Genomic DNA, 57,671 nt, shown 5'->3' with positions numbered 1-57,671 from the left:
CGGCGAGGGCCTCCTCCACCACCCCCTGCACGGTGCGTTGCCCGGGGTGGCGCTGCCAGCCCACGAAGGCCCCTCCGTCGTAGGCCAACCGAAGCGCGTATCGCATCGGGTTCATGCTAGACTGCGTCGCATCGGGGAAGCGAGGGCAAGGCGGCAGAGAGGCCGCCCGGAACTTCAAGATGGGCACCCCGAATGACGAGCATGGATCTGGGCACGAGTGGCGGACAGTGGCTGTTCAAGGACAGGGACCTCCTGATGGGGCCCGTCCCGGCCTCGACGATCATCGACAAGCTCGGTTCGGGTGAGATCACCCCCGAGTCCATGGTGGCCAACGAGGACGAGGGCGAGTGGAGGCACCTGCGGGAGTTCGAGTTCTTCCGGGTCCACGTGGCCAAGGCGCAGGCCCGCTCCCGGGTCATGCGGGAGAAGAAGAGCGACGAGGCCGCCCGCCGGCGCTCCCGCCGGGTGAAGCTGGCCGTCATCGCCGTCTCGGCGGTGATCCTGGTGGCCATGGTCGCCGGCGGGGCCTGGTACTACGTGACCTCCCGGCGGATCGGTGAGAGCTCCGCCGAGCTCGCCGAGATCGGCATCACCGTCAGCCCGCCGGTGATCGCGCTGGCCTCCCTCTCCACCCACCTCTCCGGCGAGGCCGGGGAGGACTACCTCGACGTGGACCTGCCCGAGGGCGAGCGGCGCCCGGGCGCCACCTCCACCAGCGGCAGGAAGCCGGCCACCTCCGGGAGGAAGCCCGGCTCCACCGGCAAGAAGCCCAGCGGCACCGAGAAGAAGCCCGAGGGCACCGCCGTGGCCTCCGCGGGCGCGGCCGGGACCCAGGCCCCCGGCGGAGAGACCGGGCCGGCCGACTCCGACGGGCTGGCGATGGGCAAGCCCCAGTACGACATGGGCCACATCCAGAGCGTGCTGAAGAAGCAGTCCTCGACCCTCTTCCCCTGCATCAAGGAGGAGGTCCAGCGGACCGGCTTCAAGGGCAGCATCCCCTTCGAGTTCGTGGTCACCAACGCCGGCAAGGTCGGCAAGATCTGGATCGACAACCGGCAGCTGCGTGGGACGCCGATGGAGAAGTGCTTCCAGCGCGAGATGGCCAAGTGGCGCTTCAAGCCCTTCGACGGCGAGCGCCCGACCGTCAGCCAGTCCTTCACCATCCGCTGACGCGAACCCTTCGGGTTCGGGCACCTTTTCGGGCTTCGCCCGAAAACGCGCGTGCTTCCGTTGCGGCCTTCGCGGGCTGAGGGGGAGCAACCTGGCCGGGGGACGCTCGCCTCTCAGCACCGAGTGGTCCCTCCGCGAGCCTGGTTTCCCGGGCTACCATCGAAGAACGGGGGCCGGTCTCCCGATAGCGCGGCCTGCGCGCGGTCTCTCGAGAGCGGCGCGCGGGCCCCAGGGACGGGCCCTCTCGGGGGCGTCGGCGGTACCGCCCGGCCGCTCGCGCACCTCCGATCCGGGCGGTGCCGCTGCCGAGCGAGCCGGAGCCGGGCCTAGCGGCGGTGTGGCGAGCCGGCACGGGCCCGGCGGGAGGTGAGCGTCCCCCGGGAGGGCCCGTCCCTGGGGCCCGCAAGCGCCGCGGTGGAGGCGATCGGGTGGCAAGGGGCCGGGGGGTCGGGTATGAGATCCGGCCCATGACGAAGAAGACCAAGTCGATGATCGCGATCGAGGAGCGCCTGGCCCAGCTGGCGCCCGGCTCCCTGCGATTTCAGGTGCTGGCCAGCGCGCTGGACTTCAAGCACGCCTGGGTGGAGCTGGGCCAGCTCCTGACCCAGGTGCGGGACGCCGCCGTCTACAAGGAGTGGGGCTTCGACGACTTCGAGCGCTACTGCGAGCGCGAGCTGCACATCAAGAAGGCGACCGCCCACAAGCTCACCGCCACCTACGGCTTCATGGAGCGGCGGGAGCCCAGCCTCCTGGCCGAGGCCCGGGAGCGCCCGGAGGCCCGGGCCAAGCTCCCCGACTTCGAGGTCCTGCGGGTCCTCACCGAGGCCGAGGACAAGGGGCAGATCGGCGATCAGGAGTACGCCACCTTCCGGGGAGAGGTCTTCGAGGGCAGCCCGCCCACCGCGGCCAAGGTCCAGAAGATGCTCAAGACCCGCTGGCCGACCCCGCCCCCTCCGGAGCCCCCGGTCCACGTGCGGCTCAAGAAGCTGGCCCGGGCGGCCGCCAAGCTGGCCGAGGCGACCGAGAGCCTGGCCATCGTGCCCCCCGAGCTCAAGGATCGGGCCGGAGCCCTGGCCGCCGACCTCGAGGCCCTGGCCGCCGAGCGGGCGGCCTAGGGCGCCCCACAGACCCTCGAAACGCTGTACAAAAGGAAGTACGGGCCCAAAATGGTGGTACTCTCGAAACGAGCCTCATGAGTCGTCGCGATCATCAACCCGGAAATCTGTCCTGCTCCTTCTGTGGCAAGGGCCAGCGCGAGGTGCGCAAGCTCATCGCCGGCCCCACGGTCTACATCTGCGACGAGTGCATCCGGCTCTGCAACGACATCGTGGCCGAGGAGGCCGAGCGCGAGGACGAAGCCTCGAGCATGAACCTCCCCACCCCGGAGGAGATCAAGACCTTCCTCGACGACTACGTCGTCGGCCAGCAGCGCGCCAAGAAGGTCCTCGCGGTCGCGGTCTACAACCACTACAAGCGGATCCACTCCAAGCGCACCAACCGCCGCAGCGGCACCGCCACCGCGGGCAGCCGGCCGGCCGGTGAGGAGCCGGTCGAGCTCCAGAAGAGCAACATCATGCTCCTGGGCCCCACGGGCTCCGGCAAGACCCTGCTGGCCCAGTCCCTGGCCCGGATGCTCGAGGTGCCCTTCACGATCGCCGACGCCACCAGCCTCACCGAGGCCGGCTACGTGGGCGAGGACGTGGAGAACATCATCCAGAACCTCCTCCACGCCGCCGACTACGACGTGGACCGGGCCTCTCGCGGCATCGTCTACATCGACGAGATCGACAAGATCGCTCGCAAGGGCGACACCCCCTCGGTGACCCGGGACGTCTCTGGCGAGGGCGTGCAGCAGGCCCTCCTGAAGATCGTCGAGGGCAGCCGCGCCAACGTCACCCCCCGGGGCGGCAAGAAGTACAACCAGCAGGAGTACGTGCAGGTCGACACCAGCGACGTGCTCTTCATCTGCGGCGGCGCCTTCGGCGGCATCGAGGACACGATCCGCCGCCGGGTCGGCGTGAAGGGCCTGGGCTTCGGCGCGAAGATCGCCACCAAGGCCGACAACACCGTGGGCGAGCTCCTGGCCGCCATCGAGCCCGAGGATCTGGTGAAGTTCGGCCTGATCCCCGAGTTCGTCGGCCGGCTGCCGGTCATCGCGACCCTGGACGAGCTCTCCGAGTCCGACCTGGTGACCATCCTCTCCGGTCCGAAGAACGCGCTGGTGAAGCAGTACCAGAAGCTCTTCGAGATGGAGGGCGTGAAGCTCCACTTCACCGACGGCGCCCTGCGGGCGGTGGCCCGCGAGGCCGTCGAGCGCTCCTCCGGCGCCCGCGGTCTGCGGTCGATCATGGAGAACGCCATGCTCGACATCATGTACGACACCCCCTTCCAGGAGGGGGTCAAGGAAGTGAAGATCACCAAGGGCGTGATCGAGCGCGGCGAGGAGCCGGTGCTCGCGCTCGAGAAGAAAGCTGGGTGATCGGGCGGGGGTGCGCGGCACCCCCGTGGATCAGCTGCTGGCCTTCACCCGGACGGTGGTCTTCATCTCGCGTCCGGAGTCGGGATCCTTGGCCGACATGGTGAGGATGCCCTCGATGTTCAGATCGAAGGTGACCTCGACCCGCGCCGAGCCCGCGGCCGCCGACTTGATGCCCTCGAAGAGGAAGTCGCCGAGGAGCTCGTTCTCCGTGGCCTCGTCGGCGTCGCCCTGGTAGATGCGCATCGCCAGGGAGCTCTGGCCGTCGAAGCTGGTGGTGGCGGTGATGGCCTTGGCGTTGGGGAGGGGGGCGTTGCGGTCGAAGATCTTGTGGAACTTCCCGCCGGCCCGCTCGAGCCCGATGGCCATGGGGATGACGTCGAGGAGCTGGATGCGCAGCTCGGTGTCGTCCTCGAGGCTGTGGGCGTAGAGGGCGGCGCCGATCGCCACGGCCTCGTCCGGGTGCACGGCCTTGGAGGGCGCCTGGCCGAAGTACTCGGTCAGCTGCTGGTGGATGAGCGGCATCCGGGACTGGCCGCCCACCAGCATGACCTCGTCGATCTGGTCGGCGGTCAAGCCCGCCTCGGAGAGGACCTCGTCGACCTTCGCGACGCAGCGCTCGAGGAGCGGCGAGGTGAGGGCCTGGAAGAGCTCCCGGTCGATGGTCACGTCGATGTTCAGGGGGAGCCCCTGGGGGGTCATCGTCACGAAGGGGATCGAGAAGGGCACCGACTCGCGCTCGGAGAGATCGATCTTGGTGCGCTCGGCCAGGTCCTTGATCCGCTGCATCGCCACCGGGTCGGTGGAGAGGTCGATGTCGTGCTCGGAGCGGAACTCGCCCAGGATGAAGGAGATCAGCGCGTTGTCGAAGTCGATGCCGCCCAGGAAGATGTCGCCGCCGGTGGACTTCACCTCGAAGACCCGGTCCCGGATCTCGATCACCGAGACGTCGAAGGTGCCGCCGCCCAGGTCGAAGACCAGCACGGTCTCGTTCATCTGCTTGCCGACGCCGTAGGCGAGGGCCGCGGCGGTGGGCTCGTTGATGATCCGCACCACCTCGAGGTCGATCTTCTTGCCCGCGTCCTTCACCGCCTGCCGCTGCCGGTCGGTGAAGTAGGCCGGGACGGTGACCACGGCCTGGGTGACCGGCATCTGGAGGAAGTCCTGGGCCACGCCCCGCACCTTCTCCAGGATGCGAGCGGCGATCTCGGACATGTGGAAGTCCCGGCCGCCGACCCGGATGAGCACCTCGTTCTCCTCGGTGCCCTCGTGCATCTCGTACGCCACGACGTTGGCCATCGTGTCGACGACGTCGGACTTGTAGTTCCGGCCGATCAACCGCTTCGAGGCGTAGATCGTGTTGCGTGGGTTGAGCTGCCACTGACGCTTGGCGTCGTGCCCCACCAGCTCGTTCCCCTTGTCGTCCACCGCGAAGATGGAGGGGATCGTGTGGGTGCCATCCTTGTAGGGAATGAGCTTCACCTTCCCCGACGGGTCCATGAAGGCCGCGCAGGAGTTGGTGGTCCCCAGGTCGATTCCGATGATGACGCTCACGGTTGGGGATTGTAACCAAAGGTCGGAGGAGGGGGGAGCCTTCGAGTCCACAATTGACGCGCGGCGTCGGTCGGGAGGCCAGCCGGGCCCGCCCGGGCCACTTCGCTGCCTGCCAGGGGCGATTTGGGCCTAGAGTGGTCTACGGAGGGAGGGTCCCATGGACGCCGGTCATTTCCTGGAAGAGGTCGCCACGGCGGTCACCCGCCGCTTCGAGGAGGGGCGCAGCCTGCTCTCCTTCGACGCCTACCTCGAGGGCTACCTGAGGTCGCCTGCGGCCTGGGCCCGCAGCGCCCCCCAGATGCTCCTGGGGGCCTTCGAGCACTTCGGGAGCGAGGAGCGGCGGGTCCCCACCGGGGCCTTCCGCCGACACCGCCTCTTCGACGCCCCCTTCGCCGACGGACGGGGCGCGGTGGCGGGGCAGGACGCGGTGGCCCGGCGCCTGCTGCGGATCCTGGAGAACTTCGCCCGCCAGGGGAGGGTGGACCGCCTCATCGTCCTGCACGGCCCCAACGGCTCGGCCAAGTCGAGCATCGTGGCGGTGATGATGGACGCCCTCGAGGCCTACTCCCGCACCCAGGAGGGCGCGGCCTACCGCTTCGGCTGGGTCTTCCCCAAGACCGAGTTCGTGAAGGGCCCGGTGGGCTTCGGTGGCTTCGGCGGCGGCAGCGGCCCCGTCGTGAGCTTCGCGCACCTCGAGGCGGGGGAGATCGACGCCCGCCTCGGCTGCGAGATGAAGGACCACCCCCTGCTGCTGGTGCCGGTGGCCGACCGGCAGCGCCTGCTGGCAGTGGCCCGCGAGGCCGACCCCTCCTTCGTGCCCTCGGCGCACCTCGCCCACGGCGGCCCCTGCCGCAAGTGCCGCACGATCTTCGACGCCCTGATGAACGCCTACCGGGGCAACTACGCCCGGGTCATGGCCCACGTGCAGGTGGAGCGCTTCACCTACTCGCGCCGCTACGTCGAGGGGGCGGTCACCGTCGAGCCCCAGATGTCGGTGGACGCCGCCCTGCGGGCGCTGGCCCTCGACCGCAGCGCCTCCTCCCTGCCCCCGGCCCTGCAGACCGTGAACATCCTCGAGGCGGCGGGCCCCCTGGTCAGCGGCAACCGGGGCATCATCGAGTACGCCGATCTCCTCAAGCGGCCCCTCGAGGCCTTCAAGTACCTGCTGGGGACCAGCGAGACCGGCGAGGTGCGGATGGAGCACCTCGTCCTGCAGCTCGACGCGGTGCTGATCGCCAGCACCAACGAGGCCCACCTGGGCGCCTTCAAGGAGATCCCCGACTTCGGCTCCTTCAAGGGGAGGATGGAGCTGGTGCGGGTGCCCTACCTGCGCCGGCTCTCGGACGAGCGGGCGATCTACGAGCGCCGGGTCGCCGAGGCGGCGGCGGGCAAGCACGTCGCCCCCCACGCCCTGCAGACCGCGGTGCGCTGGGCCATCCTCGGCCGGCTCTGGCAGCCCGAGCCGGAGGCCTTCCCGGAGGCCGTCCGGCCGCTGGTGGCCGCCCTGACGCCGGTGGAGAAGATGGAGCTCTACGAGCACGGCGAGCCCCCCGAGCGCCTCTCCCTGGAGGAGCAGAAGATGCTGGCGGCCCTGGTGCCCGCCCTCTTCGGCGAGTCCGAGGGGGCGCCGGTCTACGAGGGCCGCTTCGGGCCCAGCCCCCGGGAGGTGGGCGGGGCCCTGATGAACGCGGCGCAGGATCCCGGGCACCTCTGCCTCGAGGTGCCCGCGGTGCTCGAGCAGATCGAGGAGATCCTCCAGGACAAGAGCGTCTACGCCTTCCTCCAGATGGAGCCCCGGGGTGGCTACCACGACCACGCGGCCTTCCTGGAGCAGGTGCGGGAGCTCTGGCTGGACGCGGTCGACGAGGAGGTGCGCGAGGCCCTCGGCTTCGTGGCCGAGGCGCAGTTCCGGGAGTCCTTCGAGCGCTACATCGTGACCCTCTCGGCCTGGGTGAAGGGAGAGACCCAGCACAACAAGGTCACGGGCAAGGACGAGCCGCCGGACGAGCGGATGATGCAGGAGCTCGAGGGGATCTTCGCCGCCAAGGACGAGGACCGGGAGCGCTTCCGCAAGGACCTCATCGGCCGGGTGGGCGCCTACCGCCTGGAGCACCCGGGGGAGGACGGCCCCCTCGACTACCCGAAGATCTTCCCGGTGCTCTACCGCCGGCTGCGGGATCACCACCACGCGGCGCGCCGCGGCCAGCTGGTGAAGGTGCACGATCACTTCCTGCAGTACCTCGACGAGGAGGGGCGCGCGGCCCTCGAGCCGGAGGCCCGCAAGGACGTCGAGCGCCTGCTCTCCGGGCTCACCGAGCGTCACGGCTATTGTGAGCATTGCGCGCACGGTGCCGTTCTGGCTTTGATGCGAGCGCGCTACGCGGACTGATCGGGGGCGACCCGCGCGGCGTTCACCAACGAAACGCCAAGCGGGGAGTGCCTGATGTCGACGAGTGAAGCGAGCGCCGTTCAGCCGGACGGCCGGACGGACTGGGACGCCTACTTCATGGAGATCGCCCGGGTGGTCTCCTCCCGGGCCACCTGCGACCGCAAGCACGTGGGCGCGGTCATCGTGCGGAACAAGACGGTCCTCTCGACGGGCTACAACGGCTCGATCCGCGGCCGCCCCCACTGCAGCGAGGCCGGGCACATGATGGAGGACGGCCACTGCGTCCGCACCATCCACGCCGAGGCCAACGCCATCATCCAGGCCGCGAAGAACGGCGTGATGATCGACGAGGCGACGATCTACACCACCGCCTCCCCCTGCTGGCCTTGCTTCAAGACGATCGCCAACGCCGGCATCAAGCGGATCGTCTTCCAGGAGTTCTACCGGGACCAGCGCATCTTCGAGGTGGCCGAGGCCCTCGGCATCGTCCTCGACAAGGTCGGCGAGTAGCTCGCCCGGCGACCCAGGCAGGGCCTCTTAAGGTCCCAATCTTGCAGGTTTTTTTTCCGATAGTTTGGCCAAACCGTGGCGCTCGGACCGCTCCCGTCCGGGCCGGAGACGGAGGTTGTAAACCACTGATTTTCTGGTGGTTTATGGCGTAGAAGGCGACGGGCCCGAGGCGCCTACTCCCGACCTGGCTCCTGAACTGATTCGGGCGTGCGGGGGAGGAGTGTGTCGTGAGAAAATCTTGCATTTCTCGCTCGTTGATCGCGGCCGTGGTGGTGTGCGCGGCTGTGGTCCAGGCTCCCACCGCGTGGGCCGGTGGCCTCGGAAACGACCGGCCCCTGGTGGATGCCCTCCAGCTCTCCACGGCCCCCGCTCCCCTCGGCGCCGACATCGAGCTGACCTGCCGGGCGCACGATCCGGACGGTCAGGTCACCCGGGTGCGCTTCGAGGTGAGCGCCGGGACCCTGCCCGGCGGCGTCACCACCCTCGATCTGGATCTCGTCCCCCCCAGCCCCCACACCGCCACCACCGTGGTCTGGACCGCGCCCGCCGCCGCCACCCCCGCGGTCACCGTCGCCTGCTCGGTCTTCGACAGCGGCGGCTTCCTCCCCACCCCTCTCCAGAGCGTGGTCTTCGCCCGGAGCGTGGCCGTGGCCGACGTGCAGCCGGTGGTGGTCACGGAGATCCAGGTGGCCCCCACCCTCATCCGCCCCGGCCAGACCAGCGAGCTCCTCGCGATCACCTCGGCGCCGGTGGGCAGCACTCTGAGCCATGTCTGGAGCGCCTCGGCCGGCACGATCACCGGAGAGGCCGACGCCGATCCCGAGCGGGTCACCTGGACCGCGCCGGTCGTCCTCGGGGCCCAGGAGGTCACGGTGGTCGTGAGCGACACGCTGGGGGTCACCTCCGAGCGCACCGTCGAGGTCGAGGTGGCGTCCGCGATCTTCGGCGCCTCCCTGCCGGTGCCGGCGGGATCGATCACCTTCTTCCCCAACCGGATCATCGACGTCCCCACCGGGGGCGTCTGGGCGTCCGATCCCCGCCGCCGCCAGATCGTCCGCTACACCGAGAGCGGAGCGTTGGCCGCCGTGCTCGCGGCCCGCGGGGTCCCCACCGGCCTCGTGCCGACGTCCGATGGCGGAGTCTGGGTCGCCGATAGCGAGGGCGGGTGGCTCTACCGCCTCGACGCGAGCGGAGGGGTGGTCCAGGCCGCGGGGCAGGGGGCGGGAGAGCTCTCCGGCGCCCTGGATCTGGTGGGGCTCCCGGGCGGCGATCTCCTCGCCCTCGAGTCGACGCCCCCCCGGGTCTCCCGCTACGCCTCAAGCGGGCTGCGCCTCTGGAGGCGCCTGCTGCCCTCGGGCTACCGCCCGATCGCCGCGGGTGTCGACCAGACCAACGGGCACGTCTGGCTCTCCGAGACGCGCTACAGCGTGCTGCTCGAGGTCGACGACCAGGGCTTCGTCCTCGGGACCTTCGGTGTCCAGGGCTCCAACCCGGGCGAGCTGGTCCGGCCGGCGGGGAACCTGCGGCAGGCCGACGGTGAGCGGCTCATCGTCGATGCCTTCCAGAGCGTCCTGGTCGACTTCGCCAGTGACGGGACCTTCCTCGGGACCATCGGGGGGCACGGCCACGTCAGCGGGTTGCTCCACTCGCCCCAGGACGTCGCCGTCGGTCCCTCGGGCCGGATCTGGATCGCCGATGCCGGCAACGGCCGGGTCGTGACCTACCTCCCCCCCACCGGGGTGCAGCCCATCCTCTGCGCCGGGGACGCCGACTGCGACGGTCTCCCCGACGGCTGGGAGGTGCTGAACGGGACGGACCCCAACGACGCGCGGGATGCCTGGGCGGATCCCGACGGCGACGGCCTCGCCAACCTGGACGAGTACTTCAATGGAACCGACCCCTTCGACCCCGACGGCGACGGGGACGGGGTGCCGGACGGGCAGGAGCTGCACGCCGGGCGGAACCCGAACGACGCCAGCGACCAGCTCCCCTGGGTGAGCGTGGAGCCGGTCGTGACGACGCCTCCCCGCTACCTGCGGCTCCAGCCGACGAGCCTCGGGGATCCCACCAACGAGCCCCTCACGCTGCTCTGGCGACAGATCGACGGTCCCGAGCCCGTGGAGCTCCTCGAGGAGCGCAAGGACCACGTGGCGCTGCGGCGAGCGGGCATCTACCACTTCGGGCTCACGGTCTCCGACGCGAGCGCGACCCTCCCCGAGGTCGTCACCGAGATCGAGGTGATGAACCTGCCGCCCTCTCCGGACCTGCGGCCGATCGTCGACGCCATGGTCGGCGAGGCGGTCACCCTCTCGGCGGCCTTCTCCCACGACGCGAACGGCGACCCCTTGAGCTTCCGCTGGAGCCAGCTGGGCGGCCCCGCCGTCGCCCTGAACGATCCGCGCATCGCCGAGGTGACCCTGACCCCAGCGATCAATGGCACCTACGTCTTCGAGGTGGAGGTCACCGACGCCGACGGCCTCTCGGCCACCGGGCGGACCACGCTCCGCGTCGATGGTCCCGGTGCTCGCCTCCCCACGGCCGTGGCGCCGGAGCGGATCGCCGCCCTCGTGGGCGAAGAGGTGATCCTCGACGGAAGCGGCAGCGTCGATCCCGACGGCGACGTCCTGGCGCTGAACTGGGATCAGCTGGAGGGCCCCGTGGTCAGCCTGCAGCGCCCCACCCCGGGCGTCGCCACCTTCACGGCGCCCGAGGCGGGCGTCTACCGCTTCCGCCTCGGGGCCTTCGACCCGGCGGGCGAGGGTCTCCCGGCGGAGGTCCTGGTGATGATCGACGAGCCCGGGGACAGCCTGCCCCGGATCAGCCCGGAGCCGACCTTCGGTGGGAACCTCCTCAAGCCGGTCACCCTGGACTGCGGGGCCGACCTCGACGCCGACGGTCAGGCCATCACCTGCCTCTTCGAACAGCTGGGGGGGGCCACGGTCTTCCTCGAGCGCCTCGATCCGGCGCGGGTGCGCTTCTTCCCCCTCGCCGTGGGTCACTACCGCTTCGCGGTCCAGGCCGACGACGGACGGCTGGTGGGGCCGGCGGTCGAGCTCGCGGGCTCGATCCACGATCCTCTCGGCGCCCAGGTGCCGATCGTGCTGGCCTCGGCCGGTGAGGGTCGCATCGGTGACACGATCACCCTGGACGGCACGCGCAGCTTCGACGCGAACGGCGCCGATCGTCCCGGCTACCTCTGGTACCAGGTCAACGGGCCCCGGGCCGCCCTGGGCGGCCGCAGCTCGACCCTCGCCACCTTCGCTCCCGAGCTGCCGGGCCTCTATCGCTTCGGCCTGACCGCCGACGACGGCCGCTACCTCGGGCGCTCCGCCCTGGTCGAGCTGGAGGTGCCGCCCGAGGAGGTGCCGCCCATCTTCGTCGGCAGCGAGGTCTTCCCCTCTGCCACCGAGGTGCCCGGGCTCACCCCGGACGGCGGGACCGATCCCGACGGTGGCGTCGACGGTGGCTCCACCGACGGTGGCGGCGAGCCCGACGGGGGCCCGGCCGTCGATGGCGGCGCGGACGGCGGCACGCCGCCGGTCGATCCCCAGGCCGGCTGCGGCTGCCAGCAGAGCGGGGAGGGTGGGGGGCCGCTCCTCGCGCTCCTCGTCCTGGCGCTCCTGGCGCTCCCCCGGCGCCGGGCCGGCGTGCGGCTCTTCGCGCTCCTCCTGGCCGGGAGCCTGGCCGGGCCGGCGGCGGCCACCGATCCCCCTCACGGCATCGGCGAGATCCCCTCGGGCTGCGCCGCCTGCCACGTCGGGCACCAGTCAGCGGGGCTCACCCTGACCAGCGTGAGCGGCAACGTGAACCTCTGCCTCTCCTGCCACGACACCAACGCCTTCCCCCTCTCGCTGGGGGATCAGGCGACCCCCGGCACGGCGGGCACCTCCCACCGCTGGGACGCGGCGGTGGACAATCCGACCCTGGCGGCGAACTTCCCCACCGACCCCGAGATGGCAATCCGGCTCGAGGGGGGAGCGACCCTGATGTGCTCGACCTGTCACGATCAGCACCTCCAGGCGAAGCGCCCGGCCGACGCCCGGGCGCCGGCCACCGCGGGCTTTGCCGGCAGGCACTTCCTCCGCTCCGAGAACGCCTACGGGCAGATGTGCCTGAACTGTCACCAGGTTCGCGATCTCCAGGATGCCGGCCACGGCACCTGGACCGGCGCCGCGCTCTCCCACCCGGTGAACGTCCCCCTGCCGGGCTCCTGCCCGGTGGGCGCCTCGGGGAGCGGCTGTTCGGTCTGCGCCAGCGGCTTCTCGGGGACGCCCTGCGCCGCCGAGGCCTGCCTGGTCGACGCCGCAGCCTGCGGCTTCGGCACCTGCGGCATCTCCAACCCCCCGGGCTGCTCGACGAGCGCCTGCCTGCCCACGAACCACCACGCCGATCTCGACGGCACCTGCATCGCCGACGAGAGCTGTGTGCCGACCAGCTGCAACAGCGTCCTGGGCGCCTGCAAGACCAACCCCAGCGGCGACGAGATCGTCTGCGACTGCCCGGTGGGCTTCGCCGATCCGGCCTGCGCGGGCTGCTCGCCGGGGTACACCCTCACCGCCGGGACCTGCGTCGGCGACACCTGCAGCGCCCAGGGGGCCGCCTGTGGCGCCGGCACCTGCGCGACCCTCACCGCCGACTGCAACCTGAGCGACTGCCCCGGGGGAGAGCACCACCGGGACGTCGATGCGGTCTGCGTCCCCGACACCGCCTGCGGAGTCGGCGCCTGCGGGGACGTGAGCGGCGCCTGTCAGGCCACCCCCAACGGCGACGAGTACTACTGTGACTGCCCCCTCGGCTTCGCGGACCAGGTCTGCACGACCTGCGTGACGGGCTTCTCCGGGGGAGGCGGCGGGGGAGCAGCCTGCACCGCCGACGCCTGCGTGACGGCGGGCAACCGCTGCGGCTTCGGTGACTGCGTCGGCAGCGGGGTGGCGATCGAGGAGCAGGCCTGCTCGAACAACGCGAACCAGGGCGCCGGGCAGCCCTGCGTCTCGACCTCCTGCGTGAGCGACGGCACCACCGTGGGGGGCGCCATCGGCACCGACTGCTCCGACGTCGGGACCTACACCCTGACCTTCTCCCAGACCTTCACCACCCAGTCGATCGACGGCACCGCCTTCCGCCTCTGGATGCGGATCGCCGCCGACGCGAGCTGGGACGGGGGCACCGAGGAGTACCGCTGCACGCTCTCCGGGGTCACCGGCTCGGGGACCCTCTCCTTCACCTTCTCCGAGGCCTCCCTCGGCGCCGGCACCCACGGGACCGCCTGCACCGATATCAACTTCACCGAGCAGTGGTGCTGGGCGGCGGCGCCGAGCGCCGCCGGGACGGTCCAGCTCCAGCAGGGCTCCCACACCCTCTCCTGCACCATCACCGGCAGCGACGTCAACGAGTTCGCCGGCTTCGACGGCATCTTCTTCACCACCGACACCGCCAAGACGCCCAACGACACCAACACCTGCGGGGGTGACGCGGCCTTCACCGCCGGGACCTGCCAGAACTGGGGACCGAACGTCTACGACCCGGGCACGCCCTCCTGCACCTGCGACACCGGCTACACCGGCGCCGCCTGCGATCAGTGCGACGCCGGCTACATCATGCGCAACGGCGTCTGCGTGAACACCGATCCCTGCAGCGGCGTGACCTGCCAGAACGGCGGCACCTGCTTCGTCGACGCCGGGGACAACCCGGTCTGCGACTGCGTCGGCCAGTGGTTCGGCCTCGACTGCACCGGCTGCTCACCCCTCGCTTGCGAGACCGTCGAGTGCGTCGCTGGAGAGCACCACCGGGACAGCGACAAGGTCTGCATCCCGGACGAGGACTGCCTGGCCAGCTCCTGCAACGGCGTGTCCGGGGCCTGCCAGGACACCCCGAACCTCGACGAGATCGACTGCGACTGCCCCATGGGCTTCACCGGAGGCGACTGCGGCACCTGCTCCGCGGGCTTCACCGGGGGCGGGGGCGGAGGCGCCACCTGCTCGGCGCTGACCTGCACCGGCACGCCCCAGCGCTGTGGCTACGGCGACTGCAGTGGCCCGGCCGCCGGCACCGAGGTCCAGGTCTGCGCCAACAACGCGGCGCAGGGGGCGGGGCAGCCCTGCGTCTCGAGCTCCTGCGTCGGCGACGAGATCAACCTCGCCGGCGCCATCGGCACCGACTGCAGCCTGGACACCCAGCAGGGCCAGGGCACCGAGACGATCACCCTCACCCAGACCTTCACCACCCAGTCCCCCGACGGCACCAGCTTCAAGCTCTGGATGCGAGTCTCGGGCGACGACAGCATCGAGCCCGGTGAGGACTACGACTGCACCCTCACCGGCGTCACGGGCGTGGGGACGCTGGCGTTCAGCCTCACCAAGGACGGGATGAACGCCGGCACCTATGGCACGGGCTGCACCGGCCTGGGCTTCACCGAGCGCTGGTGCTGGGCGGCCGCGAACGCCAACGGCGCCATCCAGCTCGATCGGGGGGGGCACGTCCTCTCCTGCACGATCTCGGTGAACAACGGGGAGGGCGGCCAGGAGCGGCCGGGCTTCGACGGCATCATGTTCACGACGAACACCGGCTACGTCCCGGCGGAGTCCGACACCTGCGGAGGTGACGCCGCCTTCACCGGAGGGACCTGCCAGAACTGGGGTCCGAACCAGTACGTGCCCGGCGGCTACAGCTGCACCTGCGACACCGGCTACACCGGGGCCGCCTGCGATCAGTGCGACACCGGCTACACCCTGCGCAACGGGGTCTGCGTGAACACCGATCCCTGCAGCGGCGTGGTCTGCGAGCACGGGGGCACCTGCTACGTCGACCAGAACGACAGCGCGGTCTGCGACTGCACCGGCCAGTGGTTCGGGGCGACCTGCTCCCAGTGCACCCCCGTGGGCAACTACTACTGCCAGTGCCCGGCGGGCTACGCCGGCCCGAACTGCGATGCGTGCGCCAGCGGCTACCAGGCCCGCAACGGGGAGTGCCGCGCCACGAACCCCTGCACCGGGGTCACCTGCCTCAACGGAGGGACCTGCTACGTCGACGAGAACGAGCAGCCCATCTGCGACTGCGTCGGGCAGTACTACGGCACGAGCTGCGGGGTCTGCGACCTGACCCCGGCGCCGGTCTGCTCCTGCCAGACGGGCTACACCGGACCCAACTGCGACGAGTGCGACATCGGCGCCGGCTACTTCCCCTCGGACGGCTTGTGCGTCCTGGGCGATCCTTGCGGCGCCGGCCCCTGCCGGACGCAGAACTTCTGGTCCCGGCCCCTCGACGCCGACGCCGACGGCGACACCGTCTTCGACGTCCAGCTGCCCTACATCAAGGGGGCGGTCGCCAGCGACAGCCCCTCGCCGACCTACCTGGACCACGCGGCCCAGGCCTGGCCCGACCTGACGGGAAGCTTCGTGCGCTTCACCAGCGGCGCGAACGTGAATCAGTACCGGCAGATCACCTCCTCCACCGCGACCCGGATCACCTGGGGGACCGCCCTCTCGAGCGCGCCCTTGAAGGGAGACACCTTCGAGGTCGACTCCGACGGCAACATCACCAACAACATCGTCCTGGCCAGCGGCGGCGGCTCGTACACCACCGGGAACGTCACCTGCCTCTCCTGTCACGGACCGCACTACGCCGACTCCAGCAGCGTCACCTACGACGGCCCGATCACCATCGGCGCCGGCGACGGGAACCTCCTGCGGCGGGACAACGACGATTCGCTCTGCACCGGCTGCCACGCCCTCAAGGTCCACAACAGCGACAACACCTCCACCGACTACGGCACCTGGGGTACGACCTTCACCTGCCGCACCTGCCACGACCCCCACGGCAGCCGGAACATCTACCTGGTCAACGAGACCATCCAGACCCCGAACAGCGGCGCGAAGGCCGTGGACTTCCGGCTGATGACGACCGGGGTAGAGCCCTACGGCCTGGCCACGGGCACCGGCACCGGCCCCTGCGAGGTCTGCCACACCCAGACCCAGAACGTGGGAGGCACTCCGCAGTTCCGGAACTCGGACAGCACCCCGGGCACCGCGGGGCACTACACGACCAAGTGCGTGAGCTGCCACGGCCACTCCGGAGGCTTCGCCGCCGGCGAGTCGGAGGGCGGCGTCGAGTGCAACGGCTGCCACAACGATCTCTGGGTGCGGATGAACGGCGCGACCACCACGACCCTGGGCGGGGCGACCATCGTCAGCCGCCACGCCATCGGGAACGTCACGCTGGTCAACGACAGCTTCGATCCCGCCAGCCCCGACGCCACCTGGGCCAACCCCCTGGACTCGGTCGCGCCTGCGGCGCGCAGCTGCACCAACATGTGCCACAACGACCACCCCCACACCGAGGGAGTCCTGACCACCCACGAGAACAACCTCTACGAGGACGCCCGCACCGCGGCGAGCCGCACCGCCACCGACCCGGCCATGGCCACCGACTTCGACGGGGCCCTCTCGACCGGCGGCGGCTGCACCTCCTGCCACCAATACCCGGTGACCATCGGCGGTGAGCTGCACCCGGCCATCTCGGCCCTCTCCTACGCCAGCAGCGCCCACGACTACGTCACGGGCTATTACAACTTCCACGACGGCTCGAGCTTCGGCCGCAACTGCACGAAGTGCCACGCCGATCCCGACGACAGCTCGCCCACCGAGAGCGGCCTGCCCTTCGCGGCGGTGCACTACTCCCGCTACGATTCGCTCCTCCACGGCAGCCCCATCGGCAACAACGCGGCGGCGAGCTTCCTCTGCTTCGAGTGCCATGGCACCGGCGCCGGCAAGGACATCCAGACACCTCTCGCCGACACCAGGGCCCACCCGGTCCTCTCGGACACGGTCCACGACAGCATCGCCGAGGCCTCGGCCGCCTTCGGCGACGGCACCTACTTCGGGGCGAACCGGCACGTGGCCTGCCAGGACTGCCACGACGTCCACGAGGCCGGCGCGACCCTCCACTCCCAGGGCACCCGCACCCTCGGAGGCGACAGCCCCCTCCAGGGGGTCAGCGGGGTCGACGTCGACTGGAGCGGCCTGGGGGCCTGGACCGAGCCGGCGGGTACCGCCTACTCCGTGATCGATCCGGTCACCGCCGAGTGGCAGATCTGCTTCAAGTGCCACTCCGACTGGGCCTGGGGCACCGGAGCGCCCGGCGACACCCTCTCGGGCGGCCTGCGCACCAACCTGGCCCTCGACTTCAACCCGAACAACCAGCGGATGCACGCCGTCACCCGGGACAGCACGATGACCACGGGCTCCTTCGTGGGCGGCTGGTCCGCCGGGGCCGAGATCACCTGTTCGGACTGCCACAACACCGATGATGCGGCGAGCGACAAGGGCCCCCACGGTTCGGGGGTGAACTACATGCTCGTGGGGGGGGTCTGGGATCAGAACACCGGCGGGACCACCGCCAACAACTTCTGTCACCGCTGCCACGATCCGAGCGTCTACGGTGGGAACAACTGCAGCCAGAACTCGACCGCCACCGGCTTCCGGGTGGCCGGCGGCGACAACCTGCACTGCCGGCGGCACGGGGGGAACGTGGCGTGCTCGGGGTGCCACGGGATGATCCCCCACGGCTGGCAGCGGCCCTACCCGATCGTGGTCGACACCGATCCGCTGCCCTACCGCAGGCCGACCACCGGCTACGGATTTGCGACCGACAGCAACATGGCCAACTGGGGACCGAGTGGCAGCTGGTCCGAGAGCGACTGCCACAACGACATTGGAACTTGCGGCTAGGGGAGAGCCCATGAGGGCCGCTCGGGCGGGGCGTGGGTGGCGTCGGGGCCTCGCGGGCCTGGCCTCGCTCCGGCTCACGGCCGGGCTGCTGCTCGTCCTCATGGTCATCCTCGTCCTTGGCGCCCAGGAGCTCGTCGAGAGCGAGTGGCCCAGGGTTGCCCTGCTCTTCGCCCTGGCCCTCAACCTCGTGGCCACGGTGGCGCGGCGCTGGAAGGGCTTCCTGCGCAAGCCCGGCCTCCTGGGCTTCCACCTGGCCCTCATCGGACTCTGCGGCGTGGCCGGCGCCGGACGCCTCGTCCATCAGGAGTGCGAGCTCCTCCTCATCGAGGGGCAAGAGCGGGGTCTGGCCGCCACCGTGCGGAGCCGGGGGCCCCTGGCGCCCGGCTGGCTCCAGGAGGCGGGGGTGCGCCTCGAGCGCTACCAGGTCGAGTACCACCGCAGCGGCACTCAGCTCGCGGCCGAGGCCCGGCTGCAGGTGAACGAGGAGGGTGGGGCGGTCCGCTCCATCGTCCTGCGACCGGGGCAGGGGGTGAGCGTGAGCGGGGTGCGCTACTCCCTCTGGCCCAACGCCGGCTTCGCCGCCCTCTTCTCCCTGACCACGCCCTCGGGCGCTCGCAGCCAGGGGGCGATCACCTTCCCCGAGTACCGGAGAAAACCCCTCGAGCAGGTGCAGGTGCTGAACCTGCCGGGAGGAAGCGGCGCCATCTCCGCCGAGCTCGAGCTGCCCGACCTGCGGGGCGAGGGGGAGCGGTGGCGGCTCGAGGCCCCCCCCGAGGCTCGCGTCGCGCTGATCCTCCCCGGTGCGACCGAGCCCTGGCGGCTGGCGGTGGGGCAGGCGCTCGAGCTGCCTCTGGGCACCCTGCGCCTCGAGGCGCTGCCCACCTACGCCCGCCTCTCGGCCCCCTACGATCCGGTCTGGCCGGTGGTGGTGACCCTGCTCGCAGCCTTGCCCTTCTTCCTCCTCTGGCACTACCTCTGGACGATGCGCGGAAGGAAGAAGGGAAGGAGCCCGGCGTGAGCCTCGAGATCGGTCTGCTCTGGGCAGGGACCATCGCCCTGGCCCTCGGCTCCCTCGCCGGCTGGGCCGCCCTGATCTGGGGGGGCAAGCGCCCCGGCCAGGTGGTGCTCTCGACCGCCGCGCTGGGCCTCGCGCTCCTCGGCCTCTCCATCGTCCTGCGCTGGGTGAGGGTCGGCCACGGCCCCTACATCAACGTCCTGGAGGTGCTCTCCTCCAGCGTCTGGGTGGGGGTGGCGATCCTGGTCGCGCTGCTCTGGCGCCGAGAGTCGCTGCGCCTGGCCGCCGGGCCGGTGCTCGGCCTCTCGGTCCTGCTGCTGGGCTGGGGCGTGCTCTCGAGCCCCGAGGTCGAGCCTCTGCCGGCCACCTTCGAGAGCGTCTGGCTGATGATCCACATCGGCTTCGCCAAGGTCGCCTACGGATCGATCCTGGTCGCGTCGGCGGTGGCCTTCGCGTACCTCGTGCGTGAACGCCGCGGCCGCGGCGCGCAGGATCCCGAGCTCGGTGCGGCGCTCGCCGGCCTCGACGACCTGGGCTACCGGCTCGTCGCCTTCGGCTTCATCGCCGTGACCTTCATGGTCGCCGCGGGCGCCCTCTGGGCCCAGGAGGCCTGGGGGCGCTACTGGGACTGGGACCCCATCGAGACCTGGGCCCTGGCGACCTGGATCGCCTACGGCCTCTTCCTCCACGTCCGGATCACCTGGCGGGTGAAGGGCAAGGCCTCCGCCTGGGCTATCCTCTTCCTCCTCGGCCTCTCCGTCTTCGCCTTCTTCGTCATCTCCCGGGTGGCGGCGACGGTCCACACCGAGTTCATGGTGGACTGAAGTCCGGAGGACCGGATCGACGTAATCCTTTCGTCGCATCCGGCCGTGCGGATCGCCTGCGCAAACCTGGCGTAGGGTGGGGCATATGCCCCACTCGGAAGGCGGTCAAGGTTCCAGATTTCAAGGGCTTGGCGGAGCTGAGCGCTGGTTCGGTTCGTGCACTCCCTGCGGCGCGGAGGGGAGCGTTCTTGCGAGCACTATCGCGCGAGCTGATTCTCGGTGTCTGTCTGGTTCTGTCCTTCGCCGGTTGCGAGTGTTCCGACCCCGGGGGCCGCCTACCCGACGCCGGTACCGACGGCGGCAACACCGACGGCGGCGGCACCGATGGTGGCGGCACCGACGGCGGCGACACCGACGGCGGCGGCACCGACGGCGGCGGCACCGACGGCGGCGGCACCGATGGTGGCGGCACCGATGGTGGCGGCACCGATGGTGGCGGCACCGATGGCGGCGGCACCGATGGCGGCGGCACCGATGGCGGCGTGACGGAGCTCAGCTGCGCCGTCCTCTGTCACGGCGACGAGGAGAGCGGCGCTCCCCCCCTGGACCTGCGGGGCGGCTCCCTGACGAGCGCGACCGAGGTGGGCGCCCACCGCAGCCACCTGGTCGAGGGCTCGGACTGGCACCGCGACGTGGTCTGCGAGGACTGCCACCTGGTCCCGATCGCCGTGGGAGACGTCGGCCACATCGACACCCCGAGGCCCGCCGAGCTGACCTGGGGGGGCGTGCCCCTCGCCGATGGGGCCAGCCCGGTCTGGGATCGGCTCCGCTGCGACGGCGTCTACTGCCACGGGGTCACCCTCCACCCCGGCGGCACCAACACCACCCCGGAGTGGACCACCGTCGACGGAAGCCAGGCGGCCTGCGGCACCTGCCACGCGCTGCCACCTCAGGCGCCACACCCGGTCGACACCGACTGCTCCCGCTGCCACCCCACGATCGACACCGATGGCCTCACCTTCCTCGAGCCCCAGCGCCACGTGGACGGAACCGTCGACCTCGGCCCCCTGGGCTGCACCAGCTGCCATGGTGATCCCGCCACCGGCCCGGCTCCGCCCGCCGACACCACCGGCGGCGTCGACACCTCCCTGCGCGGCGTGGGCGCCCACGCCTCCCACCTGGCCGCCGGATCGGGCTGGCACCGGGACCTCAAGTGCACCGACTGCCACCTCTACCCGGCCGCCCTGGACTCCCCCGGCCACATCGACACCCCGCTGCCCGCCGAGCTGACCTGGGGCGCCGTGCCCCTGGCCGACGCGGCGGCGCCGACCTTCACCGCCGGCTCCTGTGACAACTACTGCCACGGTCAGACTCTCCTGCCCGGTGGGAGTGAGACGACCCCCGTCTGGACCACCGTCGATGGCAGCCAGGCCAGCTGCGGCACCTGCCACGGGCTGCCGCCGGCCTACCCCCATCCCGCGCGCTTCGACTGCCAGAGCTGCCACCCGGACATCGGCGCGGGGTTCAGCTTCCTGGAGCCGGATCGCCACGTCGATGGCGTCGTCGACCTCGTGCCGCTGCAGTGCAACACCTGCCACGGCGGCGCCACCAGCGACGCCCCGCCGGTGGACACCACCGGCAACGCCAGCACCGCGCTGACGAGCGTGGGCGCTCACCAGAGTCACCTCGGCACCAGCTCCTGGCACCGCGAGGTGCAGTGCGACGCCTGCCACCGGGTGCCCCTCCAGTGGACGGATCCGGGCCACGTCGACACGCCGCTGCCCGCGGAGCTCACCTGGGGAGGCCTGCCCCTGGCCGACGGCGCCGCTCCGACCTTCATCGGGGGCTCCTGCGACAACTACTGCCACGGCCAGACCCTCCTCTCGGGCGGCAGCGACACGACCCCCGACTGGACCACCGTGGACGGCACGCAGGCCGCCTGCGGCACCTGCCACGGGCTGCCTCCGGCGGGGCCCCACCCGGCGGTCGCCGCCACCGACTGCTCGGGCTGCCATCCCTTCACCGGCACCACCCCCGACGATCCCGCCACGCACATCGACGGGCTCGTCCAGCTGACCCTCTCCTGCAACTCCTGCCACGGCTCGGCGACCAACGACGCGCCGCCCCAGGACACCCTGGGCAACCTGGCGACGAGCGCGCCCGGCGTCGGGGCCCACCAGAGCCACGTCGCGGGTGACACCTCCTGGCACCGGGCCGTCGGCTGCGACGACTGCCACCTCGTCCCGGCGGCCGTCGGGGACGTCGGCCACACCGACACCCCGCTCCCCGCCGAGCTGACCTGGGGCGCCGTGGCCCTGGCCGACGGCTCGGTCCCGACCTTCGTGGCCGGCAGCTGCGACACCTACTGCCACGGCCAGACCCTGATCGCCGGCGGCAGCGAGACCACCCCGAGCTGGACGACCGTCGATGGCAGCCAGGCAGCTTGCGGCACCTGCCACGGCCTGCCCCCGGCCTTCCCCCATGTCGCCCGCAGCGACTGCGAGACCTGCCACCCGGACGCCGCCGCCGGCCTGAGCTTCTCGGCTCCGGCGCAGCACGTCGACGGCATCGTCGATCTGGTGCCGCTGGCCTGTAACACCTGCCACGGCTCCGCGACCAGCAACGCGCCGCCGGTCGACACGGGCGGCGACGCGCTCACCACCCACGCGGGCGTCGGGGCCCACCAGAGCCACCTCGGGACCAACAGCTGGCACCGGAGGCTGGTCTGCTCCGACTGCCATCAGGTCCCGGCGGCCTGGACCGACGTCGGCCACCTCGACACGCCCCTGCCGGCGGAGCTGACCTGGGGCACCCTCCCGGTCAACGACGGCGCCACGCCGACCTACTCCGGGGGCTCCTGCGACAACTACTGCCACGGCCAGACCCTGATCGCCGGCGGCGCCGACACGACGCCGGTCTGGACCACCGTCGATGGCAGCCAGGCCGCCTGCGGCAACTGCCACGGTCTGCCTCCGGCCTACCCCCACGTCCCGCGCACCGACTGCGAGAGCTGTCACCCCGACGCCGCGGCCGGCCAGACCTTCTCGACGCCCTCCGAGCACGTGGACGGGACCGTGCAGCTCGTGCCCCTGGCCTGCAACACCTGCCATGGCTCGGCCTCGAGCGACGCCCCGCCGGTCGACGCCGCGGGCGACACGGTGACCAGCGACACCGGGGTGGGCGCCCACCAGAGCCACCTGGGCGCCAGCGGCTGGCATCGCGAGGTGGTCTGCGCCGACTGCCATCAGGTCCCCACGGCCTGGACCGACGCCGGCCACGTGGACACCCCGCTGCCGGCGGAGCTGACCTGGGGCGCCCTGGCCGCGGCCGACGGCGCCACCGCCACCTGGGCGGCCGGCTCGTGTGACAACTACTGCCATGGCCAGACCCTCCTGACCGGCGGCAGCGACACCACCCCCGCCTGGACCACGGTGGACGGCAGCCAGGCCGCCTGCGGCACCTGCCACGGCCTGCCCCCGGCCGGGCCCCACCCGGCGGTCGACCCCGCCGACTGCTCGGGCTGTCACCCCTTCACCGGCACCACCCCCGACGCGCCGGCCAGCCACATCGACGGTGTGGTCGACCTGAGCCTCTCCTGCAACTCCTGCCACGGCTCGGCGACCAACGACGCCCCGCCCTCGGACACCAACGGCAACACCGCCACCACCGACCCGGGCGTGGGGGCCCACCAGAGCCACGTCGATGGCGACACCTCCTGGCACGCCCCCATCGCCTGCGAGGAGTGTCACCTCGTCCCGGCGGCCTACGACGACGCCGGCCACCTCGACTCGGCCCTGCCCGCCGAGACCGTCTGGGGCAGCACGGCCACCGCCGACGGCGCGAGCCCCACCTACGCCGGCGGCGACTGCACCAACTACTGCCACGGTGAGACCCTGGGCGGCGGCAGCGAGACCACGCCCACCTGGACCACCGTCGACGGCAGCCAGGCCGCCTGCGGCAGCTGCCACGGCACCCCGCCGCCCTTCCCCCACGCCAACCGCAGCGACTGCGAGGCCTGTCACCCCGACGCCGGCCCGGGCATGACCTTCACCGACCCGGCCAGCCACGTGGACGGCACGGTCGATCTCATCGGCTTCGCCTGCAACTCCTGCCACGGCTCGGCGACCAGCAACGCGCCGCCGGTGGACACCACCAACGGCAGCGCGACCACCCTCTCCGGTGTCGGCGCTCACCAGAGCCACCTCGGCGCCAGCACCTGGCACCGCACCATCCCCTGCACCGACTGTCACCTGCTCCCCGGCGTGTACACCGACCCCGGCCACATCGACACGCCGCTGCCCGCCGAGCTCACCTGGGCCGCCTTGCCCACCGCCGACGGCGCCACCGCCACCTGGGCCGCCGGCTCCTGCGACAACTACTGCCACGGCCAGACCCTCCTCGGCGGCGGCACCAACACCACGCCCGCCTGGACCACCGTGGACGGCAGCCAGGCCGCCTGCGGCACTTGCCACGGCCTGCCCCCGGCCTTCCCGCACGTCGCCCGCAGCGACTGCGAGAGCTGCCACCCCGACGCCGCGCCCGGCCAGACCTTCTCGGCGCCGGCCCAGCACGTGGACGGCACCGTGCAGCTCGTCCCGCTCGCCTGCAACACCTGCCACGGCTCGGCGACCAGCAACGCGCCGCCGGTGGACACCAGCGGCGCCAGCGCCACCACCCTCTCGAGCGTCGGCGCCCACCAGAGCCACCTCGGCGCCAGCACCTGGCACCGCACCATCCCCTGCGCCGACTGCCACCTGGTCCCCGCGGCCTGGACCGACGCGGGCCACGTCGACACGCCGCTGCCGGCGGAGCTCAGCTGGGCCGCGGTGCCCACCGCCGACGGCGCCACCGCGACCTGGGCCGCCGGCTCCTGCGACAACTACTGCCATGGCCAGACGCTCCTGACGGGCGGCACCAACACCACGCCCGCCTGGACCACCGTCGACGGCAGCCAGGCCGCCTGTGGCACCTGCCACGGCCTGCCCCCGGCCTTCCCGCACGTCGATCGCAGCGACTGCGAGAGCTGCCACCCCGACGCCGCGCCCGGCCAGACCTTCTCGGCGCCGGCCCAGCACGTCGATGGCACCGTCGATCTCGTGCCGCTGGCCTGTAACACCTGCCACGGCGACGCCACCAGCGATGCCCCGCCGGTGGACACCGGTGGCGCGACCGTGACCACCGATCCCGGCGTGGGCGCCCACGAGAGCCACCTCACGGGCAGCGCCTGGCGGGCCGACATCGCCTGCGAGGAGTGCCACCTGGTCCCCGCGGTCTACACCGACGCCGGTCACATCGACTCCGATCTGCCGGCCGAGCTCACCTGGGGCACGACCGCCGGCGCCGATGGCGCGACGCCGAGCTACGCCGGCGGCACCTGCGACAACTACTGCCACGGCCAGACCCTCACCGACGGGGGCGGCTCGGACACGACCCCCGACTGGACCACGGTCGATGGCAGCCAGGCCGCCTGCGGCACCTGCCACGGCCTGCCCCCGGGCGGGAACCACCCGACGAACCCCGACTGCGCGAGCTGTCACCCGGACGCGGGCCCCGGGCTGACGATCACGGACTCGACCCAGCACGTAGACGGCGACGTCGATCTGGTGCCGCTCCTCTGCAACACCTGCCATGGCTCGGCGACGAGTGACGCCCCGCCGGTGGACACCGCGGGTGACGTCCTCACCACCGACACCGGCGTCGGGGCTCACCAGAGCCACCTGGGCTCCAGCACCTGGCACCGCCCGGTGATCTGCACCGACTGCCACCTCGTCCCCTCGGCCTGGACCGACCCGGGCCACATGGACACGCCGCTGCCGGCCGAGCTCACCTGGGGCGCGCTGCCCACCGGTGATGGCGCCACGGCCACCTGGGCCGCGGGCTCCTGCGACAACTACTGCCACGGCCAGACCCTGATGACCGGCGGCACGGACACGACCCCCGTGTGGACCACGGTGAACGGCACGCAGGCCGCCTGCGGCACCTGCCACGGCCTGCCCCCGGACTACCCCCACGTCGATCGCGGCGACTGCCAGAGCTGCCACCCGGACGCCGCCGCCGGGCTCACCTTCTCCACGCCGGCGCAGCACGTGGACGGCACGGTGCAGCTGGTGCCGCTCCTCTGCAACACCTGCCACGGCTCGGCGAGCAGCGACGCGCCCCCGGTCGACACCGCCGGGGACACCCTGACCTCCGACACCGGGGTCGGTGCGCACCAGAGCCACCTCGGCAGCAGCACCTGGCGCGCCCCGATCGCCTGCGACGCCTGCCATCAGGTGCCCACGGCCTACACCGACGCCGGCCACATGGACACCGACCTGCCCGCCGAGCTCTCCTGGGGCGCGTTGCCGCAGGCCGACGGCGCCATCCCGGGCTGGACCGGCGCCTCTTGCGACAACTACTGCCACGGCCAGACCCTGATCAGCGGGGGTACCAACACCACGCCGGTCTGGACCACGGTCGACGGCAGCCAGGACGCCTGCGGCACCTGCCACGGCCTTCCCCCGGCCTTCCCCCACGTGGGCCGCAGCGACTGCGAGACCTGCCACCCGGACGCGGGCGCCGGCCAGACCATCGTCAATGCGGTGCAGCACGTGAACGGCACCGTCGAGCTCGTGCCCCTGCTCTGCAACACCTGCCACGGCTCGGCCGCGAACGACGCCCCTCCGGTGAACACCACCGGAGCCTCCCTGACCACCCTGACCGGCGTGGGCGCCCACCAGAGCCACCTGGGGGCCAGCGCCTGGCACCGGACCATCCCCTGCAGCGACTGCCACCTGGTCCCGGCCGCCTGGACCGACGCGGGCCACCTCGACACCCCGCTGCCGGCGGAGCTCACCTGGGACGCGGTGCCCACCGCCGACGGGGCGATCCCCGGCTGGACCGGCGCCTCCTGCGACAACTACTGCCACGGCCAGACCCTGATGAGCGGAGGCACCAACACCACCCCGATCTGGACCACGGTGAACGGCACCCAGGCGGCCTGCGGCACCTGCCACGGAGCGCCGCCGGCCGCGCCGCACGTCGCCCGCACCGACTGCGAGAGCTGCCACCCCGACGCGGCGCCCGGCCAGACCTTCTCGGCCCCGGCCCAGCACGTCGACGGAACCGTGCAGCTCTCCCCGATGAGCTGCAACAGCTGCCACGGCTCCCCGACCAGCGACGCGCCGCCGGTCGACACCGCGGGGGACAGCGCCACCAACGATCCGCAGGTCGGCGCCCACCAGGCCCACCTCGTCACCGGCACGAGCTGGCGGGCGGACATCGCCTGCACCGAGTGTCACCTCGTCCCCGCCTCCTACACCGACGCCGGCCACATCGACGGTGACGGAGTGGCCGAGACCACCTGGGGCGCCACGGCCAGCGCCGATGGCGCGTCGCCCAGCTACAGCGGCGGCGACTGCAGCAACTACTGCCACGGCGCCACCCTCGGGGGCGGCAGCGACACGACGCCCACCTGGACGACCGTCGATGGCACGCAGGACGCCTGCGGCACCTGTCACGGCGTCGCGCCGCCGGGGCCGCACCCGGTCGTCGCCCCGACCGACTGCAGCGGCTGCCATCCCTTCACCGGCACCACGCCGGTCGACCCCCAGACCCACGTGGACGGCACCGTCGATCTCCTCTGCGAGAGCTGCCACGCCTACCCACCGCTGCCCGGCTCGCAGGACTACGCCGGCGGCGGCGGCGCCCACGACCTGCACTTCACGACCCTCGGCTTCGGGTGCGCCACCTGCCACGGCCACAACGGCAGCGGCCCCACCCACGACGAGGGCGGCGGCACCGTGCTGCAGGCGAACGTCGACGTCGTCTTCGGGGCGACGCCGGTCTACCCGGGAGGCACGACGCCGACCAACGGCCTTTCGCCCTCGCACACCGCCAGCGCCAACCCGACCTGCCGGGTCGGCTGCCACGATCCGCTGCCGGGTGACGTCGCCGAGCTGAACAACGTCGCCACCTGGACCGACACCACCATCGGCTGCAACGAGTGCCATGACGAGCCGGGGATCACCCTCGACACCAGCCACGACCACGATCCGGCGAGCACCGGCGACGACCTCGTCATCCGCGCGAGCTGCCAGGAGTGCCACGACGTGAGCAACCACGCCTCGGGCACCGTGGCCATCGTCGATCCGGATCCCACCGACGGCTTCACCTACGCCGCCACCGGCCTCTCCGGGCTCTGCCGCACCTGCCACGACGGCGGGGCGGGCACCTTCTTCCAGGGCCAGACGCCCCCGGACAAGAGCAGCTACTGGAGCATCCCCTGCCAGCACTCGGTGGCGGGCCTGGACTGCGAGAGCTGCCACGACCGCCACGGCTCGGCGGCGGGCACGATGCTCGTCTACCGGGAGGAGGACCTCTGCTACGGCTGCCACGACGGCAGCGTGGCGAGCACGAACCTCACCACCCCCTTCGGGCGGGCCAGCCACCACCCGATCGTGGACAGCGAGCAGACCGGCTGGGAGGTGGAGTGCACCAGCTGCCACGAGGTGCACGTGGCCACCACCGGGCTCTCCCCCCTCGAGAGCTCCCTGCCGGGCGCGGTCCTCTACGGCAGCGAGGGCAGGGTGCCCCAGACCGTGGGCGGCGTGTGGACCTCACCGTCCAACTACCAGCCCGTGACCCTCACCGGCGCCGCCACCGACCGGCAGGCCTTCCTCTGCTTCAAGTGCCACACGCCGGCGCGCTCCGGCTACACCGGTCAGGACGTGGGGCGTGACTTCAACCCCAACAACCCGCGCTACCACGCGGTCTGGGGCGCCTCGAAGGCCACCGGCCTGGGCACCTATGTCGCCCCCTGGGACGGCGCCTCGGGCATGGCCTGCACCGACTGCCACGCGAGCGCCAGCGGGACGGATCCGGCCGGCGCGCACGGCTCGGATGTCTCTCCCTTGCTCAAGGGCCTCTGGAACCAGAACACCGGGCGCACCGGGAACGTCACCGGCCACCTCTGCTTCAACTGCCACAGCCCGACGGTCTATGGCGCCAACTGTACCAACGAGAACGGAAGCGCGTCGGGCTTCCGGGAGGCCGGCGGCCGCAACCTCCACTGCCGACGCCACGACAACCGCCCCTGTGCGGCCTGTCACGGCATGGTGCCCCACGGCTGGAAGCGGCCCTATCCGATCGCTACCGATCAGGACGGCGCGCCCTACGAGTACCCGACCTCGAACTACGGCATGCAGTCCGACTCGAACATGGCCAACTGGGGGCCGACGAACGGCTGGAGCGAGAACGACTGCCACAACCAGATCGGCTCCTGCGGCTAGACTGAACCGGCAAGCGAGTCGTGGTAGCTTGACCTCCTCCCCTGACCGGTGGGCGGCGGCGACGGTACATCACCCACTTCGGGTCGAGTGAATTGAACAAGCGTCTGAAGATCATGTTGATCACGCCCCCCTACCACTCGGGCGTGGTGGAGTCCGCCGGGGTCTGGATGAACCTGGGCTTCGTGACGCTCGCCGGAGCGCTGCGGGAGCGGGGGCACGAGGTCGTCCTCCACGACGCGATGGCCCGCTTCGACGACCACGAGACCATCCAGGCCGAGATCGAGCGCCAGCGCCCGGACCTCGTCGGCCTCACGGGGATCACCGCCTCCTACCTCGCCTGTGTCGAGGTCTGCCGCCGGGCCAAGGAGGCGCGCCCCGGGCTGATCACCGTCCTGGGCAACACCCACGCCTCCTTCATGTGGGAGGAGGTCCTGAACCTCCACGCCGAGATCGACTACGTGGTCCGGGGAGAGGGCGAGGTGACGATCGCCGAACTGGCCGACTGCCTGGCCGCGGGGGACCACCCACGAAAGGTCCAGGGGATCGCCTACCGGGACGGGGGTCACCCCGTCACCACCGGCACCCGGCGGCTCAGCTCGGATCTGGACGCGCTGCCGGCGGCCTGGGACCTGGTCGACTGGCCCACCTACACCTACCGGCCCAAGGCCGGCTCGACCCTGGCCGTGGTCTCCTCGTCGCGGGGCTGCGCTCAGGCCTGCACCTTCTGCTCGCAGCGCCTCTTCTGGGAGCTCTCCTGGCGCCCGCGGCGGGCCGAGGCCTTCGTCGCCGAGCTGGAGATGCTGCGGGACCGCTTCGGCGTGAACATCGCGATGCTCGCCGACGAGACCCCCACCGTGGATCCCGAGCGCTGGGCCCGCATCCTCGACCTGCTCATCGAGCGTGAGGTGGGGGTCGAGCTGCTCCTCGAGACCCGGGTCGACGACATCCTCCGGGACGAGGCGCTCCTCCCTCGCTACAAGGAGGCCGGCATCTCCCACATCTACGTGGGGGTGGAGGCCGCCCGGCAGGACACGCTGGACCTCTACCAGAAGGACACGAGCGTCGAGCAGGGCCGGCGGGCCATCGAGCTGATCAACCAGGCGGACATCGTCTCGGAGACCTCCTTCGTGCTGGGCACCCCCGACGAGACGCCCGAGAGCATCCGGACCACCGTCGAGCTGGCCAAGCACTTCGGCCCCGACATGGCCTTCTTCCTGGCGATCACCCCCTGGCCCTACACCCAGCTCTGGCCGGAGCTCGAGCCCCACCTCGAGGTGCGCGACTACGCCCGCTTCAACCTGGTCGAGCCAGTGGTGAAGCCGGAGGCGATGACCCTCGAGGAGATGCACCGCGCCCTGAAGAGCGCGGCCCACGAGTTCTTCGCCGACAAGTTCGTGCGCCTGGGGGAGCTCTCCGCCTTCAAGCGAGAGTTCCTGGTGAAGGTCGCGGCCATCCTGATGAACCACTCCTACCTGGCCGGCGACATGGCCCGGCTGCGAGGTGAGATGCCCGACTGGGTGCGCAAGATGCTCGAGGGGCTCGAGAGGGAGAACGCTCACCTCGCGGCGCCGGGCCACGGCGGTCTCCCCGACGGGCGCGGGAGCTGAAGGCCGCGTGGGGAGGTCAGCTCGCAGCGAAGGGCCCCGGTGGCTGGGCTGGGCGCTCCTGCCGCTGCTGGGGGTGGGCGCCGGAGTGATGCTCTACCTCGGCACGCTCACCCCATCGCAGTACCGCGGGTTGCGCTTCGTCACCTACGACCCCGAGATCCTCGACGCCCTGATCGACCCGCACGCCTACGAGGGCAAGCCGGTCTGCCAGGCCTGTCACCCCATCCGGGACAAGGCCCTCCTCGACGATCCGATCGCGGTCTGCACCCGCTGCCACACCTTCGAGCACGCCAGCCACCCGGTGGGCGTCATCCAGCGGCGGATCATGGAGCCACCCCGGCCCCTGGGGGAGGGCAACGCCGTGGTCTGCCACAGCTGCCACGATCCGCACCGGGTGAGGAAGGGGCAGAGCGCCCTGCGGGACGAGTTCGACGCCCTCTGCCTCTCCTGTCACCGCCGGCACGAACGCGGGCGCTGATCAGCGCCGGCGGCCGCCGCGCTTCTGGCGCATGCCGCCGCGCACGGGCTTGCCGCCCATGCCGACCATCTGCACCGGAGGCTTCTCCAGCAGCAGGGCCCACCACTCCTCGGCGTAGGCCTTCATCTTCATCTTCTTGCCGTTCTGGAGGTTGAGGAGGTTGGCCTTGAGCTTCTCGTCCTCGGGCTGGGCCTTCAGGCCCTTGCCCAGGATCTCGATGGCCAGGGTCTTGTTGCCCCGCCGGGCCTCGCACCACGCCCAGGCGGCCCAGGTCAGGCCCGCCTTCTTGTTGTGCTTGGTGGCCTCCTCGAAAGCGGCGGTCATCTCCTCCCAGCGCTTCTTCTGGAAGTGGAGCGCGGCCAGCATCAGCTTGGCCTGCCACTGCTTCACGTAGGCCTGCTCCAGGAAGGGCCGGGCCGCCTCGAAGTTCTGCTGGTAGGTGTAGTGGATCATCCCGATCTGGGCGTCGAGGACCGGGGCCACCAGGAACTGCCACCGGCCCAGCTCCCGGGCGGACTTCAGCAACCGGATCGCCTCCTCGGGCTTGCGAGCCGCCAGCGCCTTCTGCACCTCGGGCATCAGGGCCTCGAGCTGCTTGTTCGTCCGCCGGGCGAGCAGCAGGTAGGAGGCGATGGCGACGACCACCCCCGGGAAGGAGGCGAGGCCGAAGCCCGTGTAGAGGCCGAGGCCGACGGTGGTGGCAGCGGCGAGACCGAGCGAAATGAGGAGGTTGATCATGCGCGGCGGCGTTGTATACCGGTGGTTCCCTGCTGACCAGATTGAGGCGGGGAAGGGCCCCCTGGCGGAATTGGCAGACGCGGTTGACTCAAAATCAGCTGTCCTATGGGCATCCCGGTTCGAGTCCGGGGGGGGCCACACCATGAAGAAGACCATCCTGCTGCTGGTGCTGGGGCTGGCCGCCGGGCTCGCCCGCCCTGCCGCCGCCGAGGTCCGGTTGGGCCTGGGGGCGGACTGGGTGGTCGAGGAGGCCGCCGGGATCTTCGAGCTGACCCTGGCGGTGGACACGCCGGTGGCCCGCAAGCTCACCGTCGGCGGCCGCTTCGGCGTCGCCCTGCTGGCCCCCGGCGTGGGCCTCGGGGTGCCCATCGATCTGAACCTGCGGGTGAAGTTCGGCCGCTCGCGGGTCTACCTCGAGGGCCTCATCGGCCCCTGGATCTTCTTCGACGGGGGCGACACGCTGCGCTTCCACGGGGCCATCGGCTTCGGTCTGCGCAAGAAGGCCTTCGAGATCGGCCTGGAGGTGGGCGTCCTGAACCGGAGCCCCCTCCTGGGCCTGCGCCTCGCCTGGGTCATCTAGGGGACCGCTCCCCCCCGCCCGAAGGTGCTAGGCTGAAGGGCGAAGATGCGGAGGGAGCTCCACGACTGCGGGCCCTGGAGGGAGGCCCTGGCGGTGACGACGCTGTTCGTCGTCTCCCTGGCCGCCCTCGCCTGCGACCGGCCGACCACCACCGCGCCGGTCTACAAGGCCCGGGTGCGCCCCATCGAGCCCGAGCCCGCCCTCCACGTCGGCGCGGACCAGGACCGGGTCCAGCTGCTGCGGCCCGAGCTCCTGCCCCCCGAGCTGCGCGGCCCCTCCCAGATCGACGCCTTCCTCCAGGACGACGCCCAGGTGGACATCCTCTGGGTCATCGACAACTCGGGCACGATGGACAACGAGCGGGATCGCCTGGCCGCGGCCTTCACCCGCTTCATCGACAGCCTCACCCGGGAGCAGCTCTCCTTCCACATCGGCGTGACCACCACCGACATGATCCAGGTCGGGATGGGCTTCCGGGGCGAGCTGATCGGCCCGCCCACGGTGATCGACACCGACACCCCGGATCCGGTGGCCTCCTTCCGCTCCCACGTGACGATGCCCGACAGCCGGGTGCAGGACGAGCAGGGCTTCTCCGCGGCCCTGGCCGCCCTCACCGAGCCCCTGATCTCCGGGGCCAACGCCGGCTTCCTCCGGGAGGGCGCCGACCTGGCGGTCATCATCGTCTCGGACGAGGACGACAACTCCCTGGGCGACGTCGATCACTACGCCCGCCGCTTCAAGGCCCTCAAGGGGGTGGGGAACGAGGACACCGTCTCGGTCTCGGTGGTCGTGGGTGAGCGGCCCTCCGGCTGCGTCTCTCCCGACGACGTGGGCATCCTCTGGGCCGAGGCCGACAACGGCGAGCGCTACCACCAGGTCGCCGCCCTCACCGGCGGCATCGACGCCAGCGTCTGCGCCGCCGACTACCGCGCCACCCTGGAGGAGCTGGGCCTGCGCTTCTCGGGCCTGCGCCGGATCTTCCCCCTCTCGGCCAGCCCGCGGGTGGCCACCCTGCGGGTCACCGTCGACGGCCTGGCGGTCCCCCGGGACGCCGCGGCCGGCTGGACCTACGACGGTCCCACCCTCTCCATCCAGTTCCTCGGGAACTACGTGCCCCCGCCGGGCTCGGTGGTCGAGATCCGCTACGACCTCTCCGTCTAGAAGCCATGCGCCTCCACCTCACCAGCGTGACCGCCCTCGCCCTGGCCCTCCTGGCCGGCGGCGGCTGCTCGCGCTCGAACTTCGTGGAGAAGTGCCCGGTGGGCTACCGCTGGGCGCACCTGGGCACCGACGGCGGCCTCGACTGCGTCTGCGACTCGGACATCGTCTGCCCCGAGGGCCACACCTGCCAGGAGGGCGAGTGCGTCTGCACCGACGACGTCTGCTGCCCCCCCGGCTTCCGCGTCGATCCCACCCAGCCGGGCCGCTGCGTCTGCCAGGGGGAGGAGTGCTGCCGGGAGGGCTTCGTCTTCGAGGTCGAGGCGACCGACGGGGGCACGGACGGCGGCACCGACGGCGGTACGGACGGGGGCAGCGACGGCGGTACGGACGGGGGCAGCGACGGCGGTACGGACGGGGGCAGCGACGGCGGCCCCCTCGAGGCCCTCGGCCAGTGCGTCTGCGCCGACGCCGGCTGCTGCCCCGAGGACTTCGTCTTCGACGCCGAGGCCCAGCGCTGCGTCTGCGCCGGGGACGCCTGCTGCCCGCTGGAGACCGAGTGGGACGAGGCGCAGCAGGGCTGCGCCTGCCGAGGGGACGCCTGCTGCCCGCCGGGGCACCGCTACGACTCGGTCCTCGACGCCTGCATGTGCGCGACGAACTCCTGCTGCCCGCAGGACCACGTCTTCTCGCCCCAGGTCCAGGCCTGCGTCTGCACCGGCATCGGCTGCTGCCCGGTGGGCTTCGTGAAGGACCCCGACGGGGTCTGCCGCTGCACCAGCGACGCCTCCTGCCCCTCCCGCCTCTCCTGTGACACCGCCTCCGGGCGCTGCACCTGCCAGACCGATCGCGACTGCGGGGACAACCGCTTCTGCAACCGCTTCGGCTTCTGCCAGACCGTGGCCTCCTGCGTCTCGAACTACGACTGCCCCCAGACCACCTTCTGCGACACCGTCGCCGACGTCTGCGTGCCGGGCGGCCAGTGCACCCAGGACGTCCACTGCCCGCTGGGCAACCTCTGCGTGGACGGGGAGTGCGAGGCGGGGTGCAACACCACCGGCGACTGCCCGCTGCGCCTCTCCTGCGCCGGTGGGCGCTGCGTGGACGAGTGCGAGGCGAACCCCTGGTGCGGCTACCTCGAGTTCTGCGTGAACGGCGAGTGCACGCCGACCGCCGGGCAGTTCTGCCAGGACTGCTCGAGCTGCTTCGACCCCAACACCTGCCTCTGGCAGATCTCGGAGGGGGAGGGGGAGTTCTGCGGCGTGCCCTGCAACGAAGACGACGACTGCCCCTCCGGGCTGGGCTGCGGCAGCGTGGTCCATGGCTGCGACTTCCTCTCGGACGGCGAGTCCTGCCAGGACCGGGAGGGCACGATCTGCCGCACCTACGACCGGGTGGTGAACGAGCCGGGGCCGCTGAACTTCTGCACGATGCCCGGGGACGACGAGCCCTTCGTCTTCGCCCACTACTGCAGCCCCGTCATCGGCTACTGCCGGTAGCGCACGCGGGGAGACTGTCTCCCTTCTGTAACGAGCCCCGGGGGGCCCTTTTCAGCGCCCGATCCGTGGTGCACATTGAATTGGACGTGAAGGACTTCGATCTCGAGCACTCGCCCGACCCGGCGACCGGACCGGCCCCCCTGGGGCCCCGCATCCTGGCGGGGACCGTCGACACGGCGGCCATCATCCTGCTCTCGACGGCCTTCATCGTCGGGGCGACGGTGCTGACCGGGGGCTCCCTGCCCCTGCTGGCGATCTTCGTCACGGTCCTGATCTGGTCGGTGGCCCCGCTGACGGCCTTCGGCGCGACCGCCGGGATGGCCCTCTTCGGCATCCGGCTGGCCTCCCGGGACGGGGACCGCCTCGACCTCCTGGAGATCCTCTTCCGGGAGATGATCGGCCGGGGCTGGTTCCCGGTGGCCTACCTGGGCACCCTCATCGTCGGCTTCGTCGGCTCGGTCACCGGGCGGGCGTCCTTCACCCTGCCGGTGGGGCTCTCCCTCTTCGTCGCCGCCATCGCGGCCTTCATCGTCGTCCTGGCCACCCTGGGGCACATCAACATCCTCACCGACGCCCAGGGGCGGGGCCTCGCCGATCTGATGGCGAAGACCCTGGTGACCCCGCGGCGGCGGACGCCCCCGGTGGTGATCGATCCCGAGGTGGAGGATCCCCTGGACCGCGAGTGGGCCAGGATGCGCCGGGTGCGCCGCCTGCGAGCCTTCGTGGTCGCCGAGCTCCTCCTGCTGGGGGTGGTCGTCGGCGTCCCGCCCCTGATGGCGATGGAGCTGCCGGGGATCGACCCGCGCAGCATCGACACCAGCGCCCTCGAGATCGAGGGGCTGCAGCGGCGCTTCTCGGCCAACCAGGCGAGCGCCGCGGTGGCGGACGAGCTGGTCGAGGCCCTCGAGATCGCCGGGCGCTTCGAGGAGGCCCAGGAGATCCGCGAGCGCCACGAGGCCGCGGTCGCCGCCGCCCGCCAGAAGCGCGAGGCCTTCCTGCGCTCGGCGCTGGAGCGCGACCCCACCGACTGGGAGGTCTTCTCCCTCCTGGTCGAGTTCCTCGACGAGGAGGAGCGGCTCGAGGACGCCCGGGAGGTCTACGCGGCCTACGTGGAGCGGGACGGCACGCCGGAGGTGCGGGCCGGCTACGGCATCTGGCTCTACCGCCGGGACCTCAACGAGGAGGCGGTGGTCGAGCTCGAGCGCGCCATCGCCGAGCACGAGCAGCCCTCGGGCAGGCTCCACGCCTTCCTCGGCCTCGCCGCGCGTGACCTCGGGCGCCTCGAGGAGGCGAAGGCCGCCTTCGAGCGCGCCCTCGAGCTGGACCCCGAGCTCGACCGGACCCGCGGCTACCTGGCCGAGGTCGAGGCGGCGCTCGCCGCGCCGCTCACGGAAGAGTGAGCTCGACCGCGAGGGGAGGCACCCCCTCGAGGGCGGGCTGGGGCGGGGCGCCCGGCGGCCCGTAGGCGCGGCGCAGCTCATCGGCCCAGTTCAGCCGGGCGTCACGGTTGAAGCGGTGGGCCCCGGCCACGGCGCCGTAGATGGTGCCGAAGTACCAGACCGACTCGAGCACCGCGACCAGGGCGGTCAGGCCCCAGAGCCCGGCCCGGATCGTCTGGTAGAGGCCGAAGCCGAAGGCGCCGTTCCAGAGGAGGGCCGAGGCGGCGACGCCGACGTCGCCCAGGTAGAGGTGGCCGAGGCCCGGGACGATCGAGAGCATCCCGGCCAGGACGGGGCTGCGGTGGGGCAGGCGCACCGGCGGCGCGAGGGCCTCGGCGAGCCCGGCGGCGGCCCGGTGGAGGGGGTCCCCGGGGGGCACGGTCAGGAAGGCCGCCCGCGCCGGCTCCGTCCGCCAGGCCATCAGGTGGGCCCAGCCGATCTGGTAGCGCGCCCAGCCGCCGGGATCCGAGCCCAGCTCGCCGATGGCCGCGTCGTTCTCGCTGGCGGCGAAGAGGGCGGCCGCGCCGAGGCGCCGGGCGGCCTGTTCGAGGGCGGGCTCACCGCTGACCTCCCGGGAGGCGCGCCAGGCCGCGTGGTGCTGCCCGCCGGCGAGGTAGGCCAGCGCGACGCGGTACTCGAGGAGGCCGGTCCGCAGCGTGGGCGCGAGGAAGCGGGCCTTCTTGTAGGCGGTGATGGCCCGGTAGGCGTCGCCGGTCTCCAGGAGGTGATCCCCGAACTCGGCCTCGAGCGTCGCGGCCTCGAGCTTCGGGTCCGTCTCGGGCTCGGGGGCCGCGGGCTCCGCCGGCTCGATCGGTGTGGTCTCGGTCCCCACCGCTTCCACCACATCGGCCCGAACCGCCACGGGAGCGAGCGTGAGGAGCAGCGCCAGTCCGTACACGTACACGTTCACGGCCTCTCCTCCTCCGGCGGCAGCAGCCAGCTATCCAGCCCCAGCCGCCCCTCCAGCCAGAAGGTCTGCTGCTCCACCGGATCCCAGAAGCGGGGCCCGGCGGCGGTGGCGAGGCGGGGGAGCTGGCGCAGCACGCTGGAGCGGCCGTCGTTCCAGAGGCGGTCGACGGAGAGGAGGAGGCCGAGGAGGAAGCCCTTCTTCCTCACCGCCTGATAGGCGAAGCGGGAGCAGGTCGGCCGGTGGGCGCAGCGGGGGCCGTCGATGGGCGAGACCACCCCCTGGTAGAAGCGGTAGCCCAGGTGCAGGAAGTGGCTGCGATCGGGGGCCGGGGCGCGCCCGCCGGCGCGCTCGGGGCGGGCCTCGCGGGTGACCGGCGCCGCGGCCGTCCCGAAGGGGCCGAAGGAAGCGGCGGGGGCGGCGGGGGCGGCGGCCGGCGCGAGGGCGGCGAGCACGAGCAGCAGAGGGAGGTGCCTCATCCCTCGCCGTCCCCGGGGCGGGCCTTGCGGTTGGTGAGGTGGAGGGGCACCTCGGCGCTCCCCTCCCTCCGCACCCGCTCCTCCGCCGCGCGCAGGGCGTCGTAGGACTCGCGGGACTTCGGCGCCCGGGCCAGGTAGCAGACCGCCTGGGCGATGGGGATGGTGCCCTCGGGGAGGCCCACCTGCTCGAAGGTCGCGGCCGCGGCCTGGGTCAGCACCAGGGCCTGGGGGTCGGCCAGGCCCACGTCCTCGGCGGCGAAGATCAGCATCCGCCGCAGGATGTAGCGGGGCGGCTCGCCCGCCGCGAGCATCCGGGCGAGGTAGGTCATCGCGTCCTCCTCCTCGCCGGCGCGCATGCTCTTGATGAAGGCGGAGATGACGTCGAAGTGCTGGTCGCCCGTCTTGTCGTGGCGCAGGACGAAGCTCGCCGCGGCCTGGCGGACCAGCGTGGCGTCCACGGCCTCGCCCGCGGCGGCGGCCACCTCCAGGGTGGTCAGCACCCGCCGGGCGTCGCCGTCGGCGGAGCCGATGAGCTCCTCGATCGCCGCCTCGTCCAGCTCGATCTCGAGGGCCGCCGCGCCCCGCCGGGCGAGCAGCCCGAGGGCCTCGTCGTCCAGGGACTTCAGGGTGAAGACCCGGCAGCGGGAGAGGAGGGCGGCGTTCACCTCGAAGCTGGGGTTCTCGGTGGTCGCGCCGATGAGCACGACCGTGCCCCGCTCGACGTGAGGCAGCAGGGCGTCCTGCTGCGCCTTGTTGAAGCGGTGGATCTCGTCGATGAAGAGCACGGTCCGTCGCCGGTGCATGGCCCAGCGGTCCCTCGCCGCGGCGACGATCTCGCGGATCTCCTTCACGCCGCCGAGCACCGCCGAGAAGGGGACGAACTCCGCGGCGGTCCGCCGGGCGATGACCCGGGCCAGGGTGGTCTTCCCGGTGCCCGGCGGCCCGTGGAGGATCATCGAGGGCAGGCGGTCGGACTCGATGAGCTTGCGCAGGAGAGTGCCGGGGCCGACGAGGTGGCGCTGCCCGAGGACCCCGTCGAGGTCGGCGGGCCGCAGCCTCTCCGCCAGGGGCGCGGCGCTCTGATCCTTCTGGGCGGCGTGCTGGAAGAGGTCGCTCATCCTTCGGCCCGCAACCTACCCCTGAAGGGCCGGCCGCTGCTACGCTGCCCGCGATGATGCGGCGCGTGGGCATCGTGGTGAAGCCACGGGAGGACGCGGTCGAGCTGGCCTGCGAGCTGGAGGGCTGGCTGACCGATCGCGGGATCGAGGTGGTCTTCGACTCGACCACCGCCGCCACCCTCGGCCGCGAGGACGGCGGCGACGAGGCGCTCCCCGGCACCGAGCTGGTGCTGGTCCTGGGGGGCGACGGCACGATGATCCACGCGGCCAAGCAGCTGCAGGGCGCCCGGGTGCCCCTCTTCGGGATCAACGTGGGGAACCTCGGCTTCCTCACCGAGATCGGCACCGACCTCGAGATCTTCGAGCTCCTCGAGCAGGCGCTGAAGGGCGAGGCGCCGGTCGAGGCGCGGATGATCCTGCAGGTCGCCCTGGTCCGGGGCGGCGAGACCATCCTGGAGGGGCTGGTGCTCAACGACGCCGTGGTCGCCAAGAGCGCCCTGGCCCGCATCGGGCGCCTGCGGCTGGCGGTGAACGGGCACGCGGTCACCGAGTACCGCGTCGACGGCCTGATCATCTCCACCCCCACCGGCTCGACGGCCTACAACCTCTCGGCCGGGGGGCCGATCGTCTACCCGACCCTGCGGGCGATCCTCGTCTCGCCGATCTGCCCCCACACCCTCTCCCAGCGGCCGCTGGTGTTGAAGCACGAGGCCGATCTCGTCGTGACCCTGAGCGAGGCCAACGGCGACATGTACCTCACCCTCGACGGTCAGTCCGGCCTCCCCATGGAGGAGGGCGACGAGGTGCACATCAAGGAGTCCACCTCCTTCGCCTACCTCGTGCGCAACCCGGAGCTCGACTTCTTCGACATCCTCCGGGCGAAGCTCGGCTGGGGCCTAGAGAGCTAGACGCAGGAGGAGGCCCGGGAGCGACTCTCGCCCCCGGGCCCCCAGGCCCCCACTGACTTCAGCGGCTAGAAGGAACCAGTGGTGGCGTCGATCCGGTAGAGCGCCCGGTTCGTCGGGTCGAGGACCCAGAGGGAGCCACCCCCGAAGTCCACGCCCGTGACGTCCGGGAGGTTCTCGGCCATGACGGTCTCGGTGCCGGCGTCGTTCACCCGCACGACCGTGCCCTGATCGCCCACGGCGACGGCCACCGCGCCGGTGGGCAGGGCGACCAGGTCCTCGCAGCGGTTGCCGCCGCCGACGCCGCTGACCACCAGGGTCTCATTGGTGGGCGGCAGCGCCCCGTAGTCCAGATCCCAGCGGTAGAGATCGCAGCCGCGGGTGATCATCCAGACCACCGAGACGGCGTCGGTGCCGTGCCAGACGTCCATGGCCTGGGCGAAGCTCCCGGCGCCGTTCTGCACGCCGAAGTCGCGGGTGAGGTCGCCGTTCGCGTCGATGGCGTAGCAGGCCCCGTCGTCCTGGGTGGTCTCCCGGGTGAAGCAGAGCAGCTCGCGCGGGCCGGCGCTCTCGAGGTTCAGGCGGCCGGGACCGAAGAGGTTGTTCAGGAGGCGCGGGTTGTTCGGATCACGATCCGGATCGATGCGCCAGATGGAGCGATTCCCGGTGGGGTCGCTCACGTAGAGGTAGCCTGCGGCGGAGAGCGCGACGCCCTCGGGCTGCCCGTCGAAGGCGTAGCGGTTGCGCTGGTTGTCCTCGAGGCGCACCTGGGTGCGGTCCGGGTAGGCCACCAGGATCTGGTCGTTGCCGGACTGGGTCAGGTAGGCGGCGCCCTCGAGGGTGTCGATGGCCACGTCGAGGGTGTCGTTGCCGAGGTTGCCGTTCTCGATCCGATCGCCGTAGGCCCAGACCATCGCCTCGTAGCCGGGCGCCGCGGGGTCGAAGTTCGGCGGGGCGTAGATCGTCAGCGAGGTGTCGGTCGCCGAGAAGCCGGTGTTGCCCGCCTGGTCGGAGGCCTTGGCCACGAGGGTGACGACGTCCGAGGGGAAGGCGCAGCCGGGCGCCCGCACCGAGGTGTTGAGGGTGGTCTGCAGGCTGCCGCCGGCGGTCGGGGTGCCCTGGCCGGCGAGGACCAGCAGGGGCGAGGTCGCGGTGCAGCCGATGTCGGCGCCGAACTGGGCCATCACCCGCCCCTCCGCCAGGCTCTTCTGATCCTCGACGGTGACCGCGACCTCGATGTGGCCGCGCTGGTCCACGATGGTGGAGGCGCTGGGCCAGACGACCCTGAGGGTGACCGAGGGCGGGAGGAGATCGGCGATGGGCTGGACGGTGATCAGCTCGCTGTCGGCGAGGGTGGGGTCGGCCAGCAGGGTGGCGGTGACGGTGAAGGTCCCGGGATCGGGGAAGACGATCTCCCGTCCGGTGGTGCCCCCGGGGGTGACGATGGCGCCGTCCACGGCGACCTCGACGCCCGAGAGGGGGATGGCGTTGCCGAAGGCGTCGTAGACGAAGGCCATCGCCCGGCTGTCCTGCTGGACGAGGTTCGCCGAGAGCACGAGGTTGAAGCCCTCGCCCGGGTTGGGATCGACGACGACCGTCTCGCTGTCCTCGAGGGCGGAGCCGGCGACCCGGGCGTTGACGAGGTAGGTGCCCGAGCGGGTGATGCCGAGGATCTCACCCGAGCCCTGGCCGTCGTTGGAGATGGCGACGTTGGGGGCGCCGATGGTCACGATGACCGGGGCGTCGGAGACGTTGCCGTGGGCGTCGAGGACCTCGTAGGCGAAGGGGATCACGTCGCCGGCCGCGAAGGGCGCGGCGGCAGGATCGATCTCGAAGGTGAAGGAGGCCGGCGCCCCCGGGCGGATCGAGAAGAACTCCCGGGCCATGGCCTGGGCGCCGCTCTCGCCGGCTTCCCGCGCGGTGGCGACGATCTGACCGGCGCCCACGAGGGTGAGCCCGTCGAAGGTCGCCTCACCCTGGCCGGCGCCGTCGAGGGTGACGCTCAGGGGCGCGATCTCGAGGCCGTAGCCCTCGAGGGCAAGCTCGACGACCAGGCCCTCGGTGGACTTCTTGTTGGTCTGGGCGACCGCGTCGATCCACACCGTCACCGAGGCCTCGTCGGCCGTCAGCTCGGTGGGGAAGGCCCGGATCTGCATCCGCTTCACGTAGGGGTCCTGGCACCCCGTCAGCAGCATGGCGGAGAAGAGGCCGGCGAGGGCCAGGGTCAGGGTTCGCAGGTGAGTGTTTCTGAACATCGATCTTCCTCCATTGCCCCTCGCGCACGGGGGCGCCCGTCCGCCGCAGCGGACCTGATGTCATTCGAGCCGACGTGGGGTGGTGACCCCGATCGCCGGCGTGCTCCCACTCGATGGACCGGCGGGCCCGGCCACCGGCCACGCAAAATCGGGAAGGTGCCGAAATCGGAGCCCGGAGCCCCCCTTCCCGGGGCGGGTGGCGGATCCCGCTGGCGAGTGTCGGACCCCTCTGCTATACGGTGCGGTACGGATGTTCAGGTGAAATCCGTTCAGTCTCTCGCGCCGGCGTCTCCCGGCTCCTCATCCCCGAGGTCCGCCATGCTGCACACCCTCCGCGTCTCCTCCTTCGCCATCATCGACGAGGTCGAGCTCGAGCTCGGCCCGGGCCTGAACGTGATCACCGGCGAGACCGGCGCGGGCAAGTCCCTCCTGGTCGGCGCGATGTCGCTCCTGCTGGGGGGGCGGGCCCGCTCGGAGCTGGTGCGCGAGGGGGCCGAGCAGGCGGTCGTCGAGGCCCTCTTCGTCCCGGGCAGCGAGGCCGAGTCCCGGGCCCTCGACGCCGTCCTCGAGGCCCACGGCCTGCCGCCCGCCGAGGGTGAGCTGCTCATCCGGAGGGTCGTGCCCCGGGAGGGCAAGGGGAAGGTCTACCTCGGGGGCGCGCTGGCCACGGCCCGCATCCTCCAGGCGGTGGTGGGGCCCCTCGTCGAGCTCTGCGGCCAGCACGAGCACACCCGCCTCAAGGAGCCGGCCCACCAGGGCGCCTACCTCGACGCCTTCGCCGCCGGGGCGATCGCCGGCTTCCCGGCGCAGGTGGAGGCCTGGGGCCGGGCCCACCAGGCCCTGGAGCTGGCGCGCGCCGAGCTCCTCCAGCTGGAGGAGGGGCTGACCCGCCGCGCCGAGCGCGAGGCCTTCCTCGCCCACCAGATCAAGGAGGTCGCCCGCCTCGCCCCCGAGCCCGGCGAGCTTGAGCGGCTGGAGGCGGAGCGGAAGGTCCTGCGCCACGCCCAGGCCCTGGGCGAGGCCGCGGGGGGGGCCGAGGAGCTGCTCTACTCCGGCGAGGCCTCGGCGGTGGAGAGCCTGGGCCGGGCGCTCGGGCTGCTCGAGGGCGTCGCCCGCCACGATCCGCGGATCCAGGCCCTCCTGCCCGGCATCTCCGAGGCGCTGACCCTGGTCGAGGAGCACGGCCGCGATCTCCAGGGCTACCGCGAGGGCCTGGAGGCCGACCCCGAGCGGCTCGAGGCCCACGAGGAGAGGCTCGCCGATCTGCGAGGCCTGGTCCGCAAGCACGGGGGTGATCTCGATCAGGTCCTCGAGGCCGAGGCCGGCTGGCGGGCCGAGCTCGAGGGCTTCGAGCACCACGAGGAGCGGCTGGAGGACGCGCGGCGCGCCCTCGAGCTCGCCCGCTCCCGGGCGGCCACCGTCGCCGGAGAGCTCGGCGAGCTGCGCCGCAAGGCCGCCCGGAAGCTGCAGCGCGAGGCGCGGGCCACCCTCGATCGCCTGGGGATGGAGAAGCAGCGCCTGCGCATCGAGGTCCTGCCCACCGGGCAGCTCGGCCCCCGGGGTGGGGACGAGGTGCGCCTCTCCCTGGCCGAGGGGAGCGACGGCACCGGGCTGCCCCTCTCCCGGGTGGGCTCCGGGGGCGAGCTCTCTCGCCTGCTCCTGGCGCTGCGGGCCGTGCGCGCCGACGAGGTGGCCGCGCCCTCGCTCATCTTCGACGAGGTCGACTCCGGGGTGGGGGGCGCGGTCGCCGACGCGGTCGGCGGCGAGCTCTCCGCCCTCGGCCGGAGACGCCAGGTCATCTGCGTGACCCACCTGCCCCAGGTCGCCGCGCACGGCGATCGCCACCTGCGGGTGGGGCGCGCCGCCGGCGAGGGCAAGGCCCGCCCCGGCCGGGTCGAGGTGCACACCCTCTCCCCGAAGGAGCAGGCCGAGGAGCTGGCCCGGATGCTCGGCGGTCTGGAGGTGACGCGGCGAGCGCGCGCCCACGCCAAGGAGATGCTCGACCGCGCTCGCGGCGGCCGGGCCGCCGCCTGAAATTCGTCAGTATCGCCAGGTCGTTAGATTGACCTGGGGTGGGGCCGCCGCTACTCTTTGGCCGATGCGCTTCACAGTCGTCGGCCAGACGGACGTCGGGCAGAAGAGGGAGAACAACGAGGACTCCTACCTCATCCGGCAGGATCTCAACCTCTTCGTCGTGGCGGATGGCATGGGAGGCCACGCGGGAGGCGAGTGCGCCTCCAAGCTGGCCGTCGAGACCATCGCCCAGATCGTGGAGAAGGCCCGGGGCAACGGGGTCGACCCCCTGACCGAGGTCGCCTCCATGGAGGAGGCCCGCCTGGCGGACACCCTCCGGGAGGCGGTCGAGGCGGCCTGCTACGCCATCTTCCACAAGGCCAAGGCCGAGCCCCACCTGGCGGGGATGGGCACCACCGTCAGCTCCATGGTCCTCAAGCCCAGCAGCCGGGAGGGCGTCGTGGACGCCTTCTTCGGTCACGTGGGCGACTCGCGGATCTACCTCGTTCGGGGGGAGCTCATCCAGCAGGTCTCCGAGGATCACTCCCTGGTGGCGGAGCAGATCCGGGCCGGCGTCCTCACCGAGGAGGAGGCCAAGGTCAGCCGCTTCAAGAACATCATCACCCGATCGGTGGGCTTCGAGGAGGACGTCCTGGTGGACGTCATGGGCCTCTGGGCCGAGCCGGGGGACGTCTTCGTGCTCTGTTCGGACGGCCTGGCCAACTACCTGGACCAGGCCGAGTACTTCCAGCTGGTCCGGGAGCACCCCGCCGAGAAGATCGCGGCGCTCCCCCAGGCCTTCATCGACGTGGCCAACGCCCGGGGCGGTGACGACAACATCACCGTCATCGTTGTCAGGGTCGAGGAATCTTAGGGTAGGGTGGTGGCTCCAACCCGTCGCGCGGGGCGACGGTTGACGACCTCGGTCCTGGGGTGATACCCCCGCGCCTCGAGACGATGGGAAACAAGGCGAAGACATTCACCATCATGCTGGTGCCGGATCGCGCGGGTACGCCCAAGCGCTACCGGATCGCCAAGGCCTGGGTGAAGGCTGCGGGCACCGCCTTCGGCCTCTTCGTGCTGGTCCTCTCCGGCGCCGGCTACCACTACTACACGGTGGTGGACACGGCGGCCGAGGCCCGCGCCCTCCGGGAGGAGAACCTCGGCCTGCGCTCCGAGCTCCGCCTCGTCGAGGAGAAGGTCTCTCACTTCACCGCCTCCCTCGAGCGGGTGGAGCGGATGGACGCCAAGCTCCGGATGCTCACCCAGGTGAGCGATCCCGAGCGCAACCTGGCGATCGGCCCGGTCTCCGGCTCCGAGAAGGCGCCCCTCGACACCGACGGCCCCCTGGTCGAGACGGAGAACAGCGGCATCCGCCTCCCCCTGGACAAGGTGGCCACCGACGAGGACATCGAGCTGCTCCACGCGCGCCTCGAGAACCTCGCCGCGGACGCCCGCCGCGAGGAGGCTAGCCTCGCCGAGCTCCAGGAGTACTTCGAGGATCAGAAGACCCTGCTGGCGGCGATGCCCTCGATCTGGCCGGCCCGGGGCTGGGTGACCAGCGCCTTCGGGACCCGCGCCGATCCCTTCACCGGCGATCGCTCCATGCACAAGGGCCTGGACGTGGCCGCCGAGCACGGCACTCGCGTCCGGGCGCCCGCTGACGGCACCGTCGTCTTCTCCGGCGTCCACGGGGCCTACGGCAACGTGGTCGTCATCGACCATGGCTTCGGCGTGAACACCCGCTTCGGGCACCTCTCCGAGGTCTTCGCCAAGGTGGGCGACACGCTCACTCGCGGCCAGGTCTTCAGCGCCATCGGGAACACCGGCCGGTCCACGGGGCCTCATCTGCACTACGAGGTGCGGGTGAACGGCATCCCTCAGGATCCCCGGAAGTTCATCCTGGACTGAGCGGGACCTGACGGCCGGCTCCCTTTGGGAGTAGAGTCGGCGCCCCCTTGCGGGGAGCGGATCAGGACTTATTGGAGTAGCGCATGGAATGGCTGCAGAAGTGGATCGCCGGATCCAAGAACGAGAGGGAGATCCGGGGTCTCCAGCCCCTCGTCGAGCAGGTGAAGCGTCTCGAGCCCGAGATGCAGAAACTGCGCAGCGAGGACTTCGCGCGAAAGATCCTCGAGTGGAAGGACCAGGTCCAGAAGCAGGGGCGCACCCTCGATGAGCTGATGCCCGAGGTCTTCGCCCTGACCCGGGAGTCCGCCGTGCGGATCCTGGGCATGCGGCACTTCGACGTGCAGATCCTCGGTGGCGCGGTGCTCCACCGGGGCCGCATCGCCGAGATGAAGACCGGTGAGGGCAAGACCCTGGTCGCGACCCTCCCCTGCGTGCTCAACGCCCTCGAGGGGCGCGGCGTGCACGTGGTCACCGTGAACGACTACCTGGCCCGCCGCGACGCCGAGTGGATGGGCAAGGTCTACGGCCACCTCGGGCTCACGGTGGGGGTGATCCTCCACGGCCTGACCGATCAGGAGCGGCAGGAGGCCTACGGCTCCGACATCACCTACGGCCAGAACAACGAGTTCGGCTTCGACTACCTGCGGGACAACATGAAGTTCCGCCTGCAGGACTACGTCCAGCGCGAGCTGAACTACGCCATCGTCGACGAGGTCGACTCGATCCTCATCGACGAGGCGCGGACCCCGCTGATCATCAGCGGCCCGGCGGCCGACTCCTCCGATCTCTACGCGCGGGTGAACAACTTCATCCCGCGGCTCGTGCGCGACGCCGACTACACCCTCGACGAGAAGTCCCGCACCGCCAGCCTCACCGACGAGGGCATCGAGAAGCTCGAGAAGCTCCTTGCCGTCCCCAACCTCTACGACCCCGGCGAGATCGAGACCCTCCACCACGTCGAGCAGGCCCTGCGGGCGCACACCCTCTACAAGAACGAGGTCGACTACGTCATCCGCGAGGGCGAGGTGCTCATCGTCGACGAGCACACCGGCCGCCTCATGCCCGGCCGCCGCTGGTCCGACGGCCTCCACCAGGCCATCGAGGCCAAGGAGGGCGTGAAGATCCAGAAGGAGAACCAGACCCTCGCGACGATCTCCTTCCAGAACTACTTCCGGATGTACACCAAGCTCTCGGGCATGACCGGCACCGCCGAGACCGAGCGCGAGGAGTTCCAGAAGATCTACGGCCTCGAGGTGGTCGTCGTCCCGACCAACCGGCCCCTGGTCCGGAAGGACCGCGAGGACGTCATCTACAAGACCGAGCGCGAGAAGTTCAACGCGGCCATGGACGAGATCCAGGAGCGCCGCCAGAAGGGCCAGCCGGTGCTGGTCGGTACCGCGAGCATCGCCAAGAGCGAGGTCTTCTCCAACCTGATGAAGAAGCGCGGCATCCAGCACAACGTGCTCAACGCCAAGCAGCACGAGCGCGAGGCCTACATCGTCGCGCAGGCCGGCAAGAAGGGCTCGGTCACCATCTCCACCAACATGGCCGGCCGCGGCACCGACATCATCCTCGGCGGCAACGCCGAGATGATGGCCAAGTACGAGGTGCCCGACTACGACGAGACCGAGGAGGCGCGCCAGCGCTTCGAGCAGCTCGTCGCCAAGTACGAGGTCGAGTGCAAGAAGGAGAAGGAGGAGGTCCTCGCCGCCGGTGGCCTCCACATCCTCGCCACCGAGCGCCACGAGTCCCGCCGGATCGACAACCAGCTGCGCGGCCGCGGCGGCCGGCAGGGTGACCCGGGCGAGAGCCGCTTCTATCTCTCGCTCGAGGACGATCTGATGCGGATCTTCGGGGGCGAGCGGGTGATGGGCCTGATGGACCGCCTCGGAATGGAGGAGGGTGAGCCCATCGAGCACCGCTGGCTCACCAAGTCCATCGAGGGCGCCCAGCGCCGGGTCGAGGGACACAACTTCGACATCCGGAAGAACCTCCTCGAGTACGACGACGTGATGAACCAGCAGCGCAGGACCATCTACGGTCTGCGCCGCCGGGTGCTCGCCGCCGGGGCCGGGGTCCCCCTGATCGAGTTCGACGAGGAGCCGAAGACCCGCAAGAAGATCCGCAAGGAGGTCAACATCGGCTGGGAGGAGCACCGGGAGTCGATCCTGGATCTCTTCGAAGACCTCATCATGGCGATCATGGACGACTTCTGCCCCGAGCGCGGGCGCCCCGACGAGTGGGACCTCGTCGCGCTGGCCAACGCCGTCCGGGAGCAGTTCAACGTCCAGATCTCCTTCGACGGCGCCGAGCGCAACCGGGAGACCCTCCAGGAGCAGATCTGGAAGGTCGTGGAGAAGGGCTACGAGGACAAGGAGAAGATCCTCACCTCCGGCGGCGCCGCCTCCCTCGAGAGCGTGCGCAAGCTCGAGCAGTACATCTGGCTGCAGACCATCGACCAGCAGTGGAAGGACCACCTGCTGACCATGGACCACCTGCGCCAGGGCATCGTCTTGCAGGGCTACGGCCAGCGCGACCCCAAGAAGGAGTACGCCAAGGAGGGCTACGCCCTCTTCTCGGCGATGATCTGGCGCATCCGCTCGAGCACCGTCTCGACCCTGATGCGGATCCAGCCGACGCCCACCGAGGACACCGCGGCCATCGAGCGGAAGTACGCGGCGCGGCAGCAGAAGCAGAAGACCGTCGAGAGCCATGGCGGCGAGGCCGAGGCCGAGAAGCCCCGGCAGCGCGTCCGCACCGGCCCGAAGGTCGGCCGCAACGACCCCTGCCCCTGCGGCAGCGGCAAGAAGTACAAGAAGTGCTGCATGCTCAAGGACGCGGCGTGAGCCGGGGCCAGCGGGGGCGCGGGCTTCCGGGGTTTCGCTTCGCCGGCCTGGCCGCGGGCCTGAAGCGGCGTGGCGCGCGGGACCTCGGCCTGATCGAGGCCGCCGAGGGCACGAGCGCGGCAGGCTTCTTCACCACCTCGCGCGCCGCGGCGGCGCCGGTCCTCCTCTGCCGTCGGCGCCTGAAGAAGGGTCGGGCCCGGGCCATCGTCGTGAACAGCGGCAACGCCAACGCCTGTACCGGCGAGCGGGGTGAGGCCGACGCGAGGACCATGGGGCGGGAGGTCGCTCGCCGCCTCGGCGTCCGTGAGGGAGAGGTCCTCGTCGCCTCGACCGGCGTCATCGGTGCGCCCCTTCCCATGGCGGTGCTCGACGCGGCCTGGGATCCCCTGGTGGCCGGCCTGGCCGCCGGAGGGGCGAAGGCCTTCGCCGAGGCCATCCTCACCACGGACACCCGCATCAAGCGGGCCGAGGCCGCGCTGCCGGGCGGCGCGCGGGTGCTGGGCTTCGCCAAGGGCTCGGGGATGATCATGCCCGAGCTGGCGACCATGCTCGCCTTCGTCTGCACCGACGCCCCGGTCGAGCCGCAGCTGTTGCGGGAGCTGGGCCGGGAGGCGGTGGAGGACTCCTTCAACGCGATCACCGTCGACGGGGAGCCCTCGACCAACGACTCGGTCTTCCTCCTGGCCTCCGGCCAGGCCCGGCGCCGCCCCTCGCGCTCGGCCCTCGCCGGGGCGCTCGCCGAGGTCATGGGCAGCCTCGCCCGCCAGATCGTCGAGGACGGGGAGGGTGCCCATCACCTGGTCGCCGTCGAGGTCGAAGGCGCCGCGAGCGATCGGGCCGCCGACGCCATCGCGCGCCGGATCGCCAACAGCCCCCTGGTGAAGACGGCCCTCCACGGCCAGGACCCCAACTGGGGGCGGATCGTCTCGGCCGCCGCCACCGCGGGGGTGAGGGTCGACCCCGCGCGCTTCGACCTCCTGGTCGGCGAGACCGCCATCCTCCGGGCGGGGGAGTGGCAGGGGAAGGCCGCCGAGAAGAGGGCCTCCCGCACCATGCGCAAGAAGCGCTACGGCATCCGCCTCGTCGTCGGGGAGGGGCCTGGACGTCGCACGTTATGGACGTGTGATTTCTCCGCGGATTACGTGCGGATCAACGCCGACTACCGCAGCTGATCCGGCCGTCCACGTGCACGTGCACGTACACGGGTTTTCCTCTGGTCAGATCAGAAGAACCGGAGGCGGAGCTTCGCACCGTTGGGCGCCACGATCAGGCTCAGGGAGGCCCCCTCCGGCATCGTCTTCGGCGGGCTCGGCGCCGTCGCCCAGGCGATCGTCCCCACCGTCAGGCCCACGGCCGAGAGGCCGGCGAAGACCAGGGAGGCCGTCCGCCAGTCGCGGCGGGGCCGCTCGTCGGTGAAGGTGCTGCTGGTGATCAGGGTCCAGACGGCGAAGCCGGCGAAGGCCCCGGCGAAGCCGTAGGCCGAGCCCGCGGTCAGCATCCGCTTCTCCCGCCGGGCGATCCGGGGGTCGTCGCTCTCCCAGCCGATCATCGGGTCCACGGCCGGCTCCGCGGCCGGATCCCCCTCCCCCGGGGGCGGCGGGAGCTCGAAGCCCGCGGAATCCGTGGCCTTTTCCCCGGGGGCCTCGAGGGCCTGGCGGTCGTCGGGGAGCTCGCCCTCCTCGGCCAGGGCGGCCGGGGGGACGAGGAGGGCGCCGGCGAGGGCGGCCAGGAGAATCGGGCCCCGGAGGGGGCGATGTGGCGTTGCGGCACCCATGGCCGGGTGTTATACACGTCGGCCCCTCTTTACGGAGGGGGAATTCACACGGCCCCCGATGGAGTCCTCGCACGGTGCCGCGATCGGTCGTCCCGAGAGCGGTTGCGAGGGTCCCTCCAGATGACGGGGCCGGAGGCACAACCAATCGAACCTAGGAGTTCACCCGCCATGTCCGAGACGCAGCCCGTCACCATGAAGCAGCTCCTGGAGGCCGGAGTCCACTTCGGTCACCAGACCCAGCGTTGGAACCCCAAGATGAAGCCGTACATCTTCGGGGAGCGCAACGGCATCTACATCATCAACCTCCAGAAGACCGTGAAGCTCTTCCGCGACGCCTTCGAGTTCGTCGTGAAGCAGGCCGGTCAGGGCGGCTCCGTGCTCTTCGTCGGCACGAAGAAGCAGGCCCAGGAGATCATCGCCGAGGAGGCGCGCCGCAGCGGGCAGTACTTCGTGACCAACCGCTGGCTCGGCGGCACCCTCACCAACTTCAAGACCGTGAAGGGCTCCATCGATCGGCTCAAGAGCCTCGAGAAGATGGCGACCGACGGCTCCTTCGAGCGTCTCCCCAAGAAGGAGGTCATCAAGCTCGAGCGTGAGCGCGAGAAGCTCGAGCGCAACCTCGGTGGCATCAAGGACATGACCCGCCTCCCGGCGGTGCTCTTCGTCATCGATCCCGCTCGCGAGCAGATCGCGGTGCGCGAGGCCAACAAGCTCGGCATCACCGTGGTCGCCGTGGTCGACACGAACTGCGACCCCGAGGAGATCGACTTCGTCGTGCCCGGCAACGATGACGCCATCCGCGCCATCAAGCTCTTCGCCGGCAAGATCGCCGACGCCTGCGTCGAGGGTGGCGCCAGGTACCAGGAGTTCCTGGCCAGCCGGCCGCGCGAGGAGAAGCCCGAGAGGGACGCCCCCACCGAGCGTCCGCGCCGCGGCAAGATCCCTGGCGGCCCCGAGGTCGAGGTGGTCCGGCGCGCCGTGACCAGCGAGGCCGAGGCCGAGCCCGCCGCCGAGGAGGCGTCCACCGAGGAGGCGCCGGTCGAGGCTTCCGAGGCGGCCCCCACCGCCGAGGCCTAGGGCCCTGGCGGCCTGGCCGCCTGCCCAACCCGCATCCCTTTGGCCTGACCCGGCTCTCGGGTCAGGCTCCATTTCTATCGAGCATCAAGAGCTACGAGAGGCAATCAAGATGAGCATTTCTGCTGCCATGGTGAAGGACCTGCGTCAGCGCACCGGCGCCGGCATGATGGACTGCAAGAAGGCCCTGACGGAGAACGAGGGCGACGTCGAGAAGGCGGTGGACTGGCTGCGCCAGAAGGGCATCGCCAAGGCGGCCGGCAAGGCGGCCCGCATCGCCAGCGAGGGCGTGGTCCACGCCTACATCCACGCCGGCGGCAAGATCGGCGTGCTGATCGAGGTCAACAGCGAGACCGACTTCACCGCCCGGAACGAGCAGTTCCAGGCCCTGGTGAAGGACATCGCCATGCACATCGCCGCGACGAACCCGGCGGCCGTGCGGCGCGAGGAGCTGGACCAGGCGAAGATCGAGAAGGAGCGCGAGATCTACAAGGCCCAGGCCCTCGAGGAGGGCAAGCCCGAGAAGATCATCGACAAGATCGTCGACGGCAAGGTCGAGAAGTTCATCAAGGAGAGCTGCCTCCTGGATCAGCCCTTCGTGAAGGACACCGAGAAGACCGTCGGCGACATCGTCACCGAGGCGATCGCCACCATCGGCGAGAACATCTCCGTTCGCCGCTTCGTGCGCTACGAGCTCGGCGAGGGCCTCGAGAAGAAGGTCGAGGACTTCGCGGCCGAGGTCGCCAAGACCGCCGGCACTGCTTGACCCTGACGAAGGGCGGGGGGTAAATCCCCCGCCATGTCGAGCACGCCGCGCTACAAGCGGATTCTCCTGAAGCTCTCCGGCGAGGCCCTCATGGGTTCCGGAGAGTATGGGATCTCACCGCCCACCCTGGATCGGATCGCCGGGGAGGTGAAGGCTGTCGCCGACCTCGGCGTCCAGATGGGCCTCGTCATCGGCGGCGGCAACATCTTCCGCGGGGTGAAGGGCAGCACCGAGGGGATGGATCGGGCGACCGCGGACTACATGGGCATGATGGCCACGGTGATCAACGCCCTGGCCCTGCAGGATGCCCTGGAGAAGGCCGGCGTCTTCTCCCGCCTGCAGACCGCGATCGAGATGAAGGAGATCGCCGAGCCCTACATCCGGCGGCGGGCGATCCGCCACCTGGAGAAGGGGCGGGCCGTGATCTTCGCGGCGGGCACCGGCAACCCCTACTTCACCACGGACACCGCCGCGGCCCTCCGGGCCATGGAGATGCACGCAGAGGTGATCCTCAAGGCGACCCGGGTGGACGGGATCTACGACTCGGATCCCGAGAAGAACCCGGAGGCGAAGCGCTTCGACCGGCTCTCCTACATGGAGGTCCTCAAGCGCGATCTGCGGGTGATGGACTCGACCGCCATCTCCCTGTGCAAGGACAACGGCCTCCCCATCGTGGTCTTCGACCTCAACGTGCCGGGCAACGTGCGCCGGGTCGTCTGCGGTGAGACAGTGGGGACCATCGTGGGCGGCGAAGAGCGCCAGTAGACCAGGAGGGACCAGAAATGATCGACGAGGTTCTCGAGGAGTTCCAGCTGAGGATCGACGAGACGGTGGACGCGCTGAAGCGGGAGCTCTCGCGGATGCGCACGGGCCGGGCGAACCTCTCGATGCTCGACGGCATTCGCGTCGACTACTACGGGCAGTCGACCGCGCTGAACGGCCTGGCGACCCTGGCGGTCCCCGACGCTCGCCTGATCACGATCAAGCCCTGGGACCGGTCCCAGCTGAAGCTGATCGAGAAGGCGATCCAGGAGAGCGACCTGGGGATCAACCCGCAGAACGACGGTGAGCTGATCCGCCTGCCCATCCCCGCGCTCACCGAGGAGCGCCGCAAGGACATGGTCAAGCAGGTGAAGCACAAGGGCGAGGAGCACAAGGTCACCGTGCGCAACGCCCGCCGCGACGCCAAGGACATGATCGAGGCGCTCCAGAAGGACGGTGAGGTCTCCGAGGACGACTCCAAGCGGGCGCTGGAGAAGATCCAGAAGATCACCGACGCGGGCACCACCCGCATCGACGAGATCGTGAAGCACAAGGATGAAGAGCTGCTCACCGTTTGATGCTGTGAGCTATGAGCTACGAGCTATGACCCCTGGGATCCGGGGCCAGGCCCGTGGACCTCGTTGCTCGCAGCTCACAGCTCGTAGCGCATAGCCAGCAGCAACCAGCCCACGCTTGCTGCACCGCTCTACCGATCCAGCACCCACGGCCGATAGCGCGCCGCGAGCGGCATCCGCCAGCCGCCCGAGAAGCAGCGCGGGCTCACCTTGAGGATGGGCGGCGTCTGCCAGCGCTTGTACTCGGCGCGGGCGATCAGCTGCAGCACCCGCTTCACGGTGGCCTCGTCCTGGCCGGAGGCGACGATCTCCTCGAGGGTCTCGCGGCGCTCGACGTGGGCCTCGAGGATCGCGTCGAGCACGGCGTACTCGGGCAGGCTGTCCTGATCGGTCTGGTCGGGCCGCAGCTCGGCCGAGGGGGCCTTCTGGAAGACCGCCTCGGGGATCACCTCCCGGCCCGCGGCGGCGTTCACGGCCCGCCCGACCTCGTAGACCCGGGTCTTGGTGAGATCGGCCAGGGGAGCGAGGGCGCCGCAGAGATCGCCGTAGAGGGTGGCGTAGCCCACCGCCAGCTCGGACTTGTTGCCGGTGGCGAAGAGGAGGGCGCCGCTCTCGTTGGAGAGGGCCATCAGGAGGTTGCCGCGGATCCTGGCCTGGAGGTTCTCCTCCATGAGCCCGGGGCTCCGGCCCGGCGCCAGCACCGGCCCGAGGGCCCCCATCAGGGCCGCGAAGGGCCCCTCGATGGGCAGGGTGGAGAGGCGGATCCCCAGGCGCTCGGCCTCGAGGGCCGCGTCGTCGTTGGAGGCGTCGCTGGTGTAGCGCGAGGGCAGGCGCAGGGCGTGGACCTTCTCGTTGCCCAGGGCCTCGGCCGCCAGCGCGGCCACCAGGGCCGAGTCCATGCCGCCCGAGAGGCCGAGGAGGCCAGCCGAGAAGCCGGACTTCTGGAAGTAGTCCCGGATGCCCATCACCAGCGCCCGGCGGACCTCCTCCGGCCAGGGCAGCACCTCGGCGGGGTGCGCCACCGCCGCGGCCGGCAGGTCGTCGAGGTCCACCACCCGCACGCAGCTCTCGAAGGCGGGCAGGCGCAGGATCGTCCCCTTGCCGTCGCAGACCACCGAGCTGCCGTCGAAGAGCAGATGATCCGTCGCGCCGACGAGGTTCACCGACACCACCGGCGCGCCGTGCCGCCGGGCGGCGTGCTCGAACATCTCTCCCCGGAAGGCGGGCTTGCCGCGGTGGTAGGGCGAGGCGGCCAGGTTGAGGACGAGCTCGGCGCCCCGGGCGGCCACCTCCGCCACCGGATCCCGCGGGTGGAAGCGGCGCTCGTGGAAGGTCTCGTCGTTCCAGGCGTCCTCGCAGATGGTGACGCCCACCTTGCGGCCCCCGATCTCCACCACCGTGACCTCGGGGTAGGGATCGAACCAGCGCTGCTCGTCGAAGACCTCGTAGTCGGGCAGGAGCCCCTTGCGGGCGATCGCCTGCACCTTGCCCCCGGCGAGGATCGCCGCGGCGTTGTAGACGCCCATCCCCGGGCCCGGGTGGCGCTCGGGGAAGCCGACGGCCAGGGTGAGGCCCTCGTTCCACAGGGCCGGCCGGGCCAGCTCGCGCAGGGTGGCCTCCGCGGCGTCGAGGAAGGCGGGGTCGTCGAGGTGATCGCCGGCCGGGTAGCCGCAGATCGCCATCTCCGGGAAGACGACCAGCTGCGCGCCCTGCGCCCGCGCAACCTCGCAGGCCTCGCGCACCAGGCGGGCGTTGCCCTCGAAGTCGCCGACCGTCGTGTTGATCTGGGCGAGGCCCAGCTTCATCACAACTTCAGGGCCCCGTCCGTCGTCAGGAAGCCCGCGCCGGAGGCGGACATCGCCGCCAGGTGGGAGGAGGCCCGCTCGCCGTCGAGGAAGGCCAGGGCGTCCGAGACCACCGCCACCTTCTTGCCCCGGGCCAGCAGGCCCATGACGGCGCCGCGCAGGTCGGCCTCCACCGGGCCGCCGAAGACGACGTAGAGCTCGGCGTCGAGCTGCGCCACCACCGTGTCCGCGTGGAGGTTCTGGAAGAGGCCCCTGCGGTGATCCGAGCTCTCGATGACGACCGCCGTGGCGCCGTCGAGCGAGGGCGCCGGATCCTCGCTCCGGACGCGCGTCGGCTCACCGAGCTCGAGCTCGGACCAGAGGGCGTGGCCGGAGGTGCCCGGCACGCAGTGGTGGGGGAAGGACTCGAAGATCACGTCGTCGTCCGCGTGGGTGTCCGCGGTGACGAGGAGGGGCAGTCCCTTGCCCCGGGCGTGGGAGACCAGCCGCCTGGCCGCGTCCCGCACCTTGCCGGCGCCCTCTAGGGGGAGGGCCGGGCGCTCTCCGATGTGGTCTTCCTGGAGTCCGATTCCGATGAAAGCCGCCGCTCGCATGGGCGGAAGTTACGTCCCCACAAAGCCCAAGGTCAATGGAGTCGGCTGCCGACTTCCGTGTAGAATCGCCGGCATGCCAATGGACGAGAATGGCCAGGATCCCTACGTCTCGGGGAGCGTCCTGGTGGCCGACCCGCGAAAGGCGGTGACCGGTGCCCTCGAGGGCTTCCTCTCGGAGGCGAATTGCATGGTCGAGGTGCTCCACGACCTCGATCGGGCGGTGGAGCGGGCCAGCGAGCATCGGCTGGTGATCCTGGGCGCGAGCGACGTCTCCCACGAGGCCATCGCCTCCCGCCTCAAGGCCGAGGTCTCGGCCGAGCTGCCCGTCCTGCTCCTCTACGATCCCGGCACCGACGGCGCCGCCGATCGCTGCATGGCGGCCGGCGCGGACTCCTATCTCCTGGGCCCCCTGAAGAAGGACACGGTGGTGGCCACCGCCCGCGATCTGCTGCGGATCGGGGACCTGCTCCAGCAGATCAGGAACCTCGAGGAGCGCCTCGACAGCGAGCTGGCGCGCCGCAAGGCAGGGGAGGAGGGCGCGCCGGCGGCCGAGGCCCCGGCCGCCGAGGGCCCGGCCGGCAAGAAAGACCCCAACCCGGTCTACGACTTCGAGTTCTTCAAGCGCCTGCTCCTGATGGAGGTGAAGCGCTCCCGCCGCTACGCCTACCCCATCAGCCTGGCCCTGGTGGCCCTGGACGACTTCCAGGTGCTCTCCCGGGACTGGAGCGTCACCGACCGCTCCCGGGCGGTGGGCGCCACCCTGGCCACCGTGACCCGGGTCGTCCGGGACATCGATCTGCCGGTGCTCTACGCCGAGGATCGGATCCTCGTCTTCATGCCCCACACCGCCCGCGACGGCGCGCTGATCGTCGGCGGCCGCCTGCGGGAGGCCATCCGGGGCGCCTCGCTGGACCTCGAGTCCGGGGAGCGCGCGCGGCTGACCGCCTCGGTGGGCATCTCCGCCTTCGAGGGGAGGGGAAAGGTCTCCTTCGCCTCGCTCATCAAGGACGCGACCCTGGCCCTGCGTGAAGCCCAGTCGGCCGGGGGAGACAGCGTCGAGGCCGCCGCGCCTGTCGCCCGCGATCGGGTCGTCATCGGTTAGGAAGAGGTCGGCGCACGATGGCAACCAGCAAGAAGATGGTCACGGGCTTCAACCACAACATCAAGCACAAGGGCCAGATCTTCCACGTCCAGACCGAGGACAGCGGCGTCGACAACCCGCACATCATCACCCACCTCTTCGTGGGCGGTAACATCCTCGCGTCGAAGAAGTCGAGCTACGCCGACATCGTCCACGCCGACAACCTCGAGTCCGCGGTCCGCACGATGATGGAGGAGCAGCACAAGGACATGCTGCGCAGCCTCATCTCGGGGGCCTACGACGAGACCATCGCCCAGTACGGCAGCAAGTCCTGGCAGCCCGGGGTCGTCGACCAGCCGGGCGCCGGCTCCACCCAGCCGCCGCCGCCCGCCGCGGCGCACCCGCCCGCGGCGGTCGCCCCCCGGCCCGCGCCCCC

37 protein-coding genes and 1 tRNA gene (1 of these 38 running past the window's edge) are annotated in these 57,671 nt (G+C 71.3%); 28 read left to right on the top strand and 10 right to left on the bottom strand.

Annotated elements, in window-relative coordinates:
- Window positions 1-106, bottom strand: partial view of a tRNA pseudouridine synthase A gene (locus P1V51_19205; protein MDF1565173.1) — the 5' portion only. It extends 719 nt beyond the left edge of the window; 106 of the gene's 825 nt are visible here — the first part of the coding sequence; the start codon lies at window positions 104-106; the stop codon falls past the left edge of the window.
- Window positions 107-192: 86 nt separating this feature from the next.
- On the opposite strand from P1V51_19205, the gene P1V51_19200 reads away from it, so the two are divergent.
- From P1V51_19200 to clpX, 3 genes are all read left to right on the top strand, one after another.
- Window positions 193-1,170: an AgmX/PglI C-terminal domain-containing protein gene (locus P1V51_19200; GenBank protein MDF1565172.1), complete on the top strand. Its 978-nt coding sequence runs from the start codon at window positions 193-195 to the stop codon at window positions 1,168-1,170.
- A 467-nt stretch (window positions 1,171-1,637) separates the two neighbouring features.
- Window positions 1,638-2,285 carry a hypothetical protein gene (locus tag P1V51_19195; GenBank protein MDF1565171.1) on the top strand — a complete coding sequence of 216 codons (648 nt, stop codon included), beginning with the start codon at window positions 1,638-1,640 and terminating at the stop codon, window positions 2,283-2,285.
- 77 nt (window positions 2,286-2,362) lie between these two features.
- The gene (clpX, locus tag P1V51_19190; protein MDF1565170.1) at window positions 2,363-3,649 is read left to right on the top strand and encodes an ATP-dependent Clp protease ATP-binding subunit ClpX; all 1,287 of its coding nucleotides are present in this window, start codon (window positions 2,363-2,365) and stop codon (window positions 3,647-3,649) included.
- A 30-nt stretch (window positions 3,650-3,679) separates the two neighbouring features.
- On the opposite strand, the gene P1V51_19185 is transcribed toward clpX, so the two are convergent.
- The gene (locus P1V51_19185; protein ID MDF1565169.1) at window positions 3,680-5,200 is read right to left on the bottom strand and encodes an Hsp70 family protein; all 1,521 of its coding nucleotides are present in this window, start codon (window positions 5,198-5,200) and stop codon (window positions 3,680-3,682) included.
- Between the two features lie 157 nt (window positions 5,201-5,357).
- On the opposite strand from P1V51_19185, the gene P1V51_19180 reads away from it, so the two are divergent.
- The 8 genes from P1V51_19180 to P1V51_19145 all read left to right on the top strand — a co-directional run bounded on the left by P1V51_19180 (window position 5,358) and on the right by P1V51_19145 (window position 30,957).
- Window positions 5,358-7,589, top strand: coding sequence for a serine protein kinase PrkA (locus tag P1V51_19180; GenBank protein ID MDF1565168.1), 2,232 nt, complete (start codon window positions 5,358-5,360; stop codon window positions 7,587-7,589).
- Window positions 7,590-7,643: 54 nt separating this feature from the next.
- Window positions 7,644-8,099 (top strand): cytidine/deoxycytidylate deaminase family protein, encoded by a 456-nt coding sequence (locus P1V51_19175; GenBank protein ID MDF1565167.1) that lies wholly within the window; start codon window positions 7,644-7,646, stop codon window positions 8,097-8,099.
- 338 nt (window positions 8,100-8,437) lie between these two features.
- The gene (locus tag P1V51_19170) at window positions 8,438-17,824 is read left to right on the top strand and encodes a cytochrome c3 family protein (GenBank protein ID MDF1565166.1); all 9,387 of its coding nucleotides are present in this window, start codon (window positions 8,438-8,440) and stop codon (window positions 17,822-17,824) included.
- 10 nt (window positions 17,825-17,834) lie between these two features.
- The gene (locus P1V51_19165; GenBank protein ID MDF1565165.1) at window positions 17,835-18,842 is read left to right on the top strand and encodes a cytochrome c biogenesis protein ResB; all 1,008 of its coding nucleotides are present in this window, start codon (window positions 17,835-17,837) and stop codon (window positions 18,840-18,842) included.
- Window positions 18,839-19,663 carry a cytochrome c biogenesis protein CcsA gene (gene ccsA / locus P1V51_19160; GenBank protein ID MDF1565164.1) on the top strand — a complete coding sequence of 275 codons (825 nt, stop codon included), beginning with the start codon at window positions 18,839-18,841 and terminating at the stop codon, window positions 19,661-19,663. The genes P1V51_19165 and ccsA overlap by 4 nt, the downstream gene beginning before the upstream one ends.
- Window positions 19,664-19,851: 188 nt before the next feature.
- Window positions 19,852-28,872, top strand: a complete 9,021-nt coding sequence (locus tag P1V51_19155) for a cytochrome c3 family protein (protein ID MDF1565163.1) — start codon at window positions 19,852-19,854, stop codon at window positions 28,870-28,872.
- A gap of 92 nt (window positions 28,873-28,964) precedes the next feature.
- A complete protein-coding gene (locus P1V51_19150) occupies window positions 28,965-30,479 on the top strand; it encodes a radical SAM protein (GenBank protein ID MDF1565162.1) in 1,515 nt (504 codons plus the stop codon).
- A 7-nt stretch (window positions 30,480-30,486) separates the two neighbouring features.
- Window positions 30,487-30,957, top strand: coding sequence for a cytochrome c3 family protein (locus P1V51_19145; GenBank protein ID MDF1565161.1), 471 nt, complete (start codon window positions 30,487-30,489; stop codon window positions 30,955-30,957).
- Here P1V51_19145 and P1V51_19140 read toward each other — a convergent pair whose 3' ends face one another.
- Complete coding sequence (locus tag P1V51_19140) at window positions 30,958-31,695, bottom strand: hypothetical protein (protein ID MDF1565160.1); 738 nt, start codon at window positions 31,693-31,695, stop codon at window positions 30,958-30,960.
- Between the two features lie 55 nt (window positions 31,696-31,750).
- On the opposite strand from P1V51_19140, the gene P1V51_19135 reads away from it, so the two are divergent.
- The 5 genes from P1V51_19135 (at window position 31,751) to P1V51_19115 (ending at window position 36,332) form a co-directional block, all read left to right on the top strand.
- Window positions 31,751-31,833: transfer RNA gene (locus tag P1V51_19135), tRNA-Leu, on the top strand.
- Window positions 31,834-31,837: 4 nt separating this feature from the next.
- Window positions 31,838-32,275: a hypothetical protein gene (locus tag P1V51_19130; protein ID MDF1565159.1), complete on the top strand. Its 438-nt coding sequence runs from the start codon at window positions 31,838-31,840 to the stop codon at window positions 32,273-32,275.
- 45 nt (window positions 32,276-32,320) lie between these two features.
- Window positions 32,321-33,436, top strand: a complete 1,116-nt coding sequence (locus tag P1V51_19125) for a VWA domain-containing protein (GenBank protein ID MDF1565158.1) — start codon at window positions 32,321-32,323, stop codon at window positions 33,434-33,436.
- Window positions 33,437-33,441: 5 nt separating this feature from the next.
- Window positions 33,442-34,932, top strand: coding sequence for a Dickkopf N-terminal cysteine-rich domain-containing protein (locus P1V51_19120; GenBank protein MDF1565157.1), 1,491 nt, complete (start codon window positions 33,442-33,444; stop codon window positions 34,930-34,932).
- A gap of 86 nt (window positions 34,933-35,018) precedes the next feature.
- Window positions 35,019-36,332: an RDD family protein gene (locus tag P1V51_19115; GenBank protein MDF1565156.1), complete on the top strand. Its 1,314-nt coding sequence runs from the start codon at window positions 35,019-35,021 to the stop codon at window positions 36,330-36,332.
- Here the strand turns inward: P1V51_19115 and P1V51_19110 are convergent.
- The 3 genes from P1V51_19110 to P1V51_19100 are packed head-to-tail and all read right to left on the bottom strand — an operon-like array spanning window position 36,319 to window position 38,875.
- Window positions 36,319-37,281, bottom strand: coding sequence for a hypothetical protein (locus tag P1V51_19110; protein ID MDF1565155.1), 963 nt, complete (start codon window positions 37,279-37,281; stop codon window positions 36,319-36,321). The two genes, P1V51_19115 and P1V51_19110, sit on opposite strands and share 14 nt — an antisense overlap.
- A complete protein-coding gene (gene yidD, locus P1V51_19105) occupies window positions 37,278-37,757 on the bottom strand; it encodes a membrane protein insertion efficiency factor YidD (protein MDF1565154.1) in 480 nt (159 codons plus the stop codon). The genes P1V51_19110 and yidD overlap by 4 nt, the downstream gene beginning before the upstream one ends.
- Complete coding sequence (locus P1V51_19100; protein ID MDF1565153.1) at window positions 37,754-38,875, bottom strand: replication-associated recombination protein A; 1,122 nt, start codon at window positions 38,873-38,875, stop codon at window positions 37,754-37,756. Before P1V51_19100 ends, yidD begins: the two co-directional genes overlap by 4 nt.
- A 53-nt stretch (window positions 38,876-38,928) precedes the next feature.
- On the opposite strand from P1V51_19100, the gene P1V51_19095 reads away from it, so the two are divergent.
- The gene (locus P1V51_19095) at window positions 38,929-39,783 is read left to right on the top strand and encodes an NAD(+)/NADH kinase (GenBank protein MDF1565152.1); all 855 of its coding nucleotides are present in this window, start codon (window positions 38,929-38,931) and stop codon (window positions 39,781-39,783) included.
- A 65-nt stretch (window positions 39,784-39,848) separates the two neighbouring features.
- On the opposite strand, the gene P1V51_19090 is transcribed toward P1V51_19095, so the two are convergent.
- On the bottom strand, window positions 39,849-42,035 hold the full coding sequence (locus tag P1V51_19090; protein ID MDF1565151.1) for a hypothetical protein: 2,187 nt from the start codon (window positions 42,033-42,035) through the stop codon (window positions 39,849-39,851).
- 318 nt (window positions 42,036-42,353) lie between these two features.
- Here P1V51_19090 and recN point away from each other — a divergent pair, with 318 nt between their 5' ends.
- From recN to argJ, 5 genes are all read left to right on the top strand, one after another.
- On the top strand, window positions 42,354-44,069 hold the full coding sequence (gene recN / locus P1V51_19085) for a DNA repair protein RecN (protein MDF1565150.1): 1,716 nt from the start codon (window positions 42,354-42,356) through the stop codon (window positions 44,067-44,069).
- Window positions 44,070-44,133: 64 nt separating this feature from the next.
- Complete coding sequence (locus P1V51_19080; GenBank protein MDF1565149.1) at window positions 44,134-44,922, top strand: protein phosphatase 2C domain-containing protein; 789 nt, start codon at window positions 44,134-44,136, stop codon at window positions 44,920-44,922.
- Window positions 44,923-45,005: 83 nt separating this feature from the next.
- On the top strand, window positions 45,006-45,959 hold the full coding sequence (locus P1V51_19075) for a M23 family metallopeptidase (GenBank protein ID MDF1565148.1): 954 nt from the start codon (window positions 45,006-45,008) through the stop codon (window positions 45,957-45,959).
- Between the two features lie 83 nt (window positions 45,960-46,042).
- Window positions 46,043-48,805 carry a preprotein translocase subunit SecA gene (gene secA, locus P1V51_19070; protein MDF1565147.1) on the top strand — a complete coding sequence of 921 codons (2,763 nt, stop codon included), beginning with the start codon at window positions 46,043-46,045 and terminating at the stop codon, window positions 48,803-48,805.
- A complete protein-coding gene (gene argJ / locus P1V51_19065) occupies window positions 48,802-49,977 on the top strand; it encodes a bifunctional glutamate N-acetyltransferase/amino-acid acetyltransferase ArgJ (protein MDF1565146.1) in 1,176 nt (391 codons plus the stop codon). Before secA ends, argJ begins: the two co-directional genes overlap by 4 nt.
- A gap of 50 nt (window positions 49,978-50,027) precedes the next feature.
- Here the strand turns inward: argJ and P1V51_19060 are convergent, their stop codons facing one another.
- Window positions 50,028-50,579 carry a hypothetical protein gene (locus tag P1V51_19060; GenBank protein ID MDF1565145.1) on the bottom strand — a complete coding sequence of 184 codons (552 nt, stop codon included), beginning with the start codon at window positions 50,577-50,579 and terminating at the stop codon, window positions 50,028-50,030.
- A gap of 168 nt (window positions 50,580-50,747) precedes the next feature.
- Between P1V51_19060 and rpsB the strand changes: the two genes are divergently transcribed.
- From rpsB to frr, 4 genes are all read left to right on the top strand, one after another.
- On the top strand, window positions 50,748-51,656 hold the full coding sequence (gene rpsB / locus P1V51_19055; GenBank protein ID MDF1565144.1) for a 30S ribosomal protein S2: 909 nt from the start codon (window positions 50,748-50,750) through the stop codon (window positions 51,654-51,656).
- Window positions 51,657-51,765: 109 nt separating this feature from the next.
- Complete coding sequence (tsf, locus tag P1V51_19050; protein ID MDF1565143.1) at window positions 51,766-52,419, top strand: translation elongation factor Ts; 654 nt, start codon at window positions 51,766-51,768, stop codon at window positions 52,417-52,419.
- A gap of 33 nt (window positions 52,420-52,452) precedes the next feature.
- A complete protein-coding gene (gene pyrH, locus P1V51_19045; GenBank protein ID MDF1565142.1) occupies window positions 52,453-53,184 on the top strand; it encodes a UMP kinase in 732 nt (243 codons plus the stop codon).
- Between the two features lie 17 nt (window positions 53,185-53,201).
- Window positions 53,202-53,759: a ribosome recycling factor gene (gene frr, locus P1V51_19040; GenBank protein MDF1565141.1), complete on the top strand. Its 558-nt coding sequence runs from the start codon at window positions 53,202-53,204 to the stop codon at window positions 53,757-53,759.
- A gap of 128 nt (window positions 53,760-53,887) precedes the next feature.
- Here frr and P1V51_19035 read toward each other — a convergent pair whose 3' ends face one another.
- Entirely contained in the window at window positions 53,888-55,561 is a 1,674-nt protein-coding gene (locus P1V51_19035) for an NAD+ synthase (GenBank protein ID MDF1565140.1), read from the bottom strand.
- On the bottom strand, window positions 55,561-56,154 hold the full coding sequence (locus P1V51_19030; GenBank protein MDF1565139.1) for an isochorismatase family protein: 594 nt from the start codon (window positions 56,152-56,154) through the stop codon (window positions 55,561-55,563). The genes P1V51_19035 and P1V51_19030 overlap by 1 nt, the downstream gene beginning before the upstream one ends.
- Before the next feature lie 73 nt (window positions 56,155-56,227).
- Here P1V51_19030 and P1V51_19025 point away from each other — a divergent pair, with 73 nt between their 5' ends.
- Together P1V51_19025 and P1V51_19020 are read left to right on the top strand one after the other, a co-directional pair.
- Window positions 56,228-57,256 carry a diguanylate cyclase gene (locus P1V51_19025; GenBank protein ID MDF1565138.1) on the top strand — a complete coding sequence of 343 codons (1,029 nt, stop codon included), beginning with the start codon at window positions 56,228-56,230 and terminating at the stop codon, window positions 57,254-57,256.
- A gap of 17 nt (window positions 57,257-57,273) precedes the next feature.
- A partial coding sequence (locus P1V51_19020) for a hypothetical protein (protein MDF1565137.1) occupies window positions 57,274-57,671 on the top strand: 398 nt, incomplete at its 3' end.

The organism is Deltaproteobacteria bacterium, from assembly GCA_029210625.1.
In the GTDB taxonomy this organism is placed as follows: Bacteria; Myxococcota; Myxococcia; order SLRQ01; family SLRQ01; genus JARGFU01.
This window is presented reverse-complemented; position numbering and strand designations above follow the sequence as displayed.

What these genes read in the sequence shown, in the direction of transcription:
- tsf (MDF1565143.1), top strand. Translation starts at nt 51,766, where the DNA reads ATGAGCATTTCTGCTGCCATGGTGAAGGACCTGCGTCAGCGCACCGGC.
- clpX (MDF1565170.1), top strand. Translation starts at nt 2,363, where the DNA reads ATGAGTCGTCGCGATCATCAACCCGGAAATCTGTCCTGCTCCTTCTGT.
- P1V51_19140 (MDF1565160.1), bottom strand. Translation starts at nt 31,695, where the DNA reads ATGATCAACCTCCTCATTTCGCTCGGTCTCGCCGCTGCCACCACCGTC.
- pyrH (MDF1565142.1), top strand. Translation starts at nt 52,453, where the DNA reads ATGTCGAGCACGCCGCGCTACAAGCGGATTCTCCTGAAGCTCTCCGGC.
- P1V51_19025 (MDF1565138.1), top strand. Translation starts at nt 56,228, where the DNA reads ATGCCAATGGACGAGAATGGCCAGGATCCCTACGTCTCGGGGAGCGTC.
- P1V51_19090 (MDF1565151.1), bottom strand. Translation starts at nt 42,035, where the DNA reads ATGTTCAGAAACACTCACCTGCGAACCCTGACCCTGGCCCTCGCCGGC.
- P1V51_19060 (MDF1565145.1), bottom strand. Translation starts at nt 50,579, where the DNA reads ATGGGTGCCGCAACGCCACATCGCCCCCTCCGGGGCCCGATTCTCCTG.
- P1V51_19035 (MDF1565140.1), bottom strand. Translation starts at nt 55,561, where the DNA reads ATGAAGCTGGGCCTCGCCCAGATCAACACGACGGTCGGCGACTTCGAG.
- recN (MDF1565150.1), top strand. Translation starts at nt 42,354, where the DNA reads ATGCTGCACACCCTCCGCGTCTCCTCCTTCGCCATCATCGACGAGGTC.
- P1V51_19120 (MDF1565157.1), top strand. Translation starts at nt 33,442, where the DNA reads ATGCGCCTCCACCTCACCAGCGTGACCGCCCTCGCCCTGGCCCTCCTG.
- secA (MDF1565147.1), top strand. Translation starts at nt 46,043, where the DNA reads ATGGAATGGCTGCAGAAGTGGATCGCCGGATCCAAGAACGAGAGGGAG.
- frr (MDF1565141.1), top strand. Translation starts at nt 53,202, where the DNA reads ATGATCGACGAGGTTCTCGAGGAGTTCCAGCTGAGGATCGACGAGACG.
- P1V51_19080 (MDF1565149.1), top strand. Translation starts at nt 44,134, where the DNA reads ATGCGCTTCACAGTCGTCGGCCAGACGGACGTCGGGCAGAAGAGGGAG.
- P1V51_19030 (MDF1565139.1), bottom strand. Translation starts at nt 56,154, where the DNA reads ATGCGAGCGGCGGCTTTCATCGGAATCGGACTCCAGGAAGACCACATC.
- P1V51_19165 (MDF1565165.1), top strand. Translation starts at nt 17,835, where the DNA reads ATGAGGGCCGCTCGGGCGGGGCGTGGGTGGCGTCGGGGCCTCGCGGGC.
- P1V51_19200 (MDF1565172.1), top strand. Translation starts at nt 193, where the DNA reads ATGACGAGCATGGATCTGGGCACGAGTGGCGGACAGTGGCTGTTCAAG.
- P1V51_19100 (MDF1565153.1), bottom strand. Translation starts at nt 38,875, where the DNA reads ATGAGCGACCTCTTCCAGCACGCCGCCCAGAAGGATCAGAGCGCCGCG.
- P1V51_19075 (MDF1565148.1), top strand. Translation starts at nt 45,006, where the DNA reads ATGGGAAACAAGGCGAAGACATTCACCATCATGCTGGTGCCGGATCGC.
- P1V51_19175 (MDF1565167.1), top strand. Translation starts at nt 7,644, where the DNA reads ATGTCGACGAGTGAAGCGAGCGCCGTTCAGCCGGACGGCCGGACGGAC.
- P1V51_19180 (MDF1565168.1), top strand. Translation starts at nt 5,358, where the DNA reads ATGGACGCCGGTCATTTCCTGGAAGAGGTCGCCACGGCGGTCACCCGC.
- P1V51_19130 (MDF1565159.1), top strand. Translation starts at nt 31,838, where the DNA reads ATGAAGAAGACCATCCTGCTGCTGGTGCTGGGGCTGGCCGCCGGGCTC.
- yidD (MDF1565154.1), bottom strand. Translation starts at nt 37,757, where the DNA reads ATGAGGCACCTCCCTCTGCTGCTCGTGCTCGCCGCCCTCGCGCCGGCC.
- P1V51_19125 (MDF1565158.1), top strand. Translation starts at nt 32,321, where the DNA reads ATGCGGAGGGAGCTCCACGACTGCGGGCCCTGGAGGGAGGCCCTGGCG.
- rpsB (MDF1565144.1), top strand. Translation starts at nt 50,748, where the DNA reads ATGTCCGAGACGCAGCCCGTCACCATGAAGCAGCTCCTGGAGGCCGGA.
- P1V51_19195 (MDF1565171.1), top strand. Translation starts at nt 1,638, where the DNA reads ATGACGAAGAAGACCAAGTCGATGATCGCGATCGAGGAGCGCCTGGCC.
- P1V51_19095 (MDF1565152.1), top strand. Translation starts at nt 38,929, where the DNA reads ATGATGCGGCGCGTGGGCATCGTGGTGAAGCCACGGGAGGACGCGGTC.